Here is a 57,271-nt window from a genome sequence, read left to right as displayed (position 1 = left end):
GCACCGGTGTACGACACGGCGCGTTGACGCGCCGCCGCCGGGATCACCAGTCCAGCGTGCCGCGGATGACGGTCTGCACCTGGCCGCCGGACCAGACATCGCCATGGTCATCGATGCGCAGGGTCAGGCGCGCATCGTGGCCCACTTCACGGCCCTGGCTGACGACGTAGCCGTGCGCGGTGCCGGGCAGCGCATCGCGGCTGTCCAGCCACGCGGCCAGCACCGCATTGGCCGCACCGGAGGCGGCATCTTCAAAGCGACGGCCATTGCCGACGAACGCACGCACCGCCAGATCCCACGCCTGGCCCTGGCTGCGTGCATAGGCGAAGACCCCCATGCTGTCGGTGGCCTCGGCCAAGGTGGCCACGGCATCCCAATCCGGGGTGAGGGCGCGCAGGGCGGCCTCGTCAGCGAGTTCCACCACCCACCAACTGCGGCCACCGGCCATGCGCGCCGGCGGCAGATTGCCCAGCGGCCAGCCCGCCAGCGCGGCCTGCAGGCGCGGGTCGGCGGCAGTGGTCACTTCGGCCACCGCGGCGCGCGGGGTACGGATCGCGATGGTGCGGGCGTCACCGCTGCCATCCACCCGCAGCGGCAGGGCACCGGCGATGCCGTCCTGGACCAGTACGCCCTCGACCGGTGCGGCCACGCCCAGCTCCAGCACGGCATGCGCGGTGCCCACGCTGGGGTGGCCGGCGAACGGAACTTCCTTCTGCGGGCTGAACATCCGGATGCCGTAGCTCGCGCCCGGGGCGGCGGGCGGGAACACGAAGGTGGTCTCCGGCAGGCGGGTCCAGCGGGCGATGGCCTGCATCGCCGTCTCGTCCAGGCCCTGTGCATCAAGCACGACGGCCAGCGGGTTGCCGGCGCCGGGGTAGGGCGAGAACACATCCAGCTGCAGGAAACGACGGGAGGTCATGGCGGGGCGCTCAACGAAAAACGGGCGGGCAGCTTACCAACCGGGGCCGCATTGCGGGCCCGGCCCCTGCAACGGGCAGGCTTGGCATAGAATCGGGGGTTCGGCCCGGCGTGCCGGGCGATCCCCCTCACTACCCAAACCTCCACCTCCATGTCAGCTTCCCCCCTTGTCGATCGCTGGATCGTACTGAAGTTCGGCGGCACCTCCGTGTCGCGTCGTCACCGCTGGGACACCATCGGCAAACTGGCGAAAAAACGGGCGGAAGAAACGGGCTCGCGCGTGCTGGTGGTGGTATCGGCGCTGTCCGGGGTGACCAACGAACTCACCGCGATCGCCGATGGCGCCGCCGACAGCCGCGACCGTGTCGCCGCGCTGGTCGCTCGCCACCGCGAATTCCTGACCGAGCTGGCGCTGGACGCCACCGCCCTAGACGTGCGTCTGGACGCGCTGGCCGGGCTGCTGGACGATCCGCGTGCCGCCGCTCGGCCGCTGGAGTGGCAGGCCGAGGTGCTGGGCCAGGGCGAACTGCTGTCCTCGACCGTCGGTGCGGCCTATCTGCGCGCCAGTGGCCTGGATTTCGGCTGGATGGATGCACGCGAGTGGCTCGATGCACTGCCGCCGCAACCCAGCCAGAGCGAGTGGTCGCAGCGCCTGTCGGTGAACTGCCAGTGGCGTGCCGAGGCCGATTGGGCCGCGCGTTTCCGCGCCCAGCCGACCCGCATGCTGATCACCCAGGGCTTCATCTCCCGCCATGCCGATGGGGGCACCGCCATCCTCGGTCGCGGCGGTTCGGATACCTCGGCGGCGTACTTCGGTGCGCTGCTCGGCGCCAGCCGCGTGGAGATCTGGACCGATGTGCCGGGCATGTTCAGCGCCAACCCGAAGGACGTGCCCGACGCGCGCCTGCTGACCCGCCTGGACTATTACGAAGCGCAGGAAATCGCGACGACCGGCGCCAAGGTGCTGCACCCGCGTTCGATCAAGCCGTGCCGCGATGCCGGCGTGCCGATGGCGATCCTGGATACCGAGCGCCCCGAGCTGCCGGGCACCAGCATCGATGGCAATGCCGCGGCGGTGCCGGGTGTGAAGGCGATCAGCCGCCGCAACGGCATCGTGCTGGTCTCGATGGAAGGCATCGGCATGTGGCAGCAGGTCGGCTTCCTGGCCGACGTGTTCGGGCTGTTCAAGAAGCACGGCCTCTCCGTGGACCTGATCGGTTCGGCCGAAACCAACGTGACCGTCTCGCTGGACCCGTCCGAAAACCTGGTCAGCACCGATGTGCTGGCCGCGCTGTCGGCCGACCTCTCGCAGATCTGCAAGGTCAAGATCATCGTGCCGTGCGCGGCAATCACGCTGGTCGGCCGCGGCATGCGCTCGATGCTGCACAAGCTCTCGGACGTGTGGGCCACCTTCGGCCGCGAACGCGTGCACATGATTTCGCAGTCGTCCAATGACTTGAACCTGACCTTCGTCATCGACGAGGCGGACGCGGACGGCCTGCTGCCGATCCTGCACGCCGAACTGATCGACAGCGGCGCGATGCCGGTGGAAGAGGGCGAAGTGTTCGGCCCGCGCTGGCGCGAAATCGCCGGCACCATCCGCCCGCGCGAAACCGCCTGGTGGCGGGGCCAGCGCGAGCATCTGCTGACGCTCGCCCAGGCTGGGACGCCGCGCTACGTCTACAACCTGCCGACGGTGCGGGCGCGTGCGCGCGCGCTGAACGCGATCAAGGCGATCGACCAGCGCTACTACGCGATCAAGGCCAACTCGCACCCGGCCATCCTGGAAGTGCTGGAGCAGGAAGGCTTCGGCCTGGAGTGCGTGTCGCACGGCGAGCTCAAGCACGTGTTCAACACGCTGCCGACGCTGTCGCCCAAGCGCGTGCTGTTCACCCCCAGCTTCGCGCCGCATGCCGAGTACGATGCCGCGTTCGCGCTGGGTGTCACCGTCACGCTGGACAACGTGGAAGCCCTGCAGCGCTGGCCGGAACTGTTCAGCAACCGCGAGCTCTGGCTGCGCGTGGATCTGGGCCGTGGCGAAGGCCACCATGCCAAGGTCCGCACCGGCGGCAAGGACTCCAAGTTCGGCCTGCCGATCGCCCGCGTGGATGAGTTCGTCCGCATCGCCGGCGAGCTGGGCACCCGCGTGGTCGGCCTGCATGCGCACCTGGGCAGCGGCGTGGAAACCGCGCAGCACTGGCGCCTGATGTGCGATGAACTGGCCGGGTTCGCCCGCCGCATCGGCAGCATCGAGACCATCGATATCGGCGGTGGCCTGCCGATCCCGTACAGCGCCGACGACGAGCCGTTCGATCTGGAGGCCTGGGCGATCGGCCTGGCCGAAGTGAAGGCCGTGCACCCGGCGTTCCGCCTGGCGATCGAACCGGGCCGCTACCTGGTGGCCGAGTCCGGCGTGCTGCTGACGCGGGCCACCCAGGTGGTGGAAAAGGACGGCATCCGCCGCGTCGGTCTGGATGCGGGCATGAACACGCTGATGCGCCCGGCGCTGTACGACGCCTGGCATGACATCGAGAACCTCAGCCGCCTGAGTGGCTACTCCGAAGCGATGTTCGATGTGGTCGGCCCGATCTGCGAATCCAGCGACGTGTTCGGCAAGCGCCGCCGCCTGCCGGCCTCGACCGCGCCGGACGATGTGATGCTGATCGCCGACGCCGGCGCGTATGGCTACGTCATGGCCAACACTTACAACCAGCGCGAGCTGCCGCGTGAGGACGTCATCGATGATGGCCATTGACCGCTGCCTGCCGCCATTCAAACCGGATACACCATGACTGCTTTTGATAAACACCAGGTTGCCGTTTTCCGCTTCGTCCGCTGCGAATTCGCCGCGGGCACCGGCGTGGCGCAGCTGGTCTACGCCTTCGATGACGGCCCGGAGCTGATCGAGACGGTGACCATCCCGGGCGCGCCGTTCGTGCTCGAGGATGACCGCGCCGAGGCGGTGCAGCGCGCCCTGCGCCTGCTGCACCTGATGGCCGGGGTGAGCTACTACAAGGCCGGCGTGCCCGAGCAGGTGCGCATCGACAGCTACACCATTGATGCGGCCACCGCGGCGCTGGTCGAGACGGTGTACCTCAACGGCCTGGGCGAATTCGCCTACCGCAATGGCCTGAACCTGCGTGGCCGCTTCCGCCTGCCGGTCGAGGGCGAAGCCTTCGCCGCACCGGCGCTGGGCCTGCGTGAACACGCGCTGGTCGCCATCGGCGGCGGCAAGGATTCGCTGGTCAGCATCGAAGCGCTGCGCAGCCTGGGTATCGCCGAAACGGTCACCTGGATTGGCGGCTCGCAGCTGATCCGCGCCTGCGCCGAGCGCACCGGCCTGACGATCCTCAACATCGGCCGCACGCTGGCCCCGGAGCTGTTCGAGCTCAACCGTCAGGGCGCCTGGAACGGCCATATCCCGGTCACCGCGGTGAACTCGGCGATCCTGGTGCTGGCCGCGCTGCTGCAGGGCGTGGACCAGGTGGTGTTCTCCAACGAACGCTCGGCCAGCTATGGCAGCCAGATCCCGGGCACCGGCGAGGTCAATCACCAGTGGTCGAAGGGCTGGGCGTTCGAACAGGCCTTCGGTGAGCATCTGGAACGCCACGTCGCCGCGGACCTGCACTATTACTCGCTGCTGCGCCCGCTCTCGGAGCTGGCGGTGGCGCGTCAGTTCGCCAAGAGCGATGTCTACGACGCGCATTTCTCCAGCTGCAACCGCAATTTCCACATCCTGGGCGAGCGCCCGGTGAACCGCTGGTGCGGCGTCTGCCCGAAGTGCCACTTCGTGTTCCTGGCGCTGGCCCCGTTCATGCCCAAGATGCGCCTGGTCGGCATCTTCGGCCGCAACCTGCTCGACGATATCGAGCAGGCCCCGGGCTTCGATGCGCTGCTGGAGTTCCAGGACCACAAGCCGTTCGAGTGCGTGGGCGAAGGCCGCGAATCGCGCGCTGCGATGGCGACCCTGGCCGCGCGCCCGGAATGGAATGAAGACGCGCTGGTGAAGCGCTTCGTCCACGAGATCCGCCCGCAGCTGGACGCCACGGAACTGCAGATCGAACCGCTGCTGGCGCTGGAAGGCGAACACCGCATTCCTCCGGCGATCTGGGAGCGTCTGCGTGCGAATTTCGCAGCTTGAAGGCAAGCGCGTTGCGTTGTGGGGCTGGGGACGTGAGGGGCGCGCGGCGTTCCGCGTCCTGCAGCAGCGGCTGCCGTCGCTGCCGCTGACGTTGTTCTGCCCGGAGGCCGAGGCCACCGGTGCGCGCGAGGAAACCCAGGGTGCGCTGACGGTTCGTTCGGATGTCACCGGCGTGGCGCTGGCCGCCTTCGAGGTGGTGATCAAGTCGCCGGGCATCAGCCCATATGGGGAAGCTGCGTTGCACGCCACCACGCAGGGCACGCAGTTCATTGGCGGCACCTCGCTTTGGTTCGCCGAGCACGCCGCTGCCGACGGCATCGTGCACGACACCGTGTGCGTGACCGGTACCAAGGGCAAGAGCACCACTACCGCGCTGCTGGCACATCTGCTGCGTGCTTCGGGCGCGCGCACCGGGCTGATCGGCAACATCGGCCTGCCGCTGCTGGAAGTGCTGGCCCCGCAGCCGGTGCCGCAGTACTGGGCAGTGGAACTGTCCAGCTACCAGACCGGCGAGGTCGCGCGCAGTGGCGCGCACCCGCAGGTCGCCATCGTGCTGAACCTGTTCCCCGAGCACCTGGATTGGCACGGCTGCGAAGCACGCTACATCGACGACAAGCTGCAGCTGGTCACCGGGGCCGCGCCGCGGACCGCGGTGCTCAACGCGGCCGACCCGCACCTGGCGGGGTTGTCGTTGCCGGAGAGCGAGGTCATCTGGTTCAACCAGCCGTTGGGCTGGCACATGCGCGGCGATGTCGTGCATCGCGGCGAGCAGGCCGTGTTCGACACCTCACACACGCCGCTGCCCGGCCGACACAACCGCGGCAACCTGTGCGCGGTGCTGGCGGCGATCGAGGCGCTGGGCCTGGACGCGGTGGCACTGGCCCCGGCGGTGCAGGACTTCCGCCCGCTCCCCAACCGCCTGCAGACCATCGGTACGCGTGAGGGGATCACCTTCGTCAACGATTCGATCAGCACCACGCCGCACGCAAGTCTGGCGGCGCTGGAGTGCTTCGCCGGTCGCCGCATCGCGCTGCTGGTGGGCGGGCATGATCGTGGCCTGGACTGGCACGACTTCGTCGCGCACATGGCGCACGACGTGCCTCCGGTGGAGATCGTCACGATGGGCGCCAACGGCCCGCGCATCCACGCGCTGCTGCAGCCGTTGGCCGATGCAGGCCGTTTCGGTCTGCATGCCGCCGCCGATCTGCCCGAGGCCATGCGGCTGGCGCAGGTCGCGCTTGGCGGGCAGGGCGGGGTGGTGCTGTTGTCGCCGGGTGCGCCGAGCTACGGCGTGTACCGCGACTACGTCGCCCGTGGCCGCCATTTCGCCGAACTGGCCGGCTTTGATCCGGACCAGATCACCGCGATTCCGGGCATCGGGATCGCCTGATCTGCTCTACCCTGGGGCGACGCGGGATACGTCATCCACCCTGGTTACGCCGGTGATGCAGGCATCAGGCTTCTTCTTCATCGATGAACGCGTAGTCCCCGTCGATGAGCTGCTGCAGATAGACATCGAAGCTCGGCGCGATCACCCGGTAGCTGTCCGGGTCGTGCAGGTAGCGCACCACCTGGCCGGCCGTGCCGCCCGGTGCGGGATCGAAATCCAGATACAGCACCGAGGTGCCACCGTTGTTCATGCAGTGCGAGAAGCACAGGCGCTTGCCGATCGGCAGATCCGCGTCAATGCCCTCGCCGAGAATCTCGGGGTCTTCCTCCAGCCACTCCTCGTAGATCGAGCGGATGCTGTCATCCCACTGCGCGCTGTCCTCGAATACCTGCGCTACCGAGCGCAGGTAGTAGGGGTAGTGCCCCTCCTCGACATCCGAGCCCAGCATCAGCACCACCGCCTCGCCACCCGGGTAGGGGCGGAAATGTGTGCCATCCACCCGCGCCAGCAGCGCGACCAGGCTCTCGGGCACCTGCGGCCAGCGCTCGCGCAGGCGCGCCAGATCGGCCGCGCTGGCGCCCTCGACCCAGGCCCACATCCGCGCATCGTCTTCGGGCAGGCGCGGCACCAGGCCGGAAAGGAAGCGGTCGACAAGGCTCATGAGGGGTTCCATGCACAGGGGGCGGCCAGCCTGCCATAACAGGGACGGAGGTAGTTAATTCAGATGAGGTCGGGCGCGGCCGGCCTGTCAGATCACGGGGTTGCACGTCGCGCCGGCGCGTCTACACGGTCCCGTCAACCGGCCGTCATACACTCGGGGCTCTTTCTGTCGGGAGCAGACGCATGAACACGCAATGGCGGTGGGGTGCAGCGGTACTGTTGGGCATGACGGCGCTGCCCGCGCTGGCGGCGATGCAGGCCAAGCCGGTGGAGTGGACCCAGGATGGCACCACCTTCAGCGGGGTGCTGGTCTATGACGACAGTGACAACGACAAACGCCCGGGCCTGGTGATGGTGCCCAACTGGAAGGGCGTCAACGAGTCGGCCATCGCCAAGGCCAAGCAGCTGGCCGGCGATGACTACGTGGTGCTGGTGGCCGATGTGTACGGCAAGGGCGTGCGCCCGAAGACCGATGCCGAGGCGGGTCCGGTGGCGACCAAGCTGCGCAATGACCGCCCCGTGCTGCGGGCGCGTGCGCTCAAGGCGATCGAGGTGCTGAAGGCGCAGGCCGGCAAGGCACCGCTGGATGCGAGCCGGATCGGCGCGGTCGGGTTCTGCTTCGGCGGCACCACGGTGCTGGAGATGGCACGCGCCGGTGCGCCGCTGGCCGGTGTGGTCAGCCTGCACGGCGGGCTGGGCTCGCCGCTGCCGGCCAAGGCCGGTGGCACCCATCCCTCCGTGCTGGTACTCAATGGCGCCGACGACAAGAGCGTGAGCAAGGACGACATCGCCAGCTTCGAGCAGGAAATGAATGCTGCGAAGGTGGACTGGGAGTTCACCAACTACAGCGGCGCGGTGCACTGCTTTGCCGAATCGGATGCGAACAGTCCGCCGGGGTGCCAGTACAACGAACGCGCGGCCAAGCGCGCGTGGAAGGCGCTGGACGAGTTCTTCGAGGAGCGGTTCGAGACGACACGCCGGTAGGTGCCGACCGTTGGTCGGCACGCCTCCGGTCAATGCGAGCGCTGCACCGCGTAACGGGCCAGCCCGCGAAGAGCGGCCACGGCATCGTTGTCGGCCAGGCCGTCGAGCGCACGCTCGGCGGCATCGGCGTATTCCTCGGCACGGGCGCGGCTGTAGTCCAGCCCGCCGGTAGCGTGGATGGCCGCCAGCACCTCGGGCATCGCCTCGGCGTCACCGTTCTGCACGATCTCGCGCAGGCGCTCGCGGGTGGTGGCATCGGAATGCGCCATCGCGTGGATCAGCGGCAGGGTGGCCTTGCCCTCGGCAAGGTCGTCGCCCAGGTTCTTGCCCAGCTCCTCGGCATTGGCCGAGTAGTCCAGCACGTCGTCGGCGATCTGGAAGGCGTAGCCCAACGCCATGCCGTAGTCGTACAGCGCCTGCTGGGTGGCTTCGTCCACGCCGCTGGCCAGCGCGCCCAGACGGGTGCCGGCGGCGAACAGCACCGCGGTCTTGCGCTCGATCACGCGCAGATAGGCCGCTTCGTCCGTATCCGGGTTGTGGACATGCAGCAGCTGCAGCACCTCACCCTCGGCGATCCGGTTGGTGGTATCGGCGAGGATCCGCATGACCGGCATGCGGTCCAGTTCGACCATCAGCTGGAAGCTGCGCGAGTACAGGAAATCCCCGACCAGGACGCTGGGAGCATTGCCCCACAGCGCATTGGCGGTGCTGCGGCCGCGGCGCAGGCTGGATTCGTCCACCACGTCGTCATGCAGCAGGGTCGAGGTGTGGATGAACTCGATGATTGCCGCCAGCTGATGGTGTTCCGGGCCGGCCTGGCCGACCGCGTGGCCGGCCAGCATCACCAGCATCGGGCGCAGGCGCTTGCCGCCGGCCGAGATGATGTGGTCGGCGATCTGGTTGATCAGCACGACATCCGAGGACAGTCGGCGACGAATCAGCGCATCGACGGCGTCCATGTCGGGCGCGGCGAGCGTCTGGATCTGGGGCAGGCCCAGCGCGGGGCGGGTGTCTTCGGTGATGGTCATGCGGTCTGACTTTCAGGCTTGGGCGGAATTATAGGCGGTGCGGTCGTATTCCGCCCGCGAAGACGCGCCGGTGGTCCGGTCAAGGCGCGGGGCAGGGCGCCGGATCGTGCCGACCTTGGCCGCCGGCGCCCGGGGCCCTGCTGGGCGAAGCGCCGCCTGACCGGGTGCCCGTAACGCCACGCGCACCGCGATCCGGCGTGAATACGTATGCATGCGACCCCACCGCTGGAGGCGCCCCGCTAAGCTTGTCGGGTTCGTTTCTGGCCCCCTCGCGGGTGCCGTGGAAGCCCGAAGGGGGGCCCCAATGTCGCAGTCTCCATGGTGGCGCGGTGCCGTCATCTATCAGATCTACCCGCGCAGTTTCCTGGACGCCAACGGCGATGGCGTGGGCGACCTGCCCGGCATCATCGAGCGCCTGGACTATGTCGCCGCGCTCGGCGTCGACGCGATCTGGGTCTCGCCGTTCTTCAAATCACCGATGGCCGACTTCGGCTATGACATCGCCGACCACCGCGACGTCGACCCGTTGTTCGGCACACTCGCCGATTTCGACGAGTTGCTGGCCAAGGCGCATGCGCTGGGCCTGAAGGTGATGATCGACCAGGTGTTCAGCCATACCTCGATCGACCATGCCTGGTTCCAGGAGAGCCGGCAGGACCGCACCAATCCCAAGGCGGACTGGTACGTGTGGGCCGATCCACGCGAGGACGGCACCCCGCCCAACAACTGGATGTCGATCTTCGGGGGCGTGGCCTGGCAGTGGGAGCCGCGGCGTGAGCAGTATTTCCTGCACAACTTCCTGGCCGACCAGCCCGACCTGAACTTCCATAACCCGGCAGTGCAGCAGGCCACGTTGGACTACGTGCGGTTCTGGCTCGACCGTGGCGTGGATGGCTTCCGCCTGGATTCGATCAATTTCTGTTTCCACGACGCACAGCTGCGTGACAACCCGGCCAAGCCGCTGGAAAAACGCCTCGGCCGTGGCTTCAGCGCGGACAATCCGTACGCCTACCAGTACCACTATTACAACAACACGCAGCCGGAGAACATCGGCTTCATCGAGCAGCTGCGCGTGCTGTTGGACGCGTACCCGGGATCGGTCAGCCTGGGTGAAATTTCCGCGGAAGATTCGCTGGCGACTACGGCCGAATACACCGCGCCGGGCCGCCTGCACATGGGCTACAGCTTCGAACTGCTGGTGAAGGATTTCAGCGCCGGTTACATCCGCGACACCGTGTCGCGGCTGGAAGCGACGATGACCGAAGGCTGGCCGTGCTGGGCGATCTCCAACCACGATGTGGAGCGCGCGGTAACGCGCTGGGGCGGTCATCCGGCACAGCCGCGCCTGGCGCGCATGCTGGTGGCGATGCTGTGCTCGCTGCGCGGTTCGATCTGCCTCTATCAGGGCGAGGAGCTGGGACTGGGCGAGGCGGACGTGCCGTTCGAGGCGCTGCAGGATCCTTACGGCATTACGTTCTGGCCGAACTTCAAGGGCCGCGACGGTTGCCGTACGCCGATGCCGTGGCTGGATGCGCCGAAGGCGGGCTTCACGACGGGTGAGCCGTGGTTGCCGATTCCGGCGGAGCATCAGGCTGCGTCGGTGGCGACGCAGGAACAGGATCCGCACTCGGTGTTGAGCGCGTTCCGTCAGTTCCTGGCGTGGCGGCGGACGATGCCGACGCTGTTGGTGGGCGACATCCGTTTTCTTGCGTGCGCCGAGCCGGTGTTGATGTTCGAGCGTGTGCACGGGGAGGAGACGTTGCTGTTGGCGTTCAATCTTTCGGCGGATTCGGTGCGGGCTGCGTTGCCGGTGGGTGAGTGGCAGGCGGTACATGTGCCGGGTCCGGACGTGGGCGAGGTTGTTGGTAATGAGCTGGTGTTGCCGGCGCAGTCGATGTATTGCGCGCGACGCGGCTGATCGGTGTTCCGGTGGTATTGAGAGGGCGGGGCCAGGTGCCTCGCCCTTTTTTTGTCTTGCGTTCGTGCGTTGGGGTACAGCCACAGCCACAGCCACAGCCACAGCCACAGCCACAGCACTCGGGGCTGTAAACGTGCTGGTTTGGGCGGGCAGGGGTGGGTCAGCGGGACCCGCTGCAAGTACGTCCATGTAAGCTCGTATGCCGCCATCCATGGCGGCATACGGCCCCGCCAACCCACCCCTGCCCACCCTTTGACAGGGTGTCGGTGTGCAATGGAAAAGCGGCGCTTGCTTGATGGCTCAGTCAACCTGCCCAGACTTCGCGGTGATCGAAACGCAAAACTGACACGGCGGTAGACGCCTTGCTGTGCCATGGCCACCAACCCACTGTCGAAGGGCGGGGGTGTGTGGGTTGGCGGGACCGTTGTGCCGCATGGATGCGGCTCACGAGCCCCCATGGATGGGTTTACGGCGCGCCCCGCGAACCCACACACCCCCGACCAGCCCACGGACAGCCGGCGCTGACGCTCTTCAGAGTCAGAGAGAAGCCAACAAAAAACCCGCTGCACAAGCAGCGGGTTCTCGATGTCGCCACTAAGTGGCTGACAAGAGCAACATCAGAACTTGTAGTTCACGCCCAGCATGTACGTGCGGCCCCACTCCACGTACTCCAGCGGACGATCCTTCGTGCCAGCGTAGGTGCGATACGGCTCGTTGGTCAGATTGCTTCCCTGCAGCAACAGCGTCAGCCCATGCAGACTGCTGCTGTCGGCGAACGTATAACTGACCTGCGCATCCGTCACGTTCTCACCGACCACATAACGCAGCGTCCGGTTGCCGTTGAAGTTGCCGATCTCACCGATGAAATCCGAACGACGGCGCTGGCTCACGCGGGCCTCGAACCCACTGCGCTCGTAGTACGCGGTGAAGTTGTACACGCGTTCGGACAGGCCCGGCAGGCTGATCGGATCGCTGCCCACGCTGGAGGCGCTTTCCGGATCCAGGATCTTGATGTCACTGTCGTTGAACGTCGCACTGGCCTGCACGCCGAAGCCACGCAGGCTCTCCGTCAGCATCTCCAGCGGGAACGAGGCGGTCAGCTCCAGGCCCTTCAGCTTGCCACCCTGGCCGTTCTGCGGGGCCGAGAACGTACCGGTCGGCAGGACCGGGACGATCAAGCCCGGCGGCGGTACGTAGCTGGCCAGCAGGTCGCTGAAGTCGTAGTCGTCGCGCGACTGCGTGTAGACGTAGGACTTGAGATCCTTGAAGAACACCGCGGCCGCCACATACGCTTTTTCGCCGAAGTACTTTTCGTAGGACAGATCGATCGCATTGGCGCGCCACGGATCCAGCAGCGGGTTGCCACCGCTGCCGCCGGGCTTGCCGGTGGCGGTGTCCACGCCGAACTCCAGGCCGGCACGCATCTGGTCCACGCGCGGGCGTGCCACCTGCTTGGCCACGGCGAAGCGCAGCGTCTGCTGGTGCGGGAACATGAAGGCCAGGTTCAAGCTGGGCAGCCAATCGGTGTAGGTCTTGCCGTCATCGATCGGCAGGATGTTCTGGCCATCGGGACGCGAGCGGTCGAAGTAGTTGGACTGCGAGCTCTGGTCGGTGCGCACCATCTGCACGCCGATGTTGCCGCGCAGGCCTACCTCACCGAGGTCGGTGTTGATGTTGGCGCGGATCCACGCGGTGCTGGTCTTTTCCTGCACCGTCCAGGCCTTGGGAATCAGGTAGTCCAGGTTGGTGACCGGGTTGAAGACCATGTAGCGGTCCACCGCGGCCGGCACGTTCCAGGCCGGGATGTAGCCGATACCGGCGAAGCCCAGATTGACCGGCGCGTACTGCAGGTCACCGGCGATGTTGGCATCGCCCTGGTCGCCAAGCAGGATGTTGCCCTCGGCCTGGGTCTTGTCCTTGCGGCGGTCGGCGTAGTTCACGCCCACGTCCACATCGGAGAACCACGGCAGCGAGTCGGGCATCGCGAAGGTGGCCTGCAGGCGGGCGCCCTTCAGGCGGTCTTCGACCATCGGCACCTTGCCGTAGCCGGAGCCGTAGATGGTGTTGGTCAGGAACAGCGCGTCCGGGTTGGAATAGTCCAGCCCCGGGCTGATCTGCGAGAACCCGTCCGGCTTGACCACCACCCCGACCGAATCCAGCTGCGGCATCGGGGTGAGCTGCAGGTTGTTCTCCAGGTTCAGTTCGTTGCGCGTGGCCTTGGAGTAGTTCACATCCGCGACGACCTTGACGCGTTCGAAGTTGAACTCGTTGTTCCAGCCGAACGCGTCGATCTTGTCCTTGCGCTTGTTGTACATGCCGCGCACCAGCGGATACACGCCGGTCGCCACGCCGCCGGCGAAGGTGCCATCGGCGTTGACCTGCGGGTTGGTGATCAGCAGGCCCGGGGTGTAACCGCCGTTGTAGTTGCTGAGGTTGACCTCGAACTGGTTGGCAGTATCGATCTGCTCGGCTTCGGTGTGGAACGCATCCAGGGTGCTGGTCCACACGTTCGACGGGCGGAACTGCACGGTGGCCATCACGCCGTCGCGCTCGTTGTTGCCGGTGCGGCGCAGCGCCTTGATGCCGTCGGAGAACACCGTGCCCGGGGCCAGGCCGGGGCGATTGCCCTGGTCGGTCTGCTCGGTGGTCCACGGTTCGTACAGGCCGACCTGGTTTTCCTGGATGGGCATGTCGCTGTGCGCGTAGCCGATCGAGATGCCCAGCGTGTTGTCGAGGAACTGGTCGATGTAGCTGGCGCTGAAGCGGTTGCCGTACGGGTCGACGTTGGCGGCCTTGCCCAGCGAGCTCTTCTGGTAGCGGCCGCTGATGGCGATCACGCGCTCGGCGAAGCTCAGCGGGCGCACGGTCTGCATGTCGATGGTGCCCGACAGGCCCTGGCCGACCAGCGCTGCATCCGGGGTCTTGTACACGGTCACGCCGTTGACCAGTTCCGAGGGGTACTGATCGAACTCGACGCTGCGGTTGTCACCGGTGCTGACCACTTCGCGCCCGTTGAGCAGGGTGGTGGCGAAGTCCGGCGACAGACCGCGCACGCTGATCACCTGGGCGCGGCCGGCCACCCGCTGGGCGGCCAGACCGGGCAGGCGGCCCAGCGATTCGGCGATGCTCACGTCGGGCAGTTTGCCGATGTCCTCGGCCGAAATCGCTTCGACCACCGAGGTGGCGTCCTGCTTGATCGCGATCGCGTTCTCGATGCCGCGGCGGATGCCCGTGACCTGGACGGTGTCCAGGTTGGTTGCCGCCGTGCCGGTCGGTGTGGTGGTGGTACTGGGTTCGGCGGTCTGCGCCGACGCCATCAACGGCGTCAGGGCGACGGCCAGCGCGAGACTCAGCGCGCTGCGCTTGCGGTTCAACATTTTCCCCTCCCAGGCAATGTTGCCAATCGATTTTTTGGTTGCCCGGAGGACCCGGGAGCGTCATGGCGCGGTGGCCGTTGACTGCGTGGCTATGGTAGGCAGCGCATCGGCTGCGGGAATCACCCTGCATACGTATTCAATGACGTTTGCAGCGTTGGAAGCGATTACAGGCGCGTTATCGCAGTCGCGCTGCTGCGCCACGTTCTGCCATGCAACCGTCGATGGTAGTGCCGGCCGCTGGCCGGCATCCCCGAGGAGATGCCATGCAGATGCAGGAGCCGGCCAGCGGCCGGCACTACACGTCATGGGGCTATGTCGAGGCCACCTCTGATCAGGTCTACAGCGGCGTAAAACGGATCGCCTGGCCGCCACCGGGCGCAAGCACCAGCGCCAGCGCGTCGGCGCTGGTGACCTCGCGGGTTTCGCGCACGAAGGCGAAGGGATTGCTGCGGAAATCGGCGCCGTCGCCATCGCGGTAGATCTCCGCGCGGTAGCGCACACCCGGCTCCAGGAAGCCCAGCGAAACGGGCAGCACGCGGCCGTGGTCGTCGGTGATGCTGCCCAGGAACCAGTCGCGGCTGTGGCGGTCCTTGCGCACGATGGTCACGTAGTCGCCCACCTCGCCGTTGAGCACGCGGGTGTCGTCCCAGTCCACCGCGACGTCTTCGATGAAGCGGAAGGCCTCACGGTGCTGCTCATAGTGCTCGGGCAGGTCGGCGGCCATCTGGATCGGGCTGTAGAGCGTCACGTACAGCGCGAGCTGGCGGGCCAGCGTGCTGGGGATCGCCTGACCGCCGCGGCCCTTCAGGCTCAGGATGCCGGGGGTGTAATCCAGCGGCCCGGACAGCATCCGGGTGAACACCAGGTTGACCTCGTGCTCGGGTGGGTTCGGCGGTTGGCCCCAGGCGTTGTACTCCATGCCGCGGGCGCCCTCGCGGGTGATCCAGTTCGGGTAGGTGCGGCGCAGGCCGGTGTCCTTGATCGGCTCGTGCGGATTCACCGCGATATGCCGCTTGGCTGCTTCCTGCACCACCCTGAGGTGATGGCGGGCCATGAACTGGCCGTCGTGCCACTCGCGCCACAGCGGGCCACCGGCCGGGTTGCGGCGGTCGACCTGGCCGTCGTCGCAGACGTAGCCGCTCTTGAACGAATCCACGCCCAGCCGCGCATACAGATCCAGCGCCGCGCCGAGCTGATCTTCGTAGTGTTCGATCGCGCAGCCGGTTTCATGGTGGCCGATCAGGTGCACGCCCTTCTTCGCGCCGTAAGCCGACAGGGCCTCGATATCGAAGTCCGCGGTGGGCCGGGTGAAATCGAAGGCGTGGCCATTGCCGACCCAGTCACCGTTCCAGCCCGGATTCCAGCCTTCCACCAGTACGCCGCGGAAACCATGCCGGGCGGCGAAGTCGATCACGCGCATGGTCTTGGCCGTGGTCGCGGCGTGCCGTGGGCCGGTGGCCCAGCTCTCCTCATCCAGGTGCATCGACCACCACACGCCCAGGTACTTGGAGGGCTTCACCCAGCTGACGTCGCCCAGCACGTTGGGCTCGTTGAGGTTGAGGATCAGGCTGGACTCAACCAGTCCGCCGGCGGTATCGCTGATCTGCAGTGTGCGCCACGGGGTATTGAAGGGCAGGCTGCGCCGCACTTTCCAGCCTTCCGCCGAGGGCGACAGCTGCGCGCGCAGGCGCTGGCCCTCGGTGCGGCGCAGCCACATGCCGGCGTAGTCCACCAGCGCGGCTTCGTGGATGGCGATGTGCAGACCATCGCGGCTGCGCAGCGTCATCGGCGTATGTGCCAGTGGCACCTGATCCAGCGGCGTGCGCTGGTAGAGATATTCGTAGTGAATCGGCTCACCGACCGGAATCCACCAGGCGGTGGAGGTCGGTGCGATCGCGAACTCGGTCAGCTCATCGTCGATGATCGCCTCGCGCATGCCCGGCTGCTCAGGGAAGTGGTAGCGGAATCCCAGGCCGTCGTCATAGACCCGGAACACCAGATCGATGCGGCGCTTGGCGCCACTGCGTTCGGCCAGCTGCACGACCACTTCGTTGAAGTGATTGCGGGTAAGCCGGCGCTCGCCCCACGGCTGTTCCCAGGTCTCATCGACGCTGCGCGACTGCTGGCCAACCACGGCAAGATCCCGGTCCAGGCGGCCATCGCGCAGCTGGAAGCCGAGCTTGGAGGTGTCCACCACGGCCTCGCCGAAACGTTCAACCCGGTAGCTGGGGGTGCCGCCGTCCAGTTGCAGCGACACGCGCAATACCTTGCCGGGCGACTCGACACGGGCGACGGTGACCGGTTCCGCCGAGACGGTGGCGCTGAATGCGCAGAGGATCCAGCCAAGCAGGGGCAGGCGACGACGTGCGAAAGGCCCGTCTGTTGGATGCGACAGTGACGGCATTTCCCCTCCCAAGGCGGCCGAAAACACCCCCGGACTATAGCGATGCGGTCACGATTGCCGACCGCCCTGGCCATGAATACGTATGCAGCTCGATGCAGGCTGCGGCGTGCCGTCTACCATGGGCCCAAGGCACCCTGGGAGGGGGCCGCGAGCGCATTGCCGCGAGGCGGTGCGGACCTACAACGCGAGCAAAGGGGAGGGAGGCAACAGGTGCAAGCCGGTTCGCCACTTCGATGCTGAAGATGATCTGCCTGACCGTTGCCCTCGGGGCAGCGATGGGGTCCACCGCCCGTGCGGCCGACCTGGATTTCGACGGCCGCCATGCGCGCGCCGAGACCGCCGCTGAAGGTGGCTACCGTCTGCATGCGCCGCAGGGCGAGGTGCGCGTCATCGCGCAGCCGATGCGCAGCGAGACCGGCAGTGTGCTGTTCGATGCGCTGTTCGGGCTCGCCCAGCAGGAAATGGATGCCGACCGCGTGGAGGCGATCCGCGACCCCGCCTTCAATCACGGCAAGCCGGTTCCTTGTGCCTGCTTCCAGACCGGCGAACGCTGGCCCTACGTGTGGACCCGTGATGTGAGCTTCGCCGCCGATCTGGCGCTGTCGCGTCTGGATCCGGTGCGCACGCGCCAGTCGCTGCAGTTCAAACTGTCCACCGCACGCGATGGGCATACGCCCGGCCTGTTCGTCGCCCAAGACACCGGCTCCGGCGGCAGCTGGCCGATCAGCAGTGATCGCGTGGTGTGGTTCCTGGCCGCACGCGGGCTGCTGGATGACGCGGCCTTTGCCGACCAGGTCTGGCAGGCACTGCAGGCCACCCTCGCGCAGGATCGCGAGGCGGTGTTCGATGCGCGGATCGGCCTGTATCGCGGTGAGACCTCGTTCCTGGATTGGCGTGAGCAGACCTACCCGGACTGGACCGGCGAGGATGTGCGCTTCATCGGCGAGTCCTTCGCGCTGTCCACCAACGTGCTGCATTACCAGGCGCTGCGACTGGCCGAGCAGCTGGCACGCCAGCACGGCGACGCGCGCGCCACCACCTACGGCCAATGGGCCGATGCGCTGGCCCGCCAGGTCGATGCACGCTTCTGGCGCGAGGATGCCGGCCAGTACATGAGCTACATCGGCGAGGCGGCCCACCCGGTGCCGTACGCCAAGTACGACCTGCTCGCGCTCTCGCTGGGCGTGCTGGCCGATGTGTTCCCGGCCGATCGCGCACGCCGCGCGCTGGCGAACTACCCGGCCGTGGCCGGTGGCAGCCCGGTCGTCTGGCCGCAGGAAGCGCAGCAGCCGATCTACCACAACCGCGGCATCTGGCCGTTCGTCAGCGCGTACTCGCTGCGCGCGGCGCGCCGGCTGGACGATGCGCCACGCATCGCCATGGAAATCGAATCGCTGATGCGCGGCACCGCGCTGGCCGGCTCCAACATGGAAAACTATGAGATGCGCACGCTGGCGGTGCATGTCGATGAAGGCGCGCTCAGCGGCCCGGTGGTCAATTCGCCGCGCCAGCTGTGGTCGGTGGCCGGGTACCTCTCGATGGTGCTGGAAGGGGTGTTCGGCGTGGAAGACGATGGCCGCATCGCGCCGAAGCTGCCGGTGTCGCTGGTGCCGACGCTGTTCGGTGAGCAAGACCGCATCCGCCTGGACGACGGCAAGCAGCATTACGTGCTGGTGCGACCGAAGCAGCTTGCCGGCGAGCTGCTGGTGGCGGGTGACATCCAGCGCGATGGCAGCATCACCACGGTGCAGCTGATGCCGTTGCATGGTCCTGCGGCGACACCGTCACCAGCGATCCTGCGTCCCTCGGCGGTGTTCGCCCCGGCCACCCCCGCTGCCCCGGTGCCGCGTGAAACGACGGCAGGCTGGCAGATCACGGTGCCCGCCGGGCACGTGCTGTGGCGCAACGGCCAGACGCTGACGCCCACACGAGATGTCGCCACGATTGCCAGGGACGGTGCCAGTCACTGCCTGAGCCTGACCCGCCGGGAGGGCACTCTGGAATCGCTGCACAGCCCGATGACCTGCATCGGCCCGCAGCAGGTGCTGGCCGGCGACACGCACTGGCAGTGGACCGCACCGACCGCCGGCCGCTGGCGTGCACGCCTGCGCTACGACAACCCGAACGGCCCGATCAACACCGGTGTGACCGCAGCGGTGAAGACGCTGGTGCTGCAATGCGAGGGTCAACCGGAGCAGCGCCGCCCCATTGTGATGCCGCACAGCGTGGGCGAACAGGACTCCACGGCGGTTGAATTCGAGCTGCCGGCACGCGCCTGCCGCATCACGTTGGACGAGGGCTTCAACATGAGCGCGTTGACCCACTTCGCGCAGTACAACGGCGGCAAGGGCGGCAGTGAGGGCGTGCTCAATCAGGCCCGCGTGTCCGCGCTGACCCTGATGCCGGTCGCGGCCTCGACGGAGCCGCGCCGATGAGCCGTTCGCCCAAACCGACGCTGTCGTTCTGGCAGATATGGAACATGTGCTTCGGCTTCCTCGGCATCCAGTTCGGCTTCGCCCTGCAGAACGCCAATGCCAGCCGCATCTTCGAGACGCTCGGCGCGCCGATGGATGCGGTGCCTGGGCTGTGGATCGCCGCGCCATTGACCGGCCTGCTGGTGCAGCCGGTGATCGGCTACCTGTCCGACCGCACCTGGACGCGCTGGGGCCGCCGCCGCCCGTTCTTCATGATCGGTGCGGTGCTGACCACGCTCGCCCTGCTGGTGATGCCGAACTCGCCGACGCTGTGGATCGCCGCGGGTACGCTGTGGGTACTGGATGCCTCGATCAACGTATCGATGGAGCCGTTCCGCGCGTTCGTCGGCGATCAGCTGGCTCCACGGCAACGGCCGACCGGCTTTGCGATGCAGAGCTTCTTCATCGGCATCGGTGCGATCGTCGCCAGCTTCCTGCCTTTCATCCTGGCCCACTTCGGCGTGGCCAACACAGCGGCCGCGGGGCAGGTGCCCGATACCGTGCGCTACGCGTTCTACTTCGGGGCCGCGGTGCTGCTCGCGGCGATCACCTGGACGGTGGTCAGCACCCGGGAATACTCACCGGCTGAGCTGGCCAGCTTCGATGATGCCGAGCCGTCCGCGGTGCACCAGAGTGCGCGCGTGGCCGGACCGCCCCCGTGGGCGCAGATCGGCGGCTGGGTGGCGGTGGGCATCGTGTTGGCCGCCGCCATCGCGGCGCGGCAGGGTGACCGCATGCTGTATGTGCTGGCTGGCCTGTGCATCGCCTATGGCGTACTGCTGGGGGTGGCGCGCTGTGTGGCCGGGGCGAACATGCTGGCCACCATCGTCGACGACCTGCGTGCGATGCCGCGCACCATGCGTCGCTTGGCCTGGGTGCAGTTCTTCTCGTGGTTCGCGCTGTTCGCGATGTGGATCTACACCACTGCCGCCGTCGCCGGCACCCATTTCGGCTCCACCGATACTGCGTCGGCCGCCTACAACGAGGGGGCCAACTGGGTCGGTGTGCTGTTCGGTGCCTACAACGGCTTCGCGGCGCTGGCCGCATTGCTGATCCCGGTGATGGTGCGCGCACTGGGCCTGCGCTGGAGCCACTTGGTCAATCTGTGGCTGGGCGGCCTGGGACTGATCTCGATGCTGTTCATCCGTGATCCGCACTGGCTGCTGCTGTCCATGGTCGGCGTTGGCTTCGCCTGGGCCTCGATCCTGTCGCTGCCGTATGCGCTGCTGTCGGACAGCGTGCCGGCGGCCAAGATGGGCATCTACATGGGCCTGTTCAATTTCTTCATCGTGATCCCGCAGCTGGTCGCTGCCAGTGCGCTCGGCTTCCTGCTGCGCACCTGGCTGGGCGGCGATCCGATGCACGTGCTCGCCCTCGGGGGCGGCAGCCTGCTGCTGGCCGGTCTATGCGTGCTGTATGTGCCATCCCAACAGGAGGTTGTCTGATGTCCCGGTATTCGTCGTTGTCGCTAGCCCTGTCATTCGCGCTGTCCGCCAGTCCCGCCCTGGCCATCGAACGCCCGGACTATGTCGGCACGCGTGAGCCGTTCGCCAGCCAGGCGGTCTACTTCGTGGTTACCGACCGCTTCGTCAACGGCGATCCGTCCAACGATCACCGCGATCAGGGCGGCGCGCATCCCACCTTCGATATCCCGGTGCCCTGCCCGGACAAGGTGGATGGCAACATCGGCTACCTCGGCGGTGACTTCAAGGGCGTGCTCGACAACGCCGCGTACATCCGCAATCTGGGCTTCGGCGCGGTGTGGATCACCCCGATCATCGACAACCCGGACCAGGCCTTCACCGGCAGCAAGCCGATCAGCTGCACCAGCACGCTGACCGACCGCGGCAAGACCGGCTATCACGGCTACTGGGGCGTCAACTTCTATACGCTCGACGAGCATCTACCGAGCAGGGACCTGGACTTCGCCGCGTTCACCCGCGGCCTGCATGCCGCTGACCTGAAGGTAGTGCTGGATATCGTCGGCAACCATGGCTCGCCCGCGTGGACGATGCCGGTGGCGCAGCCGCAGTTCGGCCAGATATTCGACAAGGGCGGCACGTTGATCGCCGATCACCAGAACCTGCCCCCGCAGCAGTTGGATCCGGTCCATAACCCGCTGCATGCCTTCTACAACAGCATCGGCCCGGTCGACGGTAAGAACGGCTCGATCTTCGATGGCAACCTGGCCGAGCTGTCCGACTTCAACGAGCACAACCCGGCGGTGATGGACTACCTGGTGGGCGCCTACCTGCAGTGGACGGCGCAGGGCGTGGATGCACTTCGCATCGACACCATCGGCTGGCTGCCACACCCGTGGTGGCATGCCTTCGTCAACCGCATCCGTGCCGAGCATCCCGGCATGTTCATGTTCGGCGAAGCGTTTGACTACGACGCCAGCAAGATCGCCGAGCACACCTGGCCGGCCAACGCGAATGTCAGCGTGCTGGACTTTCCGCTGCGTGGCGCACTGTCGTCCGTGTTCGGCAAAGAACAGAAAGGCTTTGAAACCCTGGCCGAGCCGCTGCACCTGCTCGACGGGCCGTATGCGAATCCGTACGAGCTGATGAGCTTCTACGACAACCACGATATGGCCCGGCTGGATGCGAACGATGCCGGGTTCATCGACGCCCACAACTGGCTGTTCACCGCACGCGGCATTCCGGTGATCTATTACGGCTCGGAAACCGGCTTCATGCGCAGCCGCGCCGAGCATGCCGGCAACCGCGCCTACTTCGGCCAGGCGCGCGTCGACGACGCGCCGAACAGCCCGATCTACGCACCGCTGCAGCGCATCGCCAAACTGCGTGAGGCCACACCCGCCCTGCAGCGCGGTCTGCAGGTCAACGAGCGGCTGCAGGGCGATGAAGCGGTGTTCTTCCGCGTGCTGCAGCACGGCGATACCGGCCAGACCGCGCTGGTGCTGCTCAACAAGGGCGACACCGCCCGCACCCTTGAGGTGCGCCGCTATCTGCAGGCCGGGACTTGGCGCGACGCGCTGGGCGGCGCCAACCAGACGGTCAAGGGATCACTGAAGGCCGAGGTGCCTGCGCATGGCGTGCGCGTATTCGTGCTGGATGCCCAGGTCGAACAGGCCGCGCTGCAGGCCCGGTTGAAGGCGGCGGTCGACGATCAGCAGGCACGCACCAAGCGCCTGGCGAAGTAGCCAGATGATGCCCGGCCTGCCGTTCGCGGTGGGCCGGGCACTACAATCGGGCTCGCGATCGCGCAAGGCGATCCTTTCGAGTACGTTCTCCATGTCACGCCTGTCCCTGCGCCCCGCGACGCCCGACGACGCCGAGCGCCTGTTCCACCTGATGCAGTTCTACTACTTCGAGGCGTCGGCCTGGAGCGGAGAAGAAGTTCGTCCTGACGGTCTGTTCGACTGTGACCGGCGCGATGTCGAGGCCTCGCTGCGCGACGATCCACAGTGGGCGCGATTGTTGTTCGTCGACGAGGCACTCGCCGGCTTCGTGCTGGTGGACCGGGTGGAGCGGGACGGGCGCCACTATCCCGAACTGGCCGATCTCTTCGTGCTGCCCAAGTACCGGCGGCAGGGCCTGGCGGCCTACGTGGTCAACGCACTGGTGCGCCCCGGCGAGGGGCAATGGCTGCTCGCAGTGTTCCGCGGCGATGTGGCTGCGCATGCCTACTGGCTGCGGACCCTGCCGCGTCTTGGCCTCCCGCATGTCGAACTGGCCGAGGATGACCCGCGGTTCCACCTCTACCTGATCGGCGGTCCACCGCGCCTGTAGTGCCGGCCGCTGGCCGGCTCCCCACAGCCCCGGCGGTACACTAGCGGCCCCCACCCATACCCCCGCATTCCATGAACGACGCTGCCCCCCAGACCCCGATCGAAACCCTGCTCAAGACGGCGATGGATGGTCAGCTGCCGATCGGCCTGTTCATGAAGGCCTTCGTCGCCTCGGAGGTGGTGTTGCTCACCGGCAGCTTGGTGACGCCGGATGGCAGCGGTTTCGATCCGCTGCTGTTCGACAAGCAGGGCGTGTTGCACGTGTCGGTGTTCACCGATATGAGCCGCGTCGGTTTCCACAGCCAGCAGGCCCCGCACACCATCCGCATGCTGATGCTGGAGGTGCTCAAGCGCGTCCCCGGCGGCTACGGCGTGGTGATCAATCCGGGCACCTCGCTGGGCTTTGAAATCTCGCCGTCCGGCGTCAGCGAAATCCTCAAGGACTTCGCCGACGGCCCGCGCTGACGCTGCGTTAAAGTGACGTCGTACTTTCCATCGGCACGCTTCTGCGCGCTCGCGGTCAGGACGCGGTTGTCGTAGAAGCTGATTTTCTCGAACTGGTCCGTCACCCGCTGCTGGCGGTCGGCCGGGGTCTCGGCGCGGATGTAGGCGAGCAGTTCGGTGGAGGTGGTGTAGGGCAGTTGCTGGAAGCCCTTGGGTGCTTCTGGACGCGTGTGCGCCAGCGACCGGCCAGCCATGACACGCCCACGCAGCCTGCGACCACCAGCAGCCAGCCGGATGCTGTCGGCCCGGCGCTCTGCTTGATCGCGCCCCACCACACTGGGCCGAACATCGCCCCGATGGCCAGGACGGCGAGTGCCAACAAGGCAAGCAATACCCGTGACACCCAACGCTCGATACCGGCGTCATGCCGGGCAATGCGCAGCGCGACATCACGGGCGAAGCGCATCGGCGGCCCACTCTGCGGTGCGGAGGCAATCGCCTGGGCGATGCGCAGATAGTCGGCGGCGTCCGGCGCAGCACGCTGGCCACTCAGCGCCGCGCGCAGGCCACGTTCCTGGGCCTGCCATTCCTCGGGGTCGATACGGGGATCATCTGCGGTGCTCATGCGGGCACTCCAATACGGGATTCGAGCAGCTCGCGCAGCCGTTTCCGGCTGCGGAACAGATGGCTCTTGATGGTGCCTTCGGCCAGGTCGGTCAGGATGGCGATCTCGGCGATGGAGATCTCTTCCAGATGATAGAGGGTGAGCAGCGTGCGTTGCAGCGGGGGCAGGGCATTGATCGCCGCGTGCAGGTGGGTGTTGATGTCCTGCTCGCTGGTGCGTGCTTCCAGATCGATGCCATCGCCGATCCGATCAATCAACGCGGTGCCGTCGTCGCTTACGGTGTTCTCCACCAGCGGAATACGGCGCCGTTCCAGGTGGCGCTTGGCGATCGAATAGGCGACCTGTGCCACCCAGGATTTCAACGCGCTTTCGCCGCGGTACTGATGCAGCGTCTGATGGATGCGCAGGAAGGCTTCCTGGCACAGTTCGCGGGTGTCGTCGGGGTGGCGGACCATACGGTCGACCACTCGCCAGCACAGCCCTTGATACTCGCGCACCAGCTGCTCGAACGCGCCGGGCTGCCGCGACAGAATAGCGGCGACCAGTGCCCGGTCGGCGTCCAGACAGTCGGCAGGGGGGGGCGGCGGGGTGCGCATCCCCATAGGGATACGTCGAGTGCGCCATCGGTTGCAACCGTGATCCGTGCAACCCATTCCGCCCTGGCCGTATCTCAGTGGACAAGCCCCTCCTCAATGGAACGAACGCCCCATGGATTACAACCTGATTCTTCCCGTCGTCCTGATCCTCGGCATCGTGTATGCCATCAAGAGCGTGGTCGATGGCCACACGCGCCGCCGGATCGTTGAAGCGCGCGGCTCGGAAGAGCTGGTGCGCTCGCTGCTGGCCGGCGATACCACCAAGCGGCGGCTGGCCTCGCTGCATTGGGGCTGCGTGTTGCTGACCCTGGCGCTGGCCTTCGGCCTGGTCGATCTGCTCGGTATCGACCGGGTCACGCCCGGCGCGATCGCCCTGCTGCTCGGTGCGACCGGGCTGGGCAACGTGGTGTACTTCGTGCTGGATCGTCGCCTGAAGTAAGGCCGCCATCCTGCCGCCCGCTTCGCCAGCGGCTCCCCTGCAACAGGACCTCGAATGAAACGCATCCTGGCACTCTGTGCCGGCGTTGCCGTGGCCGTGATGTCTCCGGTGCGCGCTGCCACGCCTGTCGATTTTGCCCCACTGTCCTCCCTCATCGAACAGACCAAGGCGGCCACGGGCCTGCCTTCGGGTACCGCCGTCGTGGTGGTGAAGGGCGGCAAGGTGATCCATGAAGGCTACTACGGTCTCGCGGATATCGGGGCCGGCACGCCGGTCACGGCTGACACTGTCTTCTACATCGCCTCGGCGACCAAGCCGTTCTTCGCGCTGAACGCCCTGCAGAAGCAGGGCGCCGGCGAGCTCGACATGGCGATGTCACTCCAGCAGATGTTTCCGCAAACACGCTTCGATGGCCTGGACGCCGAGGCGATCACCATCCGCGATCTGCTCACGCACACTGCCGGCGTGGACAACAACGCCCTGGTCTGGGCCACCGCCTTCAGCGGCGTGCACGACAGCGCCTCGCGGCGGGCGCTGGTGGCGGCAACCCAACGCGATCCGGACGTGGCGCACGGCACCTTCCGCTATACCAACCTGGGCTACAACCTGCTCAGCATCTGGATGGACCAGCACAACGGCCTGCCGTGGCAGGACCAGCTCCAGCGCACGTTGTTCGAGCCGTTGGGCATGCGGCACACGAGTACCCGGATCAGCACTGCCGAAGCGGCCGGCTGGCCCATGGCCGCGCCTTACTCGCTGGCCAGTGCGCAGCCGACCACGCCCCTGTATCTGCGCAAAGCGGACGACACGATGCAGGCGGCCGGCGGCATGGTCGCCACCGCGCCGGACCTGGCGCGTTTCCTGATCGCGCAGCTACCGGGGGAGGGCAACACCGCCCTTGCCCGGGAGATAATCACCCGCTCGCAGCAGCGTCAGGTCGCGCTGGACTCGAGCTATCTGGATTTCGCGCGCGACGGCTACGCGTGGGGCTGGTACACCGGGCAGTACAAGGGCCACCCACTGTTGCACCACTTCGGTGGATTCGCCGGCTTCCACGCGCACCTGTCGTTCATGCCGGACCAGAACATCGCGCTGGTGGTGCTCAACAACGAGGACGTGCTGGGCGCGCCGCTGACCAACCTCATCGCCGATCACGTATATGGCCTGCTGTTACACGAGCCCGGGATCACGTCGAGCTCTGCCGCCCGCTTCCTGGCGCTGCAGGCCAAGGCGGCCCAGATGCAGGCGAACGTGTCGCGCCAGCGCGAGGCGATCCAGTCACGCCCCTGGCGGCGGTCGTTGCCGCGCGACCATTTCGTGGGCCGATACGTCCATCCGCTGCTCGGCGAAATGCGGGTCGAGGCGGCCGGTGAGCAGGCGCTGCGGCTGCGCTGGGGGCGGCTGGACGCCGTCGCCAGTGCAGGCGAACAGACGGATCAGGGGCGCGTTGAACTCGTCCCCGGTTCGGGGAGCTGGCTGACCTTCCAGGTGGGAGAGGGCCAGGTACGGTCGCTTACGTTCGAGACCCTGACCTTCCAGCGTATGCCCTGAGCCAGGCTCAGCCGCGCAGCGAGGAGTCCCGCAGCACCTGCTTCACCGCGATGCTCTGGCCTTCCACCGGCTGGCCTTCGATCAGCGCCAGCAGTTTTTCCACCAGCAGGTGACCGGCCTGCTTGGTGTCCTGCTGCACGGTGGACAGCGGCGGGGAGACCGAGGCGGCCAGCGGGATGTCATCGAAGCCGGTGACCGCCACGTCCTCGGGCACGCGCAGGCCATGTTCGCGCAGGGCGCGCATCGCACCGATCGCGATCAGGTCGCTGGCCGCGCACAGCCCGTCGATACGCTCGCCGCGCGCCAATAGCGCCTGGCAGGCATCGAAACCGGACTGCTCGGTGGTGATCGCATCGTGCTGCAGGGACGGCTCGGCGGTAAGGCCGCGCGCCTGCATCGCCTCCACGTGGCCGCGGTAGCGCTGCTCGAACTCGGGGTAGTGGCTGGAGGCATGACCGACGAAGGCGATCCGGCGGCAGCCCTGGTCGAGCAGGTGGACGGTGATGTCGAACCCGCCCTGGAAATTGTCGCTGCCGATCGAGACGCCGGGCTGGTCGGGCAGGGACGCGCCCCAGCGCACGAAATGGGTACCTTGTTCGACCAGCCGCTGCAGGCGTTCGCGCGACTCGTGGTAGTCGCCATAGCCCAGCAGGATGATGCCGTCGGCCTTGTTGCTGTCCTCGTAATCGGCCTGCCAGTCGGTGGACAGCTGCTGGAAGGAGACCAGCAGGTCGTAGCCGCGCAGCGCGCAGGCCCGGGTGATCGAGCCGAGCATGGCGTGGAAGAACGGGTTGATCAGCGAATCGTCGTTGGTGGGGTCTTCGAAGAACAGCAGGGCCAGCGTGCCGGCATTGCGCAGGCGCAGGCTGGAGGCGTTCTTGTCGACCTTGTAGTTCAGCTCCCGGGCGATGGCCAGGATCCGCTGGCGGGTCTCGGCATTGACCATCGGGCTGCCACGCAGCGCCCGCGACACCGTCGGCTGGGAGACGCCGGCCAGGTGGGCGATATCGAGGGAGGTGGCTTTGCCGCGGATGGTCATTTCAGCAGGGGGCGAGGCGGTGGAGGAACATCATGCCATGCGCTGCCAGGGCTGGGCCGGGCGGCGGGATGGCCCGGCGGGCCGCGGCCCGGCCGCGTCCGGCGTAACCGCCGTCACCCTTGTGGGATATGGCTCGAGCAGGTTTCCGGTCGCTGCCGGGCGGAATTCCGACAGGGTCGGGGACGGCGGCAATGATAAGATGGTGCAATCTGGATCCCCCCAATTCTCCCAAGGGCGGCCCGGCAGATCTGCACCCCGCCCGGGGCTGTGATATGACTGCGGCCTGCCCTCGGACAACGGAAGAGCAACCCTATGGCGCGCGGCATCAATAAAGTCATCCTGGTCGGCAACCTCGGCAACGACCCGGACGTGAAGTACACCCAGGGCGGTATGGCGATCACCCGCATCAGCCTGGCCACCACCAGCGTCCGCAAGGACAAGGATGGCAACCAGCAGGAGCGTACCGAATGGCACCGCGTGGTGTTCTTCGGCAAGCTCGGCGAGATCGCCGGTGAATACCTGCGCAAGGGCAGCTCGGTGTACGTCGAAGGCAGCCTGCGTTACGACAAGTACACCGGCCAGGACGGCGTGGAGAAGTACTCCACCGACATCATTGCCGATGAAATGCAGATGCTCGGCGGCCGTGAAGGCGGCGGTGGCGGTGGTGCCGGCGGCGAACGCCCGCAGCGCCAGCAGGCCCCGCGCCAGGAGTACGGTGGCGGTGGCGGTGGCGGTGGCGGTCAGCGCGGCGGCGGTGGTGGTGGCTACGGCCAGCAGCGCCCGCAGCAGCAGGCCCCGCAGCAGTCAGCGCCGCCGATGGACGACTTCGCTGATGACGACATTCCGTTCTAAGAAACACTTAAGTACTAACAGTTGAAATAAGCCGAGGAGGAGCCCTGTCTATGGGGCTCCTCCTTTTTTTCGCGTTCTCGGGACGGTAAGAAAAAGAGCTATAGTCATACATACGTGAAATCAGGCGAGCATGGCACCTTGCCAGAAGCAGAGAGAGTGCATGACCTGCAAGGAGCATGTCTGTATCAAGGGAGATCATGTAACGCTTGAGCGAATCCGCTTGCTGGAGCTGCAGGCCGAAGCACTTCTCGCACGCGCGAGGAGAGCGCACTCTGAAGGGGACTTCGGCGCGGATCGCTGGGTCGATAGCCACAAGTGGAAGCTTGCACACGTCAGGGCTATGAGGCTCGCACTCGAGCATCCTAAGGCTTCGTCAGGGGCTGTTCTTAGAATACCGGAGCGGCACGATCCCTCACCTGTCCGTCGAGCGTTGCTGGATCTAGGATTGATTGAGCATTCCGTCTCAGAATCAGCTGAAGTGCTCGACATCACAATGCGTGGGAGTGCGGATACATGCCCAAAATTGTAGTGACGAAGGAATCCTTGCCAAAAATACTGCGTGAACTCGACCGCTGGGAGGGAAAGCTCACCTGGCCGTTGTTCTGCGCGCGAGTCGCATTGGTGCTGGGCGTCGGCTCAGTATCCAAGCACACGATGTATCTATATCCCACGATCAAGGAGCGTTTCCAGCAACGCCAACGGGACTTGAGGGAGACAAAAGATGCACTTCCCAGGGACTTCACTTTGAGTGGAGCGGTCCGACGTATAGCAGATCTCGAAGCTCAGGTCCGCAGGCTTGAGGAAACGAACACACTGCTGTTGGATCAGTTCCGTCGTTGGCAGTACAACGCCTATGCCAACAATGTTCGGATTGACCTAATACAGTTGGACCAGCCACTACCTTCATTGGATCGTGCGGGCCGTCTGTTCGGAGGGCCTTCTAGATAGAGCAGGGGAAGGGCAGATTGATGATGGTAAAGATCTACTATTGGACATGCGAAGCATGCGATGCGTATCGACGGTACATGCTCTTCTCATCTCCTCTGATTGACTTGCTTCCTGCAGCACCTGCTACTGGCCTTAAGAGGCTTGCGCGCGGCCAGCCAGACTGCCCAAAGTGTGAATGAGACGGCGCAGGTTGTGATGAAAAGGCCGACAACTAGAATCGTCTGATCAGTCGTGTTCAATGTGGTTGGTCCATATATAGTTGATCCGGGAGTGCCATGTTATCTGAGGCATTCCTCGGAAAGTGCGGGCGCGATGGATGCATTTAGTGGGATCTAGGGCGCTTGCCGCTTTTGCGCGGCCCGATTGTGGGTAGTATGGCTGAATGCCGCTGGCTTCTAATGCTTGGTTGTATGGAAGTAACTACTGTTATGGAAGTAATTGAATGTTCATCTATGTGGATGAGTCTGGTAGCTTCGTCCCATCGGCTAGTGTCGATAGTTGGTGCGTTGTGGCAGCCTACGTTGTACCAGAAGTTGCTAGGAGGCTGGTTGAGCGAAATCTCAATCTCCTGAAGCGCCGCATGGGGTTTGGATTTCGAGACGAGCTCAAACTCAGACAGCTGCCTGAGGCGCAACTGAAGTGCTTCTTGGGTGAGCTTGGTGAGACGGAGGCAACGCTCTACATCACCGCGATTGACCTAGGGCACCAAGGGGCGGAAGCGATACTTGTTCACCAGAATCGACAGGTTGAAAGCGTTAGAGCCAATCGGCCGAATATGCTACATGCGGAAGGACGAGCCTCCATCGACGATCTGTCGGGAAGGTTGGAGCGCCTATCTCCTCAGCTCTATGCACAGATGGTGGCTCAGATAGATCTGTTGGATCAAGTCTTTCGAATGGCTACGCTGTACTACTCGCAGCGGCTTCCTGCCACACTGGGGAGCTTCAGGTGGCGCATGGATGAAAAGAATTCAGCGAGACCTTCATTTGAGCAGACGCTATCCCACATGGCTCCAGCTCTCATCCAGGCGAAGTCGCTGAGAGATCCGGGAATTTTCGTGGAGGGGTTTGACTACTCGCACTTTGACATGCGTTTCAGGAACGCACCGCAAGACATACCGGCCTACCTACAAGAGTCCGCTGGGCACACCATCGAGTCGGCAGTGAACCTAGGTGCGATCTGGCGAGACTCAAAGTTTGTCCGCTCACATGATGTGCCTGGCGTCCAAGTGGCAGACATTCTGGCCTCAGCTTGGAGACGAGTTCTAAGGGGGGAGTTCGAAGACAACGACGGTGTCGCCTTCCTTCTGGGAGGACTCATGGTTCAACGGCAGAGCCCCAATCCACCCATCCACCTAATCTCACTAGGCGAGGAGCGGATGGCGCAAGGGAAGGCCTACCGTGCAGCTTTGATCGCCAAGAGAAGTGCAAGTGCGATGTTCCGAGCGCGCTGAGTTTTGCGCATGTTCTGGATAAACACTTCTACCCAAGCTCAATGAGGGAGAGAGAAGTCGGGGGCACGGCATTGCGCGGACGCTGGGCCTCCTGGCGCTGATCTTGGGCCTGTCGTAGGTCATCCGGACCGATAGCGGCAAGAAATTCTGCGGCAGGACGATGCTGACGTGGTCCCAGGAGCGAGGTGTGCAGCTGCACCTAATCGGCCTATGCTAACTCAATCATAATGCCTACATTGAGAAATACGAGGGTCGTCGTCGCGGCGAGCGCCTGAACGATTGGTGGTTTCCGCTGTTGCTGCACGCCGGCACGAGATCGAAATCTCGCGGCAGGTGTACAGCGAGGACGGATCGACGGAGGCTTAGCTGATGTGACGCTGTCCGCCTATGCGCAACAGCTCGCGGCAATAGCCGGTAAGCTAGAATATTGGATCTAGAGTACCCCGCTACTGAAGTACGGGGGGCTTAGAAGTTCCAGTCGCAGTGAGCATACAATTGAACCTCGCAATTATGGCGGCATGAATTCCGCTAACGAGCTTGGTCGCGCCATCTGAAGGAGCAAGTGGTGAATTTCAGGATTGTGGGGTCGTTTGATTCACAGAGCACAGGCAACGAGGTGCTGCTTGTACGCGACAACTGGAATGACTGGTTTGAGTGGGTGACCCAGTTCTACGTGGTAGTCGTTCAAGAAGGGAGTCGATCCTCGGTCGGTCATATTAAGATCGGTAGGTCGGGTATGACATCTGAGGCCGGCGCAACCTACCAGCAGCTCGATGAGGTTTTCCCGCGGTTAGACGAACCATGGTTCTCAATAGGACAGGCAGAGAATTACTACGAGCAGCTCAATGAACTGGGTGACGAGTTCCGCGACTGGTACCTAGAAGCTGTGAGGGATCTCGCTCGATTCCCTTTGCTCTTGGATCAGAATGTCCGCGAGCCTGTCGTGGTTCGCTCGCTCCTGAGGGATATCAACGAGGATCGGGTTCGGAATCGCTTCCATCGCTTGGCTATCGGAGATGCTGCACTGTCCAGCTTTGATTTCTGCTTCAGATTTCCGCTGGATCCATTAGCAGTGGGGCGTGCGCCCCAACTCAACTTTCGTGTTGTACCAGATTCAGCGCCGCCGACCAACGTGCATGTAGTCATTGGCCGAAATGGTGTCGGCAAAAGTCGTTGCTTCGACTATTTGTCGAGAGCATTCCTCGGATTGCCTTCGAAAGATGGTGGTCCATCAGGCTTCATCGGGCGAATTGGAGATCCCGGAGGCTTAGATCCGTCTAGCTCGGGAGATCATGAGTTTGCTGGTCTTGTAACTGTTTCCTTTAGTCCATTTGACGAATATGGGCCACTCGTTTCTTCCACGTCACGCTTGGAATTCAGATACGCATACATCGGACTGATCCGAGAGTCTGCGGAGCAGGTAACATCTGGTGGCTTTGCCGTAGATGATTCGGCAACACTGACGATCAAAGGTCGACCAGAGCTGGCCAGAGACTTCATCAAAAGCCTGGCGGCTTGTCGGGCCACGGCACGTCGTCGGAGGTGGCTGAGAGCGATTGAGCTGCTTGAGGCCGATCCTCTCTTTCTTGATGCGGGTGCACGCGAGAAGATTGATGATATTGCAGATGGCTGGGAGCTGCGAACCAGTCATTGGTTTCGACGGCTCAGCTCCGGGCATAGTGTCGTGCTCCTAACTATCACTAGACTTGTTGAGTTGGTGGAGGAGAAGTCGTTGGTTCTCATCGATGAGCCTGAGGGTCATCTACATCCGCCGCTACTGTCGGCTTTCATTCGAGCCCTTTCCGAGTTGCTGATCAATCGTAATGGTGTCGCCATTATCGCGACGCATTCTCCTGTCGTCCTGCAGGAAGTGCCAAAGACCTGCGCTTGGCTTCTTAATAGAACAGGGCATGCATCGCGTGCTGACAGGCCTGACTTGGAAACGTTTGGCGAGAACGTGGGAATTCTCACTCGCGAAGTATTTGGCTTAGAGGTTACCCAGACCGGCTTTCACCGCCTCGTTAGCGACGCAGTGGAAGAGGTTGGCTATCAACAGGCCGTAGAGCGCTTCGGGGGACGACTAGGAGGAGAGGCTCGCTCGCTTGCGCGAGCCCTAAGCATCGTCGGTCCTGCTGCTGAATCGACTGAGTCGGAGGAGTGATGCGAGTCCTGAATCATCCAGTGGACACCCAAGCCGGTGTATATGAGCTCTGTACAGCTGCGACAGGAGATCCGATTTTACGAGAGAAGCTGCTGGCGATTGCACCAGAGCTTGCGCTGGCAGGTGCGCAGTATCATGAAAATGCGCAAGCTGCCTCGCTTCACCTTATCCCGCGGGTTGTGACTGTCGGTGACGTGTCTAAAGAGGAGCTTGTCTCTCTTTACAAGAGCCACCTTAGTTCCTCAACCGGAGCGGCGCGGGAGGTTTACAACAGGGTTCGAAATTTATCCCCGCACAACAAGTGCCCGCTCTGCGGTGTTGGCAATGTTGCCCATTGTGATCATCACCTCCCCCAATCGAAGTACCCAAATCTCGCTGTACTCCCCTCAAATCTGGTTCCTGCTTGCCACTTTTGCAATGATCGAAAGAGGGCGAAGTTTCCCCTTGGGGCTGGTGATCAGACCTTCCACCCATACTACGATCAGCATCTTCTTGCGCACAATTGGGTTCGGGCGACTCTCAATCCTGGTCCGCCGCCTGTGCTGGTCTTTGATACCTTGCCGCCGGATAGCTGGCCAGAGGTAGATAAGAGTCGAGTTAAGAGGCATTTCGAGGTTTGTGGTCTTGGGGTGACCTTTACCACCAATGCCAATGATGAGATGCCAATCGTGCGAGAGCGTCTCGAAAATTTGTTCGATCGTGGTGGTGTTGCGGCGGTACGGCAGTTTCTCGATGGTGAGTGTTTGGTCTACGCAAATAGACTAAATAGTTGGCAGTACGCTACGTACCGAGCTTTGGCTGCCAATGATTGGTTTGTAAATGGCGGATATATGGAAGTTCCCTGAGCTTTTGAAGTCCGTTGATCCGAAATGCGTCATGCTTGCTCTTTCAATGAGGCTTGCTCTGGTTTATTCGCTGTTAGCTATATTTCCGCTTTTGATCGCCCGTACTTTAGCGGCGGGGGCGTAGTGCGCATATGAAAATATTTGGCTAAATTATTGATTGTGATGCTGATGCAGAATTTTCCCGCGTGTGTGATTGAGTGATTTGCCAATGCCTCGACTTCCCATAAAACGTGAGACGCTGAACGCGATCTTCGCAAAGTCAGGAAACGTATGCGCGTTCCCAGGTTGTACGCATGAGCTTGTAACGAAGGGAAATCTTTTCGTGGCCCAGATCTGTCACATTGAAGCGGCGAGACCCGGTGGGCAGAGATACAATGCAGAGTCGACGGATGAAGAGCGAAGGTCCGCCGATAACTTGATATTGCTTTGTTACAAGCACCATCGAGAGACTGATGACGTTTCAGAATTCGAAGTCGGTACCCTTCGCTTGATGAAGCTCCAGCACGAGAGTGTTCATGGTGAGAAGACATTTAAGATTAATGAGGCATTTCTCCGCAGGCTTGAGGCTGAGATGCAGGTTTACTGGGATGATCTTAAAGTTGCCAACTCAGATCTTCATGTCGCACCAGATTTCGCAGTCGAAATAGGTTTGGCAGTAAACGCCGCTGGCGAGATGGATGGTGCAATGAGGGCGGCTTGTAGGGTCGCTGAAATTTTGAGTGAGCTTGCCAGCTATGATGACTGTCTAAACGATGAAATTAGGGAGCATCTAGCAAGACTCGGCTATGACTTGGGTCCGTACGATGAGGTCCGATATTTTGAGAATCCATTTATTGGTCGCAACTGGGAGGTCCATGCTCTGGCTGCGAACAATGCTCTCACTGACTTGAATGTTGCTCTTGATAGGGTGAGGGTGAGGTTCTTGGAAGAGTATGTAAAAACAAACTCGACCGATACTGCGGCCCTTGAAGCCTTGCGTGAGGCGAAGGCACAGCTAAGGCAGGCGGCTGTCTCGGCGGGCTACGCCGACTGATTTGTTGTTATTAATATTCTTGCTCTATGTAATTTATTGTTAATGAAGTTTTTACCACTGGATGGCGATCGATAGTTATGATCAAAGAAGCGACGGAAATTGCATTGAATGAGGCGAGGGATGGGCGGGCTGTGCTATCAAAGGTAAAGCCGATTCTTGTCGGGAAGTCTGCTTTGGCCCCGGCGTCGGCTTACCTTCGGAATTTCGCAGGCTGTATTCTTAATCGCCACATTGATGTCTATGACGATGCCATTCTTCTTCTGAATAATGAGCGATATCAAGCTGCATGTATGGTTGGCAGGGCGATGATAGAGACATATGCCTTTGCTGGGTATTTTTATGGAAAGCTCGATAAGCTCCTTGGCTCTGAGAATTCTCTTTCCGAAAATGAAGATGCGCTGGATTTAATTTTGAGATTCACTAATAGCTCAAGATACAAGGTTGGTGAGCAAAAAAGGCTGAGTAAGGGTGTCTTCTCTCTTGATGACTACTCCTTCACCGCGCAGGCGGTCGAGCGGATGTCTATGGGCTTGGCGGGAAGTGAACATGTTATGGATGCACTTCGTGAGTTTTATGAAGCTGAGAAAGAACACCTGTCATCCGTTGAGAGCCCGACTGAACTTACATATGACATCCTTAGTGAATGGGTGCACCCATCTCAAACTAGCTTATTTCATCATTACGTAGAAGAGACGCATGATATTCCGACGTCGGTTGGTAATGTAAAACTTTTTGATAACGCTATCCTTCAATGTGCGACGGCTATCCGTTTCATTGCGGGTGCTGGGGATCATTACCACTGGGCGATGGAGCTTGCTGACGAAATGGATCGTCGTGCTCGTGATAATTGATGGCTTCTTTCGGTTTTGAATTTGGCGCTGATTAGACAAAACTGTGGTTCGCTTGAGTTTTGAACGCGGCGGATCAGGAGGCGGAAGTTGCTTTTATCCTGAGGCAAGAACCGACATGAAGAGGAGTCTATAGATAGCTTCTAAGTTTTCTGTCGAGTCGAGGAGAACGACTAGGGCGGGAGAGTGAGAGTTTTTGACAGGTCCCGCTCTTGAAGGAGTGCAAAGAGTGTCAACGTTGGCCCAGTGCCCAAGGTCTGTTCTGCGAGAGGCAATTTTTATCACCTGATTCTTGGAAAAGGTTGATAAAAGAAGACTTGTGGTGTGGTCAAGCCACAAGTCTTGTGGACTGCTTCAATAGCTTTTGGAATTGCCTCCTGACCCTACAGGTGTGCACAACCCTTCTGATTTCTGATTTTTACGGATGCAAACAGAAACCCCGGTAAGCCGCTGTGCTTGCTGGGGTTTTTCTTTTTTGCACGGGAAGCTCTGTTTCCTGCCGGTTTGACGCCTGTCTTCTGCCCCTAGCCATGGCACGATGGGTCACAACTCAAGGGAGGAGTGACGGCATGCGGCTGACGGACCAGGAACTCAAGCACGTGCTCAATGTCGACTGGGGAATGCGGTTCTGGCGCTGGTTCCGCTGGGTGCTGCTGGTCATCCTGGCAGTGGCCGCAACCGGTGGTTACACCGGCCTGATGAAGCAGGCACCGAATGCGTGGCTGATCGCCGGCGCGGTCTATCTGCTGGTCGCCTGGCCGGGGCTGTGCCGCGCGTATGTCTATCGCTCGCTGCGGCGCATGATCGAGGCCGACCCAGAGGCGCGCGAGCAGCTGCGCCAGGCGATGCATCGCCGGCGATGAGCGGGTGCCTGCCGCGCGGCGGGAGCTGTCCTCCCGCAGCCCGGTGAGCGTGATTGCGTGGCACGCCGCCCTCGCATCGCACGAACACGACGACAGCCATCACGCGCGTTGTGCCCCGCAGCATGCGTTTTCGTGCACCGCGTCTTGCAAAAAAAACAGTTCCTCCTCTATGGTGCAATCGATTGCATCGCGGCAGTTCGTCAGCGTTTGATACCAGGAGGCAGGAAGGCGGATGTCCATCCATTCCATCAGACCGCCATCGGCGCCGGGGCTCACGCGGCGCGATGCGCTTCGCATGGCGGTCGCCGGGAGCCTTGGCTTGGGCGCTGTGTCCATGCTGCCGGCGTTTGCAGCCACCGCGCCGCTCAAGGGCAATCTGAAGCACTCGGTCGCCCGCTGGACCTTCCCGCAGCTGTCGGTCGCGCAGCTCTGCACGACGGTGAAGGCGATTGGTTTTGCCGCCATTGACCTGGTCGGTCCGGAAGACTGGCCCACACTGAAGGCCCATGGCGTGGACAGCTCGATGTGCAACGGTGCGGAGCTGGGCCTGACCAAGGGCTTTGCCGGCCGCGAGTTCCACGACCAACTGGTGGAGCGCTACACGCGGCACATCGATCTGGTGGCCGATGCGGGCTACCGCAACCTCATCTGTTTTTCCGGCAACCGCAACGGCATGGATCCCCAGGAAGGCATGGCCCATGCAGAAGCGGGCCTCAAGCGCATCCTGGGGCATGCCGAGAAACGCAACGTCGTGCTGGTGATGGAGTTGCTGAACTCCAGGGTCGATCATCCCGACTACCTGTGCGACACCTCCGCATGGGGTGTGGCGCTTTGCCAGCGGCTCGGCTCGGACCATTTCGGCCTGCTGTACGACATCTATCACATGCAGATCATGGAGGGCGACATCATCGCCACCATCGGCAGGGATCACGCCTGTTTCAAGCATTACCACACCGCGGGCGTGCCTGGCCGGCACGAGATCGGGGACCAGCAGGAACTGAACTACCCCGCCATCTGTCGCGCGATCCGCGACACCGGTTTCGATGGGTATCTGGCGCAGGAATTCATGCCTGTGGCACCGGATCCCATCGGCTCGCTGCGCGAGGCGATCCGCCTCTGCGACGTCTGAAACGATATCCACCAGGTGAGAGATCCATGGCAGACAATCATTACGACGCCATCGTTGTTGGCTCGGGAATCAGTGGCGGTTGGGCGGCCAAGGAACTGACCGAGAAGGGCCTCAAGGTCCTGATGCTGGAACGCGGCCGCAACATCGAACACGTGAAGGACTACGTCAATGCGATGAAGGAACCGTGGGACTTCCCGCACCGCAACCGACCAACCCAGGCGATGAAGGCCGCCTTCCCGGTGCTGATGCGCGACTACGCGCTGGCCGAGAATCTCCAGGGCATGTGGGCCGACGAACAGGAATCGCCCTACATCGAGACCAAGCGCTTCGACTGGTTCCGCGGCTACCACGTCGGCGGGCGTTCGCTGATGTGGGGCCGGCAGAGCTATCGCTTCTCCGACCTGGATTTCGAGGCGAACCTCAAGGACGGCATCGCCACCGACTGGCCGATCCGGTACGCCGACATCGCACCCTGGTACGACCATGTGGAGAAGTTCGCCGGCATCGCCGGCACCCGCGAAGGTCTGGATGTGCTGCCGGACGGCCAGTTCCTGCCGCCGATTCCGCTCAATATCGTCGAGAAGGACGTGGCCGCGCGGATCAGGAAGGCCTTCGGCGGAACCCGGCACATGATCCACTCGCGCACCGCCAACATCACCCAGCCATTGCCCGAGCAGGGTCGGGTCAACTGCCAGTACCGCAACAAGTGCATTCTTGGCTGTCCCTTCGGTGCGTACTTTTCGACACAGGCGGCGACGCTGCCGGCGGCCATGAAGACGGGCAACCTGACGTTGCGGCCGTTCTCGATCGTCAAGGAAGTGCTCTACGACAAGGACCGCAAGCGTGCGCGCGGGGTGGAGGTCATCGATGCCGAGACGGGGCAGACCTATGAGTACACGGCCAAGGTCATCTTCCTCAATGCGTCCTCCTTCAACTCCACCTGGCTGCTGATGAACTCGGCCACCGATGTGTGGGATGGCGGGCTGGGCGCATCGTCGGGCGAGCTGGGCCACAACGTGATGGACCATCATTTCGGTGCGGGCGCCTCGGGCCGGGTCGAGGGCTATGAGGACAAGTACTACTTCGGCCGTCGTCCCTGCGGCTTCTACATTCCCCGCTTCCGCAACGTGGCTGCGGACAAGCGCCGCTACCTGCGTGGCTTCGGCTACCAGGGCGGTGCCAGCCGCACGGGATGGTCGCGCGAGATCGCCGAGCTGAACATCGGTGCCGACCTGAAGGAGGCGCTGACCGTGCCCGGTGACTGGCGCATCGGCATGACCGGCTTCGGCGAAATGCTGCCGCACCACGACAACACGATCCGCCTGGACGGCGACCGCAAGGACAAGTGGGGACTGCCGGTGCTGGCGATGGATGTCTCCATGCGCGCCAACGAACTGGCCATGCGCAAGGACATGGCCGCCGATGCCGCCGAGATGCTCGAGGCCGCCGGCGTCAAGGACGTGGAGATGCACGACAACGACTACGCCCCCGGCAAGGGTATCCACGAGATGGGGACCGCGCGCATGGGACGTGACCGCAGGACGTCCGTGCTGAACCAGCACAACCAGGTCTGGGATGCGCCCAACGTCTATGTGACCGACGGTGCCTGCATGACCTCCAGCGCCTGTGTGAATCCGTCGCTGACCTACATGGCGCTGACGGCGCGGGCCGCCGACCATGCCGTACGCGAACTGAAAGCGGGGAATCTCTGATGGACCGCCGCGAACTGCTGAAGATGATCGTCGCCGCCACCGGCGCGGCGATGATTGGCCTACCCGAACTCGGCCAGGCACAGCCCCCGGCCGCGACGGCGAAAGCCCTGTTCTCCGATGCCGATGTCGGCACGCTGGATGAGATTGCTGAGACCATCCTGCCGCGGACGCAAACGCCCGGAGCGAAAGACGCAGGCGCCGGTGCGTTCATGGCGACGTTCGTCAGCGACTGCTACACCGCCCGGCAGCAGGCGACGTTCCGCGCGGGATTGGCCGACATCAGCAAACGCGCCGGCGGGCGCTTTGATTCGCTCGCGCCGCAGGCACGCACCGCGCTGCTGCGCGCGCTGGATGCAGAGGCCCGCAAGCACGCGGTCGAGGTGAGCGAAACCGGCACCGCCGAGGAAGGAGAACCGATGCCGCACTACTTCACGATGTTCAAGCAGCTGGCCATCTTCGGTTTCTTCACCTCGAAGGTTGGCGCGACCGAGGTGCTGCAGTACGTCGCGGTGCCGGGGCGCTATGACGGCGACCTGGCGTATGTTCCCGGTACGCCGGCGTGGGGGACCAGCTGATGGAGCGCAACAGAATGATCCAGCCTGTGCTGATCGCCGCCGCCGTGCTGGTTGCCGCACCGGCGCTCGCGCAGGCCGCTGCCGACCCGGCGCGCGATCCGAAGCAGACCGAGGTCTGGACGCCGGTGCCCGCGAGCGTGGCCACGCCCCCGGGAAAGGCCCCTTCCGATGCGATCGTGCTGTTCGATGGCAAGGATGTCTCCGCCTGGGAGTCGGAACAGGGCGGACGCGTGCCCTGGCGCCTGGCCGATGGCGCACTGACGGTGGTTCCGGGCAGCAAGGGCATCCGTACCCGGCAGCGCTTCTGCGACGTGCAGCTGCATGTCGAATGGCGCACGCCTGTCGAGACCACGGGCTTTGAGGGCCAGGACCGGGGCAACAGCGGCATCTTCCTGCAGGAGCTCTACGAGCTGCAGGTGCTCGACAGTTACAACAACCCGACCTATGCCAATGGCCAGGCCGGCGCCATCTACAAGCAGGCCATGCCCTTGGTGAACGCCTCGCGCGCGCCGGGCGAGTGGCAGGCCTACGACATCCTCTGGAAGGCACCGCGCTTCTCAGTGGGCGGTGGGCTTGTGTCGCCTGCGCGCATCACCGTCCTGCACAACGGCGTGCTGGTGCAGGACGACACCGTGCTGGCGGGGAAGACCGAGTACATCGGCGCGCCGTCGTATTCGCCCCATGCGTGCGCGCCGCTCTCCCTGCAGGAACATGATTCGAAGGTCAGCTACCGCAATATCTGGGTGCGCGAGCTGTAGTGGCACACGGCCGGCGTGGTCGCCGGCCGCTTATTTCGCCAGGTAACTGGCGAGATTGTCGATTTCCTGCTGCGACAGCTGGGAGAAGGGCGGCATCAAGCCGCCGCCCTTGCTGATTTTTTCCTTGATCTGCGCCGGCTGCAACCGCTTGGCGACATCGGTGAGTGCGGGGAACGTCGGCGGAATGCCGGCCCGATTCGCGCCGTGGCAGGCCGTGCAGTGCACGGCATAGAGTTGTGCGCCAGCGGCCGGGTCATCGTTGGACCACGCTGTGGGGGCCAGCACCGTGCCGAACAGCGTCAGGGCCAGCGTCAGGATCTTGTTCAAGTGCGGCTCCTTGGCGGGCTAGCGCGGTGCGCTGGCGGGCAACGTAGCGGTGAGGTGCTGGCGCAGGTAGTCCGCGCCCGTCTTGATGACCTTGGCCGGATCACGAGGGTGGTCGTGCTCGACGATGTACCACTGCACGCCCGCCGCCGCGGCGGCAGGCAGGATCGCGTTCCAGTCCAGCACGCCCTGGCCAACAGCGGCGAAGCCGCCCTCGTCTTCGGCCTGGCCTTTGGGTGCGTTGTCCTTGGCGTGTACCGCGAACACGTGGCCACGGAATTTGCCCAGCATCACCACCGGGTCATGGCCCGCACGGGCTACCCAGGCCAGGTCCAGCTCGGTCTGCAGGTCGGGGCCGGCCGCAGCGAACAGCAGTTCCAGGCCGGTTTTGCCGTTGAAGTCGACCAGCTCGAAGTCATGGTTGTGGTAAGCCAATCGCATCCCCTGGGTGTTTGCCTCAGCCGCGATCCGGCCCAGTTCCTGGCCCAGTGCGGTCCAGCCAGCGGCATCGGTCGGCCGATCCTTCTCGTCCAGGTACGGCACCACCAGAGTGGTGTTTCCGATCGAGCGGTTGAAGGCCACCACGGCGCCCAGGTCGCTGCGCAGATCGGCCAGTTGCACGTGGGAGGAAATGGCCTTGATCGAATAGCGGTCCAGCAGGTGCTTGAGTTCGGCGGCGCTGACATTCTGGGTACCGACTGTCTCCACCGCGCCGACGCCCGCGTCATGCACGATCTTCAACTGCTGGTCGAGCGTGCCGGCGTCGCGCAGCGTGTACATCTGCACTGCGATGGGCTGCTGTGGACCGGCCGGGGCGCCTGCGAAGGCGGGCAGGGCAACGAGCAGCAGCAGTGCGAGGGTGGTGGTCCTGCGCGTAGCGATTTTCATCAACACATCCTCCCGGGATTCAACCGATGGTGGTCCAGGCACGGGACCTGGCCGATGCAATCACGCGGTCGACGATCAACGCCGAACGCAGGCCGTCCTCGAAGGTGGGCAGGCCCTGTGGCCGCTCGCCGTCGATGGCGTGGTAGGTGTCGGCGACGAACGCCTCGAAGCAGTGGCCGTAGCCCTGCGCATGGCCGGGCGGCAACACCGACAGCCGGCGTTGTTCGGCACTGCCGGCACTTGGCCCACGCACGAAGGTTTCCTCGCGCTGGTCGGGTCGGCCGATCCACAGCCGTTCGGCGTCCTCCTGGTTGAACGCCACGCTGGTCCGGGCGCCGTCGATCTCGAACCAGAGGCGATTGTGGCGTCCGGCCGAGACCTGGCTGACCGTCAATGACGCCAGCGTCCCGGCGCCGGTACGGAACATCGCCGCCGCCACGTCCTCGCTGCGGACCGGCTGCATCGCGCTACCGGCCACCGCGGTGGTGAAGCTCTGCCCGGTGCCGGTGCTGCGTTCGGAGATCACCGTGTCGAATGCTGCGCTGACCTCGGCGAAGCGCTCGCCGCTGACCCACTCCACCAGGTCGCACCAGTGTGAGCCGATGTCGGCGAACACGCGCGACGCGCCACCCAGCGCAGGATCGACGCGCCAGTTGTTGCTGGCCGGGTCCAGCAGCCAGTCCTGCAGGTAGCTGCCGTGGATCAGGTGCAACGGCCCGAGTTCGCCGTCGGCGATGCGTGCACGCGCCTCGCGCACCACCGGGTGGTAGCGGTAGACGAAGGGCACCGTGGCGACCAGTCCGCCCGCCGCGGCCAGCGATGCCAGCGCCCTGGCATCTTCCAGCGTGGTGGCCAACGGCTTCTCGCAGACCACATGCTTGCCGGCTTCCAGCGCGGCCTGTGCCATGGGACGGTGCAGATGGTTGGGCGTGCAGACATGCACGACCTGTACCTGTGGATCGGCGACCACCTCCTCGATGTCCCGATAGGCGCGCGGGACATTCCATGCCTGCGCCACGTCGCGTGCGCGTTGCGGTGACGAGGCGGCCACGCCGCGGATCTCGGCACCGGCCAGCAGCGCCGCGCGACGATGCACCGCGCCGATCATGCCGGTGCCGATGATGGCGATTCCAAGTTTTGGCATCAGCTGCGGTCCTCAGGGCGTGGACGATGTGGCCGCGACCACTGGCCGGTCGCGGAACAGCAACAGGAAGGCGATCAGCACGACCAGCGCGACGCCTGCCGGGAACAGCCAGATCTGCTGCCAGTCGGGCCCTGCGTCGGTGGTGAAGTGCTCCACCACCGCGCCGGACAGGAACGTGCCGATCAACATGCCCACGCCATACGTGGCCAGCGTGATGAACCCCTGCGCGCTGCTGCGCGCGGCCGGTCCGGCATGCGCATCGGTATAGATCTGGCCGGTGACGAAGAAGAAGTCGTAGCAGATGCCGTGCAGCACAATGCCGATCACCAGCAGGGTGAAGCCGCCGCCCGCATCGCCAAAAGCGAACATGACGTAACGCACCACCCACGCGGCCATGCCCACCGCCAGCATCGTCTTCACTCCCAGCCGCACGAACAGGAACGGCATGGCCAGCATCAGCAGCACTTCGGAGACCTGGCCCAGCGATTGCAGGCCGGCCGCGCCGCGCACGCCCAGATCGTTGAGGTACGGGTTGGTGAAGTTGTAGTAGAACGCCAGCGGGATGCAGATGGCGATGGAGGCCAGGAAGAACACCAGGTAGGAGCGCGACTTCAGAAGCCGCAGCGAATCCAGCCCCAGGATCTGTCCCAGCCCGGCGTCGCGCTGTTGCGCCAGCGGCGGCGTGTGCGGCAGCGTGAACGCATACAGGCCCAGCGCCAGCGACGCCATCGCCGCCATCCGGAACGTCAGCTCGAGCCGATGCGCCTGTTCCCAGCCCAGCCAGCCGATCAGCACGCCCGCCACGATCCAGCCGACGCTGCCGGCCACCCGCACGAGCGGAAACTGCTTTTCCGGCGACTGCATGTGCCGCATCGCCACACTGTTGGCCAGCGCCAGCGTTGGCATGAACAGCAGCATGTACCCCATGACATAGAAGGAGAAGGTGCTGAAGTCCGTCGCCGTGGACGCCAGCCACATCAGCGCCGCGCCAGCGAGGTGGAGTACCGCGAGGATGCGCTGCGCCGCGAAGTACCGATCCGCGATCAGGCCGACCAGGAAGGGCGCGACGATGGCGCCGATCGATTGGCTGAGGAACGCCGTCGCGACCTGGCTCGCGCTGGCCTGCAACGGCCCCTGCACCAGGTAGGTCCCCAGGGTGACGAACCATGCCCCCCAGATGAAGAACTGCAGAAACATCATCGCGCCCAAGCGCGACATGGTGTGCGTCATGGCTTGCCCTCCCAGGCAGTGATGGCTCAGATCCCCAGCATGCGGCGCAGTGAGCCAGGATCGGTGCCGCTGTCGGCAAAGTCGTCGAAGGCGCGCCCGGTCACGCGGATGATGTGGTCGCGGATGAAGGCGGCCCCTTCGCGCGCGCCGTCTTCCGGGTGCTTCAGGCAGCACTCCCACTCCAGCACAGCCCAGCCGGGAAAGTCGTACTGCGCGAATTTCGAGAAGATCGCCTTGAAGTCGATCTGGCCGTCCCCGAGCGAGCGGAACCGCCCAGGACGATCGATCCAGTCCTGGTAACCGCCATACACGCCACTGCGCGCGCTGGCGTGATACTCCGCGTCCTTGACGTGGAAGATGCCGATGCGATCGTGGTAGCGGTCGATGAAACCCAGGTAGTCCATCTGCTGCAGCAGCAGGTGACTGGGGTCGTACAGGATCTTCGCGCGGGGATGGTGGTCCACCACCTTGAGAAAGCGCTCGAACGTTGCGCCGTCATGCAGGTCCTCGCCCGGGTGGATCTCGAAACACAGATCCACGCCGCAGGTGTCGAACGCATCCAGGATCGGACGCCAGCGGCGGCCGAGTTCGGCGAACGCTTCATCCACCAACCCGGGTGGGCGTTGCGGCCAGGGATAGAAGTAGGGCCAGGCCAGCGCGCCGGAGAACGTGGCGTGCGCGGTCAGCCCCAGGCGCTGGCTGGCCTTGGCGGCCAGCAGCAGCTGCTCCACCGCCCAGGCTTGGCGGGCCGCGGGATCACCGCGTTTGTCCGGTGGTGCGAATCCGTCGAACAGGCTGTCATAGGCCGGATGGACGGCAACCAGCTGCCCCTGCAGGTGGGTGGACAGCTCGGTGATCTGCAGGCCGTGTGCGCCCAGCATGCCGGTCACATCGTCGCAATACGTCTGGCTGCGCGCAGCTTCGGCCAGATCGAACAGCGCCGGAGCGCTGGTAGGCACTTGTACGCCAGAATAGCCCAGCCCCGCGGCCCATCCGGCCAGCGTGTCCAGCCGATCGAACGGAGGTGTGTCGCCAATGAACTGCGCCAGGAACAGTGCTGGACCCTTGAGCGTTTTCAAGCGGATTCGCCCTCGATGCAATCGATTGCATTATCCTAGCAGGGGCATTCGAAAGAGCTGTTGTGCACTGCACAGCGGAAGGAAGAGGTAACGCCATGGCCACCATCTACGACATCGCAAAGCACGTCGGTGTTTCCGCCGGCACGGTGTCGCGGGCGCTGTCCCGGCCGGAAAAAGTCCTGCCGGCCACGCGCGCGCGCATCGAACAGGCGGCGTCGGCGCTGGGCTATGTCCCCAACACGGTTGCCCGGACACTCAAGACCCAGCGCAGCGGCAAGATCCTGGTCACCGTGCCGGACATCGCCAATCCGTTCTTCGCCCAGATCCTGCAGGGCGCGGAGGACGCGGCGCAGGCCGTTGGCTACGCTGTCCTGCTCGGCGATACCCAGAACCGGCCCGAGCGCGAGGAGCGCTACGCACAGATGCTCCGGCGCAACGAGGCCGATGGCCTGATCGTGCTGGGCCATCGCCTGCCGCCGACGGCGCGCGAGATCGTCCAGCAGCGCGGCGCCGCCGCGCCGGTGGTCAACGGATGCGAATTCGATCCCGCGCTGGGCATCCCCAGCGTCCACATCGACAACGCGGCCGCCGCGCGCGCCGTGATGGAACACCTGTACGGGCTGGGGCACGAGCGGATCGCCGTGGTCGGTGGGCCGCGCGACAATCCTCTGCACCAGCAACGACTGGAAGGCGTCCGGACCGCTGCCAAGGCGCGTGGCCGCCTGCGCCAGTTGAGCGTCGTGCCGGGTGACTTCACCATCGAATCCGGGCACGCGGCCGGGATGTCGCTGTTGGCGCGCGCGCCCTTGCCGACGGCGGTGTTCTGTTTCAGCGACCAGATGGCGCTGGGCGTCCTGGCGGCCTGCCGGGATCTGGGCATCCGGGTGCCGGGTGATCTGTCCGTCGTCGGCTTCGACGACCTGGCATCGTCGCGTTACCTCACGCCTCCGCTGACGACCATCAGGCAACCGATGCGGGAGATCGGTGCCCGCGCGGTCAACCTGCTGCTCGCCATCATCGAACGTGTCGATGTGCCGCTTCAGCAGACGCTGGATTTCAGTTTGATGCTGCGGGGCTCGACTGCCTCGCCCAGGCGGAGGTGAGGGCAGTCCGGTGCCTGGCACCCCGACGCGCCGGTTGGTCGAAGCGGCGGGGCAACGTGTCCATCCCCGGTGCCGGTGGCACCGCAGCCTCAGCAGCCATGCACCCAATCGATTCCATTACGCAGGTGCGTCTGCAACGGGCTCCTTGCAGACGAAGTACGCGTAGTAGGCAATGACGCATGCCGCCGCTGAGATTATCACGACCGAAGCATAGCTCCAGCGGATGGAAACATGGGCGCCGGCTCCGCCGACCAGGCCATACATGACGAGTATGAGAGCGCTGGAGACCGCGTTGGCCGCAGTCTGTACACGCCCCTGCATCCCCTTCTCGGTAAGCCGCTGCGCGGCGGTCGTCACCACAGGCCAGGCGGCCAGACAGGTGCCGATCACAAAGTAGAGGAAGAATGCCTTCCAGAACGAACTGGTCAGGGCAAAGATCGCAAAAGAGAGGGCCATTACAAGCGTCGCGGCCACCAGCGCAGGACCATAACCCCACCGCGTGGCGGCAGCCGGGAGGACGAACGCCCCTATCACGGCACCTGCCGACAGCGACGCTTCGATTGCACCAAACTGGCCTGAACTGAGGTCCAGCACCACCTTGGCGAACGGCGCAAGCAGGATGCTTGTCGTCATCAGAGTGACGTAAACAAGCATCTGTATGCTGTACAGCAGTACCAGCCTATGCTCTCCCAGCAGGTAGCGGACGCCGTCACGGGTGTCTTGCCAGTAGCTGCCCTTGCTGGTTGGGTCGCAGCGGAACTCCAGGTGTTCCTTGCGCACGAACAGCATGCAAAAAAATGCCGCTGCGAAAAGGCCCGCGGTTATCAGCAGCACCGTCGCCGGTGAAGCGACCATCATGAGTGCTCCGCTGATAGGCATGCCGACGATGAAACCAACCTCGAATGCGATGTCAACCGTGGAATTGGCATGCAGCAGCCTGCTGTCGTCGACCAGCTCACGGACCATGGCCAGCAGGGCTGGTGTGTACAGGGCAGAACAGGAACCCATCACGAACGCCAGAGCCATCAGCGCAGCAACGCCCGGGTGCCTGATGTAGAGTGCAGCGGCAGCAACAAGGGCAACCACGCGCAGGATCTTCGTCGCCATGACGATGTGACGTCTGTCCACCCGGTCGACCAGCAGGCCGATTGCGGGGGCAAGAAGTAGGGAGGGCAGCCAGAAGCAGACCATCAGTCCCGCCAGTGCGGATACGGATGCGTGTTGGTTTACGACCGTCCACGACATGGTGAGCAGCACCATGCCAGCGCCGATGTTCGCCAACAGGCAGCTGACTATGACCCAGCGCACGGCGGGGATACCCAGAAGCGCCATCCGCGCGGTCAAGTGGTTCATTCGTTGCTCCTGCATGGCGTTCAAGAAGGGGTGTGGGCAACATCCAGGACGAAGCCGTCGAGGATCCGTTGCATGCGCTCCTGGACCTCGGCAGACGTCCGTCCTTCGACCTGCACGTAGCCGGCGCAGAATCCGGACGATCGCTTCGGTTGAATGCAATCGCCGATCGCAACGTTCATCTGGCAGCTGAGCACGCCGGGATAGGCCATGAGTTCCCGTGCTGTCGACAACCGGGTCACAACGCCAGCAACCGCCGGCAGCAGAAGATCGCCAACAGCGCTGTCACGCGTGTAAACCAGTTCGGGGTGCCGCCCTACATAGGTATCCATGATCGCGTGCAGAAGATCAAAGCCATACGCGTGGCCATGATTGAGTGGCACTTCGCAGCCCCTCAACCGTGCGGCGATCTCGCTCATGAAGAACCGGCCGTCGTCAGTCATGAAGAGATCAGATGGCCGCGATGGCGGCGGCGATTACAGCGAAGGTGGGATCTTCAGGCGTGCCATCGGCTTGATTGAGCGCTGGATGGCGTTCTGCCGTTGTGCCAAATGTGGTCTCGTTGCGAGACGGTCAATCGGATGGTGCGAAGTGTGCATGGTCGACATCGTGGTGATTCCATCAGTCATCGATACAGCTCCTTGCTTGCTTCTCGAAACACTAACATGGTGACCTGCGCCGGGGCCAAGATGGTGGTCTCATTTCTGATCGCTGAATCGTATTGAATGACGTACTCCAGCGCCTTGAAGAGATAGCACACAGCATCATCTGCACCGTTGAATGTGGGCGAGGCGCCGGGGATTCTGCAGCCGAAGTGGCCTGCTTAATGTGCTCGATGCAGACAGCCATCGAGCTCGGGCCGACGCTGCGCGATGGCGGCGAGCTGAACCCGTTCGCGTGGGCCTGCGCAGTTTCTTGATGGCGCTGGGCAGTACCATGGACCACCCGTCAGGATGCGCCCGCATGTCCATAGTGATCCCCGCGTTGCCCAAGCCGCCCACCGCCCGCATCGCGGCCTGGTTGCTGATGCTGCTGGGCATGTGGCTGACCTTGAAACTCGGGCTGGTGGTGACCCTGCTGTCGGGCCTGCTGGTGTTCCACCTGACCCATCTGCTGGCCTCCACCGTCGAGGGCAAGTTGCCGCCCGGGCGCGCACGGGCCTATTCGGTGATCGTGCTGTCAGCGTTGATCATCGGCGCGCTGACCCTGGCGGCGATCGGCATCGCCTCGTTCTTCCGCAACGAGACCGGTGGGCCGGATGCGCTGTTGATGCGTCTGATGGACATCCTCAACACCTCCCGCCACCAGGTGCCGGACCTGCTGCAGCCCTATATCCCGGAAGACCTGCAGGCGCTGCGCACGGCGATGAACGACTGGGCGGCGACCCACCGCCAGCAGCTCGGTATCGCCGGCACGTCGGCCGTGCAGATCAGCGTGCGGATCCTGATCGGCATGGTGCTGGGTGCGATGATCGCGCTCTACGACGAGCTGCCGCTGCCGAAGATGGGGCCATTGGCGCAGGAGCTGATCGGCCGCACCAGCCGCATGGCCACGGCGTTCCGGCAGGTGGTGTTTGCCCAGGTGAAGATCTCCCTGCTCAATACGCTGTTCACCGCCATCTTCCTGCTCGGGGTGCTGCCGCTGTTCGGTGTGCATCTGCCGCTGTCCAAGACGCTGGTGCTGATCACCTTCCTCGCCGGCCTGCTGCCGGTGGTGGGCAACATCATCTCCAACACGGTCATCACCATCGTCGCGCTGTCGGTGTCGTTCTACGTGGCCGTGGTCGCGCTGCTGTACCTGGTGGTCATCCACAAGCTGGAGTATTTCCTCAACGCGCGCATCGTCGGAGGGGAGATCCAGGCACGTGCGTGGGAACTGCTGCTCGCCATGCTGGTGATGGAAGCCGCGTTCGGGCTGCCAGGGCTGGTCGCGGCGCCCGTGTTCTACGCCTACATCAAGCGCGAACTGCTGGATCAGCGCTGGATCTGAGGGGCGGGCTGCCCTACAGCTTCAGGTTCAACGACACGTAGGCCGCGCGCCCCGGTGCGGGTGAGAACATCGGCTGGTCATCGCCGCCCCAGAAGAAGTTGTCGTACCACGCATACGCGTAGTCGCGGCCGGTCAGGTTCTTCACCTGCACGTCCAGGCTCAGCCGCTCTGACAGCTGATACGACGCGCTGGCATCGAGCACCGCGAAGGCGCCGAACTTGCCCTGCGTGTTGCGCTCTTCAATGTAATAGTCACCCTGCATCCGGCCCTGCAGGCCGAAGGTCCAGCGCTCGTTGGTGCGGTAGTCCACGCCGATGTTGCTGATGTAGCGCGGTGTGGCGATGACCTCGTTGCCGGCCAGAGCGGTACCGTCGGTGGTGAAGGCGCTGACCACCTTGGCCTGCTGGATGGCGTGCGAGCCCCACAGCGTCCACTGGTCGCCCAGGCGCGTGGTGACCTGCAGGTCGACGCCTTCGCGACGGGTCTGGCCCAGGCCGACCGAGGTGCCGGTGGCGGGCATGTTGGCGACCTCGTCGGTTGCATCCTGGCGCCACACCGCGATGCGCGCGTCGGTGCCGACCGCCGGGGTGAATTTGATGCCTACCTCCTTGCCGGTATTGATCGAGGGCCGGAAGGTCGCCTGGCCGGCGGTGAGGTAGGCCGGTGCGGTGGAGCCGGTCAGTACCTGGAACGTCCTGCCCCAGTTGGCATAGACGTTCAGGGCCGGGGTGATCGCATAGACCACGCTCAGCTTGGGCTGCTCGATCGTGCCGTAGTGCTGCAGCGGGGCGGTGATGCCACCGGGCAGGTGGGTGCTGCCGGAGAAGCGGTCGACGCGGTAGGCAGGCACGATCTTCAGGGCAGGGGTGGGCTGATACACGGCCTGCACGTAAGCACCGAGGTTGTCCAAAGAATAGCGGTCGTCGTTCTGGATCCGCGCCGGGGTCGAGAAGTCGGTCGGGATCGCGTGGTTGTAGCGCAGGCGGCGATACGTGTTGTCCTGATGCTCGGCGTTGAAACCGCCTTCGACCGTCAGCGCAGGCGTGGCCGCCCAGGTCAGCGTGCTGAGCAGGCCGGTCTGTTTCTCGTCCCACTGGCGGCGCTGGCGCGGCGCGTTGCCGGGCACGTAACGGGTGAAGGTCACCTGCCGATCGTCCTCGTAGCGGTTGTAGTACAGCTTGTTGGTGACATGAACGGTGTCACTCAGCTGCAGGTCCAGGTGGGTGCTGAGATGGCGCATGTCGCGGTCGTCGAGATCGTTGGCATTCTTGAGCGCCGATCCGCGACGGTCGGTGGCCAACTCTTCAGCCGTCATGAAGCCGGGCTCGTCCGCCTCGTGGTGGTACACGCGTGCGATCAGGCCGATGGTGAACAGATCCTCTTCGCCGCTATAGAACCACTTGCCGCCGAGCGAGTACTTTTTCGAACGGTCATGGTCGCGGTAGCCATCGGAGGCCTGTGACGCCAGGAAGTAGTTCTGGGCGACACCGTTCGCTTCGCGACCGATCGCGACCTGCGCTTCGCGGGTGTTGTAGCTGCCGTAGGTGAGTCGCGCATCGGTGTAGTTGCCACCCTGGCGGGTGCCGAGGTTGATGTTGCCGCCAATGTTGTGCAGGCCGTAGCGGGGATCGTTGGTCCCGCGCACGACTTCGATGTAGTCGATGTCCAGCGGGAACACCATGTCGATGAAGCGCTGATTGCCACTGTTGACGTTGCTGGGAATGCCGTCGATCAGGATCTTGATGCCGTTGAGGTAGCCCTCGCCATTGAACGCGCGGAAGGTGGCCTTGCCGGATTCCGCGCCCTGGCGGGTTTCGGTGAGCTGCATGCCCGGCATCTGGCCGAGCAGCTCCCAGCTGTTGGACACGTTCTTCTCGTGTACCTGGTCGCCGCCCATCACATCCACCGAGGTCAGCACACGGCTGGCGGCCAAGGGGCGGTGCGAGCCTTCGCGCACGTGCACGCTGCCCACGGTGATCGCAGCATCGCCGGACTGTGCGCGCGCTTCGCCTGCGCACAGGGTCGCCAATACGGCGGACACCATTGCCTTGGTTCTCATCGGGTCGTGCCTTTCCGGGCGTGTGGTTAAAAAGAAATAATATAACATTGCATTAGGTGCGGTCATCCGTCCTCTGACGGCCGCGCAGAGCAATGCGGGGGCCTGACGGATCCTCCCTGGCCAGGCTGCGGAAAAGGCCTGCGCTTCAGCAGACCACAAACGTGGGGTGTCAGTGCGGCGCGGCGCCGCTCAGCGTGCTTGCGTTCTGGAACACCCACTGGCGTGACATGGTCTCCCAACGGTAATGCCGCAGCTTCAGCGCGGCGATCGGCTGCGCCGTAGCGATCTCAAGCCGTAGCGGCAGGCGATCCTGCTCCCAGCTCAGCGGTCGCTCGCGGACTTCCCGCGTGCCAGTGCCGGCGGCGCGTCCGGCCATCTGCGTTGCGGCAGCGATCGGGCGGCCGGCCGCGTCCACCGGTACGGCTGTCGTCCAGACACCGCGGGTCTGTGCGGGCGGCGGGAGGTCCTGCAACACGGTGACGCGTTGGGGCGAGGTCCAGGCGATCCGCGCCTGGGGACTGCGCTGCGACGATTGCCCTTGGGCAAGTGCCTCACTGCCGTCCCACTGGTAGGTCTCCACATCGACCGTCGCCCGGAGGCTGTCGAGTGCCTCCAGTTGCGCCGCGCGCGTATCCAGCGGCAGCCGCAGTGGAAACGCCAGGTCGCTTTCGCCGATCTGGTAGCTCTCCATCAGCATCCAAAGGTGTGGCACCGGGACCGCCCGCAAGTGGGGAAGCGCACGACCGGCATGGTCGAGCAGTTCAACCTCGCGCATCCGCGCGGAGACCACCAGGGGTGGTGCGGTGGGGGTGTTGCCGGAGATGTCACGCGCGGCGCGCATCTCACCTCCCAGGCGGAGCAGAGGGCGCGATGTGCGGGCATCAGGCCTGAGACCGAACAGCAGGCTCTTCTCGATGCGAGGCAGTGCGGCCGCATCGAGCATCCAGGGCTCCAGCGTGCCATCTTCCTGCGAATCGACGACGTAATCTGCCGGATCGCGCGATGGAGCAGAGAAGGGAGGGCGCCGCAGCGCCTCATCGGTGGCGTCATGCGCCGACGCGCCGTCCTCATCCGAGAGCACGTCCGGCGTGGCGATCTCGGCAAGGTTCGCCAGGTGCATACGGTGCGTGGTGGCCTGCGTGCCGTTCTTGCCGGCGGCCACGTGGAATTCGAAGCGCGCTTCCAACGGCATGCCGTCGGCACGGCGCAATGCCTGGCGGCCGCTGCCGCGCAAGGTGTCGCCCTCCACGGTGGTGTCCAGCACCACGGCATCGGCGGTCACCGCACGGACCTGCATGCGCCACACGATCGCGCCCAGACCCTGCGTGGCATCGTGCTGCACGAGGTGCTGGCCCACCGTAAGCGCCGCGGGCAGACGCCGGGGGCGCAGGCCGAGCGCCTGCTCCGACGAGGTCAGCACCTGCGCCAGGTAGGGCTGACGGGCAGTGAGTGCCTGCCATGCCTGTGGCGCCAGTGAACGCACCTCGGTGACACGGCCCTGGTCGTCCAGATGCATGTCGATGCCGGCGGCCATGACCTCGAGCAGCGCCTGCGCATCGGGCGTATCCGGATCCAGCGCCAGCGTGCTGCGGCCGACGCCGCTGCCGGTCGGCGCGGACCACAGCAGGCGCGTGCGAAGACCGTGGCCGGGCGCCAGGGTCAAACCGGTCAACATGCGTTTGCGCAGCGCGGGGGCCGCGCTGTCGGCCGCGCTGACCTGTTGGCTGATGAAATAGACCGCTTCGGTAGGCGGGGCAGCGGCAGCGGACGCACCGCTGAAGAAGAGAATGCCCAGCAACGGGCCGCGCAGTGACGCCATCCTTGTAGTCCTTGTCCTGGGAGTGCCGGCGTGCACCCGCAGGATCGGACAGCGTGCAGGTGCAGCGTATCGACGGCGGGTACAACGGACGACAGTTTCCCACACCCATCGGCGCGGCCGACACTGCCCCCGCCGGCCTGCCGTTGCCTGAATCATCCCGAACGCCTGCACTGGAATGCGCGGCCTGAATCAGGAACGATGGCAGGGTTTGTCCCCCCACGTTTCCAGGATGTGCCTGTGCTGAGTGTGATCGGCTGTTTGCTCGCGTTGTATCTGGTGTGGCGCGTGATCTGGCCGCTGCGGCTGTCGCGTCCGGTGCGGATCGTACTGGGCCTGCTCGTGGTCGCACTGGCGCTGCACCACCGGATCGTGGCCCAGTTCGCCGGGACCATGGCCTCGCCCGAGATTCCCACGGCGATGATCGCGGTGCTCGCGACCGGCTTCACCACGCTGCTGATCAGTGCGGTGTTCGTGCTGGTGCTGGATGCGCTGCTGCTCATCGCGCGCCTGGTCCGGGCGCAGCGCGTGCTGCCGATGCTGCGCGCGGCGTGGCTGCGCCCTGCAGCGAGCACGTTGGCGCTGCTGCTGTCCGCCTACGGCATCTGGCAGGGCATGGCGGTCCCCAAGCCGCGGCAGATCGAGGTCGCCATCGACGGGCTGCCGGCCGCGTTCGACGGCTACCGCGTGCTGCAGCTCACCGACATCCACGCCAGCCGCCTGCTCACCGGTGCCTGGGTGGAGAAAGTGGTCACCGAAAGCAATGCCCTGCATCCGGATCTGGTGGTGATCACCGGGGATCTGATCGACGGCAGCGTCAGCGCCCGCGCCAACGATTTCGCGCCTCTGGCCAGTCTGCACGCGCCCGATGGCGTCATCGCGATCACCGGCAATCATGAGTATTACGCGCAGTACGCCGAGTGGATGCAGGCCTTTCGCGGGCAGGGCATGCAGGTGCTGGAGAACACCCACACGCAGGTCCAGCGTGACGGTGCGACGCTGACCATCGCCGGTGTCACCGATCCGGTGGCCGCGCGCTACGGCCTGCCAATGCCGGACCTGACCGCCACACTGGCCGGCGCGGACCCGCAGGCGCCGGTGATCCTGCTCGACCATCGTCCGGTGGAGGCACGCGCGAATGCCGCGAAGGGCGTCGCGCTGCAGCTCTCCGGCCACACTCACGGCGGCCACATCCTCGGCATGGACCAGCTGGTCAAGCGCGCCAATGGCGGCTTTGTCTCCGGGCGCTATGAGGTGAATGGCATGACCTTGTATGTCAGCAACGGTGCCGGGTTGTGGCCGGGCTTCGCGGCGCGTATCGGCGTGCCGTCCGAGATCACCCTGATCACGCTGCGATCGCGCTGATGGTGTGCGGATGCGTGCCCGATGAGGATCACCTCATGTGAAATTTCCGCCAGTGGCTGTGCACGCCTCGGTCACCGGGCAGCGCGGAGGCTGGGCGCACGAGCCCTGACCTGCGGAGATTCCATGACCACTCTGACCCTGCCCGAACTGGCCAAGAAGATGGCCGGCATCGATTTCGCGATGCTGCAGACCCACACCGCCAGCGGCGAGATCGCCGGCCGGCCGATGAGCAACAACGGTGACGTGGACTACGACGGCGACAGCTACTTCTTCGCTTTCGACAGTGCCGACATGGTGGCCGAGATCGAACGCGACCCGAAAGTGGCGCTGTCCTTCACCGGCAGCAAATCGCTGCTGGGCAAGCCGCCGTTGTTCGTGGCCGTGGAAGGCCATGCCACGCTCAGCCGCGACCGCGCGACCCTGCAGGCGCATTGGGTCCCGGATCTGGAACGCTGGTTCAAGCAGGGCGTGGATACGCCCGGCATCGTGCTGATACAGGTCAAGGCGACCCGCATCCACTACTGGTCGGGCGAGGACGACGGCGAGATCCGCCTGTAAACGATGCCTGCCTCGTCGATCAAGATCGGATGCGCAGGCTGGTCGATTCCCAGCCGTTACGCCGCATTGACCGGCGCGGGCGAGAGCATGCTCGCGCGGTACGCAACGCGGTTCCCGGTGGTTGAGATCAACTCCTCTTTCTATCGGCCGCACCAGCAGCGCACGTATGAACGCTGGGCGGCGAGCGTGCCGGCCACGTTCCGGTTCTCGGTGAAGCTGCCCAAGGCCATCTCGCATGAGGCAGCGCTGCGCGGTTGCGGTCCGGCGCTGGAGCGCTTCCTTGAGGAGACGGCCGGCCTGGGCCGCACGCTGGGCGGGCTGCTGCTGCAGCTGCCGCCGAGCCATGCCTTCGATGCGCGGGTGGCGGCCGGCTTCTTCGGCATGCTGCGGCGTCGCACCGATGTGCGCGTGGTCTGCGAGCCACGCCACACCACCTGGTTCACACCGCAGGCCGACGCGATGCTGCAGCGGCATGCGATCGGGCGTGTCGGCGCGGACCCTGCGCGAGTTCCCGAGGCCGCCCAGCCGGGCGGTGACGCCGGATGGCGCTACTGGCGATGGCATGGCGCGCCACGCATGTACTACAGCGACTATGACGACGCAGCACTGCGGGAGTTGGCCAGGACGGTTACTGCGCGGACAGCAGGTGCGCGCTGGGTGATCTTCGACAACACCGCCCATGGGTTCGCCATCGCCAATGCGTCCCGGCTGCAGGACATCCTGAGCGGCGCTACCCTCCAGGAGCCCGGACATGCCTGAAGGTCCCTCCATCGTCATCCTGCGTGAGGCCGCCGCCAAGTTCCGCGGCAAGACCGTGCGCCTGGCCACCGGCAACAGTTCGTTGGACCTGACCCGCATGGAAGGGCGGCGGGTGGTGGCGCTGCGCAGCTGGGGCAAGCACTTCCTGATCGAGTTCCGTGGCTTCAGCCTGCGCGTGCACATGCTGATGTTCGGCAGCTACCGCATTGATGAGCGCAAGCCGTCGCCACCGCGGGTGTCGCTGCAGTTCGACAACGGCGAGCTCAACATCTATGCCTCGTCGGTGAAGTACATCGAAGGCGCGCTGGAGGACACCTACGACTGGCGCGGGGATGTGATGAACCCGGCCTGGGATCCCGGGCTGGCGCGCAGGAAGCTCAAGCAGCAGCCGGAAACGTTGATCTGCGACGCGCTGCTGGACCAGGATATCTTTGCCGGCGTGGGCAACATCATCAAGAACGAGGTGCTGTTCCGCACGCGTGTGCATCCCGAATCCACGGTCGGCGCGCTGCCACCGCGCAAGCTGGGCGAGATCATCAAACAGGCGCGACAGTACAGCTTCGATTTCCTGGACTGGAAGCAGCAGTTCGTGCTGCGCCAGCACTGGCTGGTCCACACCAAACGGACCTGCCCCCACTGCGGCGGCCCCCTCAGCAAGACCTACCCGGGCACGACCCGGCGGCGGACG

Annotated in this window: 48 protein-coding genes and 1 pseudogene (2 of these 49 only partly in view); 31 read left to right on the top strand and 18 right to left on the bottom strand. The window is 64.6% G+C overall.

The window, feature by feature from the left end; translation table 11 throughout:
- Positions 1-27 carry the final stretch of an amidohydrolase gene (locus tag AC1DIQ_RS16255; protein ID WP_461770515.1) on the top strand. 1,647 nt of this gene lie to the left of the window's left edge, so the window shows 27 of its 1,674 coding nt (coding positions 1,648-1,674); its start codon lies off the left edge, out of view; its stop codon occupies positions 25-27.
- Between the two features lie 16 nt (positions 28-43).
- On the opposite strand, the gene AC1DIQ_RS16250 is transcribed toward AC1DIQ_RS16255, so the two are convergent.
- Positions 44-919 carry a PhzF family phenazine biosynthesis protein gene (locus AC1DIQ_RS16250; protein ID WP_461770514.1) on the bottom strand — a complete coding sequence of 292 codons (876 nt, stop codon included), beginning with the start codon at positions 917-919 and terminating at the stop codon, positions 44-46.
- A 150-nt stretch (positions 920-1,069) separates the two neighbouring features.
- On the opposite strand from AC1DIQ_RS16250, the gene AC1DIQ_RS16245 reads away from it, so the two are divergent.
- The 3 genes from AC1DIQ_RS16245 to murD are packed head-to-tail and all read left to right on the top strand — an operon-like array spanning position 1,070 to position 6,449.
- Entirely contained in the window at positions 1,070-3,673 is a 2,604-nt protein-coding gene (locus tag AC1DIQ_RS16245; RefSeq protein WP_152153505.1) for a bifunctional aspartate kinase/diaminopimelate decarboxylase, read from the top strand.
- A gap of 33 nt (positions 3,674-3,706) precedes the next feature.
- Positions 3,707-5,059: a UDP-N-acetyl-alpha-D-muramoyl-L-alanyl-L-glutamate epimerase gene (murL, locus tag AC1DIQ_RS16240; RefSeq protein WP_478050415.1), complete on the top strand. Its 1,353-nt coding sequence runs from the start codon at positions 3,707-3,709 to the stop codon at positions 5,057-5,059.
- A complete protein-coding gene (gene murD, locus AC1DIQ_RS16235) occupies positions 5,040-6,449 on the top strand; it encodes a UDP-N-acetylmuramoyl-L-alanine--D-glutamate ligase (RefSeq protein WP_478050414.1) in 1,410 nt (469 codons plus the stop codon). Before murL ends, murD begins: the two co-directional genes overlap by 20 nt.
- 64 nt (positions 6,450-6,513) lie before the next feature.
- On the opposite strand, the gene AC1DIQ_RS16230 is transcribed toward murD, so the two are convergent.
- Positions 6,514-7,110: an SMI1/KNR4 family protein gene (locus tag AC1DIQ_RS16230; RefSeq protein ID WP_478050413.1), complete on the bottom strand. Its 597-nt coding sequence runs from the start codon at positions 7,108-7,110 to the stop codon at positions 6,514-6,516.
- Between the two features lie 182 nt (positions 7,111-7,292).
- Between AC1DIQ_RS16230 and AC1DIQ_RS16225 the strand changes: the two genes are divergently transcribed.
- On the top strand, positions 7,293-8,093 hold the full coding sequence (locus AC1DIQ_RS16225; RefSeq protein WP_282263205.1) for a dienelactone hydrolase family protein: 801 nt from the start codon (positions 7,293-7,295) through the stop codon (positions 8,091-8,093).
- Between the two features lie 29 nt (positions 8,094-8,122).
- Here AC1DIQ_RS16225 and AC1DIQ_RS16220 read toward each other — a convergent pair whose 3' ends face one another.
- On the bottom strand, positions 8,123-9,121 hold the full coding sequence (locus AC1DIQ_RS16220; protein ID WP_121043242.1) for a polyprenyl synthetase family protein: 999 nt from the start codon (positions 9,119-9,121) through the stop codon (positions 8,123-8,125).
- Between the two features lie 304 nt (positions 9,122-9,425).
- Here AC1DIQ_RS16220 and AC1DIQ_RS16215 point away from each other — a divergent pair, with 304 nt between their 5' ends.
- The gene (locus tag AC1DIQ_RS16215) at positions 9,426-11,039 is read left to right on the top strand and encodes an alpha-glucosidase (protein WP_152153492.1); all 1,614 of its coding nucleotides are present in this window, start codon (positions 9,426-9,428) and stop codon (positions 11,037-11,039) included.
- A 617-nt stretch (positions 11,040-11,656) separates the two neighbouring features.
- On the opposite strand, the gene AC1DIQ_RS16210 is transcribed toward AC1DIQ_RS16215, so the two are convergent.
- Together AC1DIQ_RS16210 and AC1DIQ_RS16205 are read right to left on the bottom strand one after the other, a co-directional pair.
- Complete coding sequence (locus AC1DIQ_RS16210; RefSeq protein WP_478050412.1) at positions 11,657-14,416, bottom strand: TonB-dependent receptor; 2,760 nt, start codon at positions 14,414-14,416, stop codon at positions 11,657-11,659.
- Between the two features lie 337 nt (positions 14,417-14,753).
- The gene (locus AC1DIQ_RS16205) at positions 14,754-16,820 is read right to left on the bottom strand and encodes a glycoside hydrolase family 97 protein (RefSeq protein WP_478050411.1); all 2,067 of its coding nucleotides are present in this window, start codon (positions 16,818-16,820) and stop codon (positions 14,754-14,756) included.
- A 233-nt stretch (positions 16,821-17,053) separates the two neighbouring features.
- On the opposite strand from AC1DIQ_RS16205, the gene AC1DIQ_RS16200 reads away from it, so the two are divergent.
- From AC1DIQ_RS16200 to AC1DIQ_RS16180, 5 genes are all read left to right on the top strand, one after another.
- Entirely contained in the window at positions 17,054-19,255 is a 2,202-nt protein-coding gene (locus tag AC1DIQ_RS16200; RefSeq protein WP_478050410.1) for a glucosidase family protein, read from the top strand.
- Positions 19,252-20,739: an MFS transporter gene (locus AC1DIQ_RS16195; RefSeq protein ID WP_478050409.1), complete on the top strand. Its 1,488-nt coding sequence runs from the start codon at positions 19,252-19,254 to the stop codon at positions 20,737-20,739. Before AC1DIQ_RS16200 ends, AC1DIQ_RS16195 begins: the two co-directional genes overlap by 4 nt.
- The gene (locus AC1DIQ_RS16190; RefSeq protein WP_478050408.1) at positions 20,739-22,460 is read left to right on the top strand and encodes an alpha-amylase family glycosyl hydrolase; all 1,722 of its coding nucleotides are present in this window, start codon (positions 20,739-20,741) and stop codon (positions 22,458-22,460) included. The genes AC1DIQ_RS16195 and AC1DIQ_RS16190 overlap by 1 nt, the downstream gene beginning before the upstream one ends.
- A gap of 91 nt (positions 22,461-22,551) precedes the next feature.
- Positions 22,552-23,049 carry a GNAT family N-acetyltransferase gene (locus AC1DIQ_RS16185; protein ID WP_193222839.1) on the top strand — a complete coding sequence of 166 codons (498 nt, stop codon included), beginning with the start codon at positions 22,552-22,554 and terminating at the stop codon, positions 23,047-23,049.
- A gap of 71 nt (positions 23,050-23,120) precedes the next feature.
- Positions 23,121-23,513 carry an SseB family protein gene (locus AC1DIQ_RS16180; RefSeq protein WP_478050407.1) on the top strand — a complete coding sequence of 131 codons (393 nt, stop codon included), beginning with the start codon at positions 23,121-23,123 and terminating at the stop codon, positions 23,511-23,513.
- A gap of 8 nt (positions 23,514-23,521) precedes the next feature.
- Here the strand turns inward: AC1DIQ_RS16180 and AC1DIQ_RS16175 are convergent.
- From AC1DIQ_RS16175 to AC1DIQ_RS16165, 3 genes and pseudogenes are all read right to left on the bottom strand, one after another.
- Positions 23,522-23,704, bottom strand: a pseudogene (locus tag AC1DIQ_RS16175) (hypothetical protein); the annotation flags it as partial.
- Positions 23,614-24,117: a hypothetical protein gene (locus tag AC1DIQ_RS16170; protein ID WP_478050503.1), complete on the bottom strand. Its 504-nt coding sequence runs from the start codon at positions 24,115-24,117 to the stop codon at positions 23,614-23,616. The pseudogene AC1DIQ_RS16175 and the gene AC1DIQ_RS16170, both read right to left, overlap by 91 nt.
- Positions 24,114-24,713: an RNA polymerase sigma factor gene (locus AC1DIQ_RS16165; RefSeq protein ID WP_478050406.1), complete on the bottom strand. Its 600-nt coding sequence runs from the start codon at positions 24,711-24,713 to the stop codon at positions 24,114-24,116. Before AC1DIQ_RS16165 ends, AC1DIQ_RS16170 begins: the two co-directional genes overlap by 4 nt.
- A gap of 112 nt (positions 24,714-24,825) precedes the next feature.
- Between AC1DIQ_RS16165 and AC1DIQ_RS16160 the strand changes: the two genes are divergently transcribed.
- Both AC1DIQ_RS16160 and AC1DIQ_RS16155 read left to right on the top strand, forming a co-directional pair.
- Entirely contained in the window at positions 24,826-25,152 is a 327-nt protein-coding gene (locus tag AC1DIQ_RS16160) for a hypothetical protein (RefSeq protein WP_121043262.1), read from the top strand.
- Positions 25,153-25,206: 54 nt separating this feature from the next.
- Complete coding sequence (locus AC1DIQ_RS16155) at positions 25,207-26,703, top strand: serine hydrolase domain-containing protein (protein WP_478050405.1); 1,497 nt, start codon at positions 25,207-25,209, stop codon at positions 26,701-26,703.
- A 7-nt stretch (positions 26,704-26,710) separates the two neighbouring features.
- On the opposite strand, the gene AC1DIQ_RS16150 is transcribed toward AC1DIQ_RS16155, so the two are convergent.
- Positions 26,711-27,742 (bottom strand): LacI family DNA-binding transcriptional regulator, encoded by a 1,032-nt coding sequence (locus tag AC1DIQ_RS16150; protein WP_121043266.1) that lies wholly within the window; start codon positions 27,740-27,742, stop codon positions 26,711-26,713.
- 312 nt (positions 27,743-28,054) lie between these two features.
- Between AC1DIQ_RS16150 and AC1DIQ_RS16145 the strand changes: the two genes are divergently transcribed.
- The 12 genes from AC1DIQ_RS16145 (at position 28,055) to AC1DIQ_RS16090 (ending at position 40,919) form a co-directional block, all read left to right on the top strand.
- Complete coding sequence (locus AC1DIQ_RS16145; RefSeq protein ID WP_346468851.1) at positions 28,055-28,594, top strand: single-stranded DNA-binding protein; 540 nt, start codon at positions 28,055-28,057, stop codon at positions 28,592-28,594.
- 513 nt (positions 28,595-29,107) lie between these two features.
- Positions 29,108-29,542, top strand: coding sequence for a hypothetical protein (locus AC1DIQ_RS16140; RefSeq protein ID WP_478050404.1), 435 nt, complete (start codon positions 29,108-29,110; stop codon positions 29,540-29,542).
- A gap of 442 nt (positions 29,543-29,984) precedes the next feature.
- A complete protein-coding gene (locus AC1DIQ_RS16135) occupies positions 29,985-30,995 on the top strand; it encodes a DUF3800 domain-containing protein (protein WP_478050403.1) in 1,011 nt (336 codons plus the stop codon).
- A 565-nt stretch (positions 30,996-31,560) separates the two neighbouring features.
- A complete protein-coding gene (locus AC1DIQ_RS16130; protein WP_478050402.1) occupies positions 31,561-33,156 on the top strand; it encodes an AAA family ATPase in 1,596 nt (531 codons plus the stop codon).
- A gap of 20 nt (positions 33,157-33,176) precedes the next feature.
- Positions 33,177-34,001 (top strand): HNH endonuclease, encoded by an 825-nt coding sequence (locus tag AC1DIQ_RS16125; RefSeq protein WP_478050401.1) that lies wholly within the window; start codon positions 33,177-33,179, stop codon positions 33,999-34,001.
- Between the two features lie 208 nt (positions 34,002-34,209).
- Complete coding sequence (locus AC1DIQ_RS16120; RefSeq protein ID WP_478050400.1) at positions 34,210-35,034, top strand: hypothetical protein; 825 nt, start codon at positions 34,210-34,212, stop codon at positions 35,032-35,034.
- A gap of 77 nt (positions 35,035-35,111) precedes the next feature.
- Positions 35,112-35,885, top strand: a complete 774-nt coding sequence (locus tag AC1DIQ_RS16115) for a hypothetical protein (RefSeq protein ID WP_478050399.1) — start codon at positions 35,112-35,114, stop codon at positions 35,883-35,885.
- A 566-nt stretch (positions 35,886-36,451) separates the two neighbouring features.
- Positions 36,452-36,745 carry a hypothetical protein gene (locus tag AC1DIQ_RS16110; RefSeq protein WP_176990109.1) on the top strand — a complete coding sequence of 98 codons (294 nt, stop codon included), beginning with the start codon at positions 36,452-36,454 and terminating at the stop codon, positions 36,743-36,745.
- A 232-nt stretch (positions 36,746-36,977) separates the two neighbouring features.
- Positions 36,978-37,874: a hydroxypyruvate isomerase family protein gene (locus AC1DIQ_RS16105; RefSeq protein WP_478050398.1), complete on the top strand. Its 897-nt coding sequence runs from the start codon at positions 36,978-36,980 to the stop codon at positions 37,872-37,874.
- Between the two features lie 26 nt (positions 37,875-37,900).
- Positions 37,901-39,586, top strand: coding sequence for a GMC oxidoreductase (locus AC1DIQ_RS16100; RefSeq protein ID WP_478050397.1), 1,686 nt, complete (start codon positions 37,901-37,903; stop codon positions 39,584-39,586).
- Positions 39,586-40,161: a gluconate 2-dehydrogenase subunit 3 family protein gene (locus AC1DIQ_RS16095; RefSeq protein WP_478050396.1), complete on the top strand. Its 576-nt coding sequence runs from the start codon at positions 39,586-39,588 to the stop codon at positions 40,159-40,161. Before AC1DIQ_RS16100 ends, AC1DIQ_RS16095 begins: the two co-directional genes overlap by 1 nt.
- Positions 40,162-40,175: 14 nt before the next feature.
- Positions 40,176-40,919 (top strand): 3-keto-disaccharide hydrolase, encoded by a 744-nt coding sequence (locus tag AC1DIQ_RS16090; RefSeq protein ID WP_478050395.1) that lies wholly within the window; start codon positions 40,176-40,178, stop codon positions 40,917-40,919.
- Between the two features lie 30 nt (positions 40,920-40,949).
- On the opposite strand, the gene AC1DIQ_RS16085 is transcribed toward AC1DIQ_RS16090, so the two are convergent.
- Genes AC1DIQ_RS16085 through AC1DIQ_RS16065 form a run of 5 tightly spaced genes read right to left on the bottom strand, consistent with a single transcriptional unit; the run spans position 40,950 to position 45,584 of the window.
- Positions 40,950-41,246 carry a c-type cytochrome gene (locus tag AC1DIQ_RS16085; protein ID WP_428999472.1) on the bottom strand — a complete coding sequence of 99 codons (297 nt, stop codon included), beginning with the start codon at positions 41,244-41,246 and terminating at the stop codon, positions 40,950-40,952.
- 18 nt (positions 41,247-41,264) lie between these two features.
- Positions 41,265-42,131, bottom strand: coding sequence for a sugar phosphate isomerase/epimerase family protein (locus AC1DIQ_RS16080; protein WP_478050394.1), 867 nt, complete (start codon positions 42,129-42,131; stop codon positions 41,265-41,267).
- A 19-nt stretch (positions 42,132-42,150) separates the two neighbouring features.
- Positions 42,151-43,275 (bottom strand): Gfo/Idh/MocA family protein, encoded by a 1,125-nt coding sequence (locus tag AC1DIQ_RS16075; RefSeq protein ID WP_478050393.1) that lies wholly within the window; start codon positions 43,273-43,275, stop codon positions 42,151-42,153.
- A 12-nt stretch (positions 43,276-43,287) separates the two neighbouring features.
- On the bottom strand, positions 43,288-44,505 hold the full coding sequence (locus AC1DIQ_RS16070) for a nucleoside permease (RefSeq protein WP_478050392.1): 1,218 nt from the start codon (positions 44,503-44,505) through the stop codon (positions 43,288-43,290).
- Between the two features lie 26 nt (positions 44,506-44,531).
- Positions 44,532-45,584, bottom strand: coding sequence for a sugar phosphate isomerase/epimerase family protein (locus tag AC1DIQ_RS16065; RefSeq protein ID WP_152153628.1), 1,053 nt, complete (start codon positions 45,582-45,584; stop codon positions 44,532-44,534).
- Between the two features lie 95 nt (positions 45,585-45,679).
- On the opposite strand from AC1DIQ_RS16065, the gene AC1DIQ_RS16060 reads away from it, so the two are divergent.
- Complete coding sequence (locus AC1DIQ_RS16060) at positions 45,680-46,687, top strand: LacI family DNA-binding transcriptional regulator (protein WP_478050391.1); 1,008 nt, start codon at positions 45,680-45,682, stop codon at positions 46,685-46,687.
- A gap of 117 nt (positions 46,688-46,804) precedes the next feature.
- On the opposite strand, the gene AC1DIQ_RS16055 is transcribed toward AC1DIQ_RS16060, so the two are convergent.
- Together AC1DIQ_RS16055 and AC1DIQ_RS16050 are read right to left on the bottom strand one after the other, a co-directional pair.
- Positions 46,805-48,040: an MFS transporter gene (locus AC1DIQ_RS16055; protein WP_478050390.1), complete on the bottom strand. Its 1,236-nt coding sequence runs from the start codon at positions 48,038-48,040 to the stop codon at positions 46,805-46,807.
- A gap of 20 nt (positions 48,041-48,060) precedes the next feature.
- Positions 48,061-48,480, bottom strand: a complete 420-nt coding sequence (locus tag AC1DIQ_RS16050; protein WP_478050389.1) for a hypothetical protein — start codon at positions 48,478-48,480, stop codon at positions 48,061-48,063.
- Between the two features lie 520 nt (positions 48,481-49,000).
- On the opposite strand from AC1DIQ_RS16050, the gene AC1DIQ_RS16045 reads away from it, so the two are divergent.
- Positions 49,001-50,026 carry an AI-2E family transporter gene (locus tag AC1DIQ_RS16045; RefSeq protein WP_121043289.1) on the top strand — a complete coding sequence of 342 codons (1,026 nt, stop codon included), beginning with the start codon at positions 49,001-49,003 and terminating at the stop codon, positions 50,024-50,026.
- A 13-nt stretch (positions 50,027-50,039) separates the two neighbouring features.
- On the opposite strand, the gene AC1DIQ_RS16040 is transcribed toward AC1DIQ_RS16045, so the two are convergent.
- Together AC1DIQ_RS16040 and AC1DIQ_RS16035 are read right to left on the bottom strand one after the other, a co-directional pair.
- Positions 50,040-52,085 (bottom strand): TonB-dependent receptor, encoded by a 2,046-nt coding sequence (locus AC1DIQ_RS16040; RefSeq protein WP_478050388.1) that lies wholly within the window; start codon positions 52,083-52,085, stop codon positions 50,040-50,042.
- Positions 52,086-52,254: 169 nt separating this feature from the next.
- Positions 52,255-53,904 carry a hypothetical protein gene (locus AC1DIQ_RS16035; protein WP_478050387.1) on the bottom strand — a complete coding sequence of 550 codons (1,650 nt, stop codon included), beginning with the start codon at positions 53,902-53,904 and terminating at the stop codon, positions 52,255-52,257.
- Between the two features lie 237 nt (positions 53,905-54,141).
- Between AC1DIQ_RS16035 and AC1DIQ_RS16030 the strand changes: the two genes are divergently transcribed.
- From AC1DIQ_RS16030 to AC1DIQ_RS16015, 4 genes are all read left to right on the top strand, one after another.
- Positions 54,142-55,266 (top strand): metallophosphoesterase, encoded by a 1,125-nt coding sequence (locus AC1DIQ_RS16030; RefSeq protein ID WP_478050386.1) that lies wholly within the window; start codon positions 54,142-54,144, stop codon positions 55,264-55,266.
- A gap of 123 nt (positions 55,267-55,389) precedes the next feature.
- Positions 55,390-55,824 carry a pyridoxamine 5'-phosphate oxidase family protein gene (locus AC1DIQ_RS16025; protein WP_313212045.1) on the top strand — a complete coding sequence of 145 codons (435 nt, stop codon included), beginning with the start codon at positions 55,390-55,392 and terminating at the stop codon, positions 55,822-55,824.
- Positions 55,825-55,827: 3 nt separating this feature from the next.
- On the top strand, positions 55,828-56,583 hold the full coding sequence (locus tag AC1DIQ_RS16020) for a DUF72 domain-containing protein (RefSeq protein WP_478050385.1): 756 nt from the start codon (positions 55,828-55,830) through the stop codon (positions 56,581-56,583).
- A protein-coding gene (locus AC1DIQ_RS16015) for a DNA-formamidopyrimidine glycosylase family protein (RefSeq protein ID WP_478050384.1) crosses the window boundary here: on the top strand, positions 56,576-57,271 show its 5' portion. It continues 117 nt past the right edge of the window; the window shows 696 of its 813 coding nt (coding positions 1-696); the start codon lies at positions 56,576-56,578; its stop codon lies off the right edge, out of view. The genes AC1DIQ_RS16020 and AC1DIQ_RS16015 overlap by 8 nt, the downstream gene beginning before the upstream one ends.

It is taken from the genome of Stenotrophomonas sp. 05L413 (genome assembly GCF_056397945.1).
Note: the sequence above shows the minus strand (reverse complement) of the source record. Positions and strands in the feature narration are given on the sequence as shown.

Excerpts from the sequence above, each read along its gene's own strand:
- AC1DIQ_RS16250 (WP_461770514.1), bottom strand. The coding sequence starts at position 919 with ATGACCTCCCGTCGTTTCCTGCAGCTGGATGTGTTCTCGCCCTACCCC.
- AC1DIQ_RS16245 (WP_152153505.1), top strand. The coding sequence starts at position 1,070 with ATGTCAGCTTCCCCCCTTGTCGATCGCTGGATCGTACTGAAGTTCGGC.
- murL (WP_478050415.1), top strand. The coding sequence starts at position 3,707 with ATGACTGCTTTTGATAAACACCAGGTTGCCGTTTTCCGCTTCGTCCGC.
- AC1DIQ_RS16230 (WP_478050413.1), bottom strand. The coding sequence starts at position 7,110 with ATGAGCCTTGTCGACCGCTTCCTTTCCGGCCTGGTGCCGCGCCTGCCC.
- AC1DIQ_RS16225 (WP_282263205.1), top strand. The coding sequence starts at position 7,293 with ATGAACACGCAATGGCGGTGGGGTGCAGCGGTACTGTTGGGCATGACG.
- AC1DIQ_RS16220 (WP_121043242.1), bottom strand. The coding sequence starts at position 9,121 with ATGACCATCACCGAAGACACCCGCCCCGCGCTGGGCCTGCCCCAGATC.
- AC1DIQ_RS16215 (WP_152153492.1), top strand. The coding sequence starts at position 9,426 with ATGTCGCAGTCTCCATGGTGGCGCGGTGCCGTCATCTATCAGATCTAC.
- AC1DIQ_RS16210 (WP_478050412.1), bottom strand. The coding sequence starts at position 14,416 with ATGTTGAACCGCAAGCGCAGCGCGCTGAGTCTCGCGCTGGCCGTCGCC.
- AC1DIQ_RS16205 (WP_478050411.1), bottom strand. The coding sequence starts at position 16,820 with ATGCCGTCACTGTCGCATCCAACAGACGGGCCTTTCGCACGTCGTCGC.
- AC1DIQ_RS16200 (WP_478050410.1), top strand. The coding sequence starts at position 17,054 with ATGCTGAAGATGATCTGCCTGACCGTTGCCCTCGGGGCAGCGATGGGG.
- AC1DIQ_RS16195 (WP_478050409.1), top strand. The coding sequence starts at position 19,252 with ATGAGCCGTTCGCCCAAACCGACGCTGTCGTTCTGGCAGATATGGAAC.
- AC1DIQ_RS16190 (WP_478050408.1), top strand. The coding sequence starts at position 20,739 with ATGTCCCGGTATTCGTCGTTGTCGCTAGCCCTGTCATTCGCGCTGTCC.
- AC1DIQ_RS16185 (WP_193222839.1), top strand. The coding sequence starts at position 22,552 with ATGTCACGCCTGTCCCTGCGCCCCGCGACGCCCGACGACGCCGAGCGC.
- AC1DIQ_RS16180 (WP_478050407.1), top strand. The coding sequence starts at position 23,121 with ATGAACGACGCTGCCCCCCAGACCCCGATCGAAACCCTGCTCAAGACG.
- AC1DIQ_RS16170 (WP_478050503.1), bottom strand. The coding sequence starts at position 24,117 with ATGAGCACCGCAGATGATCCCCGTATCGACCCCGAGGAATGGCAGGCC.
- AC1DIQ_RS16165 (WP_478050406.1), bottom strand. The coding sequence starts at position 24,713 with ATGCGCACCCCGCCGCCCCCCCCTGCCGACTGTCTGGACGCCGACCGG.
- AC1DIQ_RS16160 (WP_121043262.1), top strand. The coding sequence starts at position 24,826 with ATGGATTACAACCTGATTCTTCCCGTCGTCCTGATCCTCGGCATCGTG.
- AC1DIQ_RS16155 (WP_478050405.1), top strand. The coding sequence starts at position 25,207 with ATGAAACGCATCCTGGCACTCTGTGCCGGCGTTGCCGTGGCCGTGATG.
- AC1DIQ_RS16150 (WP_121043266.1), bottom strand. The coding sequence starts at position 27,742 with ATGACCATCCGCGGCAAAGCCACCTCCCTCGATATCGCCCACCTGGCC.
- AC1DIQ_RS16145 (WP_346468851.1), top strand. The coding sequence starts at position 28,055 with ATGGCGCGCGGCATCAATAAAGTCATCCTGGTCGGCAACCTCGGCAAC.
- AC1DIQ_RS16140 (WP_478050404.1), top strand. The coding sequence starts at position 29,108 with ATGCCCAAAATTGTAGTGACGAAGGAATCCTTGCCAAAAATACTGCGT.
- AC1DIQ_RS16135 (WP_478050403.1), top strand. The coding sequence starts at position 29,985 with ATGTTCATCTATGTGGATGAGTCTGGTAGCTTCGTCCCATCGGCTAGT.
- AC1DIQ_RS16120 (WP_478050400.1), top strand. The coding sequence starts at position 34,210 with ATGCCTCGACTTCCCATAAAACGTGAGACGCTGAACGCGATCTTCGCA.
- AC1DIQ_RS16115 (WP_478050399.1), top strand. The coding sequence starts at position 35,112 with ATGATCAAAGAAGCGACGGAAATTGCATTGAATGAGGCGAGGGATGGG.
- AC1DIQ_RS16110 (WP_176990109.1), top strand. The coding sequence starts at position 36,452 with ATGCGGCTGACGGACCAGGAACTCAAGCACGTGCTCAATGTCGACTGG.
- AC1DIQ_RS16105 (WP_478050398.1), top strand. The coding sequence starts at position 36,978 with ATGTCCATCCATTCCATCAGACCGCCATCGGCGCCGGGGCTCACGCGG.
- AC1DIQ_RS16100 (WP_478050397.1), top strand. The coding sequence starts at position 37,901 with ATGGCAGACAATCATTACGACGCCATCGTTGTTGGCTCGGGAATCAGT.
- AC1DIQ_RS16095 (WP_478050396.1), top strand. The coding sequence starts at position 39,586 with ATGGACCGCCGCGAACTGCTGAAGATGATCGTCGCCGCCACCGGCGCG.
- AC1DIQ_RS16090 (WP_478050395.1), top strand. The coding sequence starts at position 40,176 with ATGATCCAGCCTGTGCTGATCGCCGCCGCCGTGCTGGTTGCCGCACCG.
- AC1DIQ_RS16080 (WP_478050394.1), bottom strand. The coding sequence starts at position 42,131 with ATGAAAATCGCTACGCGCAGGACCACCACCCTCGCACTGCTGCTGCTC.
- AC1DIQ_RS16075 (WP_478050393.1), bottom strand. The coding sequence starts at position 43,275 with ATGCCAAAACTTGGAATCGCCATCATCGGCACCGGCATGATCGGCGCG.
- AC1DIQ_RS16070 (WP_478050392.1), bottom strand. The coding sequence starts at position 44,505 with ATGACGCACACCATGTCGCGCTTGGGCGCGATGATGTTTCTGCAGTTC.
- AC1DIQ_RS16060 (WP_478050391.1), top strand. The coding sequence starts at position 45,680 with ATGGCCACCATCTACGACATCGCAAAGCACGTCGGTGTTTCCGCCGGC.
- AC1DIQ_RS16055 (WP_478050390.1), bottom strand. The coding sequence starts at position 48,040 with ATGAACCACTTGACCGCGCGGATGGCGCTTCTGGGTATCCCCGCCGTG.
- AC1DIQ_RS16050 (WP_478050389.1), bottom strand. The coding sequence starts at position 48,480 with ATGACTGACGACGGCCGGTTCTTCATGAGCGAGATCGCCGCACGGTTG.
- AC1DIQ_RS16045 (WP_121043289.1), top strand. The coding sequence starts at position 49,001 with ATGTCCATAGTGATCCCCGCGTTGCCCAAGCCGCCCACCGCCCGCATC.
- AC1DIQ_RS16040 (WP_478050388.1), bottom strand. The coding sequence starts at position 52,085 with ATGAGAACCAAGGCAATGGTGTCCGCCGTATTGGCGACCCTGTGCGCA.
- AC1DIQ_RS16035 (WP_478050387.1), bottom strand. The coding sequence starts at position 53,904 with ATGGCGTCACTGCGCGGCCCGTTGCTGGGCATTCTCTTCTTCAGCGGT.
- AC1DIQ_RS16025 (WP_313212045.1), top strand. The coding sequence starts at position 55,390 with ATGACCACTCTGACCCTGCCCGAACTGGCCAAGAAGATGGCCGGCATC.
- AC1DIQ_RS16020 (WP_478050385.1), top strand. The coding sequence starts at position 55,828 with ATGCCTGCCTCGTCGATCAAGATCGGATGCGCAGGCTGGTCGATTCCC.